The following is a 57671-nucleotide window of genomic DNA, read 5'->3' as shown; positions in this document are numbered from 1 at the left end:
TGGCGTGGCCAGATCCAGGGGCGCGGGTTCCATGCTTTGAGCAGCACGCCCGCGAGCAAGGCCGCCAGCGGCGCGGAACCGCCGAAGTGCGCGGCGAGAGCCGTGCCGGCGGCGATCAGCGCCAGTTGCAGCACGGCGGTGTTTTCGCTGCTGGGGCTCATCCATGCCAGGGCTTTGCGCAGGGCCAGCGCCAGCAGCGCGCCGACCAGCACCGAGGTGAAGACCAACAGCAGCACGGCCGGTATCGCACTCACCAGGCTGCCCATGCCCGGGCCTTCCAGGCGACCTTCGATCGGTCCGACCAGACGCGCCATCACGCCGCCCAGCGCCAACACGTAGAAGGTGTTGAGCGTGGCCAGGGTGATGGCGCGCTCTGTCACTGGGCCGCTGGCGCGCATGTCATGCACGACCCGCATCAGCACGCCTGGTGAAGTGGTCGTGAGCAGCAGGGCCAGGGGATGCTGAAGAGCCGCGTCGACCGCGAAGAGGCGCAGCACCCAGAGCGCGGCCAAGTAAGTGACCAGCGTTTCGGCGACGCTTTGGAATACCAGCATGGGGTTGAGTCGCAGCCAACGCAGTGAGAGACGACCACCGGCCTCGAACAACACGATGGACAAGCCCAGCTCGATCAGGAATTGGGGTATGCCGTCCAAGGGCCAGGCGGTCGTGGTGTAGCCGGAAAAACCCGCCAAGGCCCCGACCATGGAGTAACCGAGCACCTTGGGCAGTCCCCAGCGATGTTGAAGGCCGTGGCCCGTCGCGGCGGCCAAGGCCAGCAGCAAGGCCCACTGCACGGTGGGCAGGCCGGCGGAAGGTTTGATCCATTCCGACCACTGGAACATGAGATCGAACAAGTGCGACTCCTTAGCGATGCCTGGGGCGCCTGCAGCCGGTTGACGGGCAGGACTGAACCCAGGGGTGTTGTAACGATCTGATACGTCTGCGTATCAGGCGCAGACCTTGGGTCAGGGCAACCTGCGCCTTGTGGGGCGGCCGCCACGACGCGTACTGCATGGAGGTGTCGCGATGGCCAAGCGCAGGTAATTGTTCACATGCGAGACTTGTCAGTGTGGATGATCTGAAGAAGAATTCTTGGTTTTGAATTCGACTAACCCGTCCTAGTTTCTCAAAAAATCACGCCCGCGTACGCCATGGAGCAAAAAACATCATTCCAGTCCAGGCTGAGGGTCTGCATCCAGCGCTTGAAGGACGGCGGCACGCGCATGTTGCAATCATGCGGTCGGCGCGTCAATGGGGCCGTGGTCGGGGCCGTGCGCCGTTTTTCGCGCGGTGCCGACAGGTCCGAGATCGATGACGCGCGCCCAGGGCAGATGCCTCGTGCGCTGCGCCTGTTCCTTGCGCTGCCTTGGATGTTCGGGCGGGGTCTGATTCGTGCCGTGGTTGCCGTGATGCGTTGGATCTGGCGGGTGCTCAACGGCATCCAGTTCAGGCTGGCCGTGTTCACCGGGAGCCTGATCGCGGGCACCATCGTCATCCTGTCCACCAGCTACGTCCACCAGCAGACCGAAATCCTGCGCGAGAGTTACGAGCGCGAGGCGGCCATCTCGCGCAACTACATCTCTTCGCTGGTGCTGGAGCTCGACAACATATCGCAGAGCCTGATCCGTGTGGAGGAGTTCCGGTTGCGCGTTGGCGAGCAGACCCAGGCGCTCAAGAAGTACCAGACCGTCACCACCACCGTGACCGTGACGGAGAAGAAGAAGGAAACTTCCTTCCTGGGCATCAAGAGCAACTGGTTCGGCCTGGCCGGTACCGAGAAGATCGAGGAAAAGCAGACCAAGACCAGCGACAACTATTTCTCCACCTACCTCTCGAACAACGACACGCAGGTACTCGAGAAGAACGTTCTGCTGCTGTTGCAGCAGAGCGGGGGCACGATATCGGATCGGGCCTTCTCCGCCTTGCAGGCACAGGCGAAGAAACTGGTGCTGGCGGAACGCGAGCTTGATGCTCTCAAGGATCGGCTGGCGCAGCGCCAACAACGCGAGGGGATGCTCGCCGAGCAGAAGCCCGAAGGCGACCCCGCTCGCGTGAAGGCGGCTGCGGAAACCCAGGCGGCCGAAGAGCGCATGCGCGAGCAATCGATTCAGACGCGCAAGCTGCGCAGCGAACTGGATGCGAGCGTGATCTCGCACCTGCTGGAAGCGCGCAAGCGCAAGATCCAGGAACTCGGACTGGACACTGGCCGCTTCCGTATCCAGACCTTTTCCGCCTTGGGGCTGCAGCCCGGGCTCACACCCGAGGCAGCCGTCGACACCCGCATCTTTGATCCCGCATCGGCGCTCAATCAGCTGGATGTCAGTCAGTCCATGGAAGAGAGCCTGCAGCATGCCTTTGCCGCCATCCGGCAGAACGGCGTGCTGGGTGAACTCAAACCCGTCGCCTTGCGCATGGACGGGCTGGAACTGCAAGCCTTGTATTCGCCGTATTTCGAGCACCCGGCCTCGACCGAAAGGGCGCGCCTGCTCGAGCAGCAGCGTCCCAAGCTCAAGCCGCGGTTCACCGAGCAGGGCGAGGAAATTCCCCCTTGGGCCTGGGCGGCCTACGCTGAGGAGGAAAAACCCATCCTGGCGCAACTCGCCAAGATCACGCCGGTGCTGCGTGCCCGATTGAGGGCCTTGCGTGAAACCAATCCACCCACGCCACCGTTTGAGGACGCCGCCTTCCGTGCCCAATACGACCGTTACGCCAAGCTGGTCCAGCAGCGCAACGCGCTCTATGAAAGTTATCTGAAGAACCACCCGCCGTCGGAGGAGGACCGCCAGTCGGTGGAAGCGCTGGGCTATCTCCGTGACGCGGCGCTGGAGGACCAGTTGCTGGTCCGTTTTCGCACCGACGGGGCTGACCATGCGCGTTCCGTGCAATCTCCGGAGGACCGCGCCAAGACCTTGCGTCGTTGGCAGGCGCTGCGGCAATGGATCTATTCTGGACAAAGCGAGACGCCCACACCGCAGTTGAAGACGCTGTTCTCCGATGGCTTGATTGGCAACAGCCGCACCGAGGCCGAAGAGGTGCTGTGGAAACTCGACACCACGCCTTTGTACTCGGACACCGGCAAAGACCTGCCGCAGGTGGTTTTGGGGCAGAACTTCGCCGGCATGACACGCACCATCGTCGACCGCACCGACGGTTTGCGTGCCATCCAGAGCAACCGCGACCAGGCGGTGGAGATGGCCTTGTTGATCTTCGGTGCCGCCGTGTTGCTGGCCGTGGCCATCTCCTACATCGCGGTGCGCAAGATCAAGCGTCTGATCCGCAACGCCGAAAAGGTGGGGCAGGGGGATTTGGAGGTGGCGTTTCCCACCAAGGGCGCGGACGAATTCGGCAGCCTGTCCCGGGCCCTGAACCGAATGGTGGGCGGCCTGCGCGAGCGCGAGAAGATCAAGGGCATCCTGGGCAATATGATCGACCCGGTGGTGGTCGGCGAGGCCATGAAGGACATGGCGGCGCTCAAGCGTGGCTCGGAGCTGCGGGTCACGGCCTTCTTCTCGGATGTGGCCGGTTTCTCGGGCATCAGCGAGAAGCTCAGTTCCGTCGAGCTGGCCAACCTGCTCAATGAGTACCTGTCGGCCATGACGCTCATCCTCAAGGAGCACGAGGGGGTCCTGGACAAGTACATCGGTGATGCCATCGTGGGCATCTTCAACGCGCCGGTGCCCGTGGAGGACCACAGCCTCAAGGCGGTGCGTGCCTCGCTCAAGATGTTGCGCAAGCTGGAGGATCTGCGCCTGTTGTGGAAGCGCGAGAACCGCTACATGCCCGAGGTGCACGACATGCGCATCCGCATTGGCCTCAATGTCGGCCTGGCCAAGGTCGGCTTCATGGGCACGGATGCGCTGGCGTCCTACACCATGATGGGCGATACCGTGAACCTGGCTGCACGGCTGGAAGCCGCCGGCAAGGACTATGGCGTGTCGCTGCTGATTTCCGACGCGGTGTATGCGGAGGTCAAGGACCACGTCTTCTCGCGCAAGCTCGACCTGGTGCGCGTCAAGGGCAAGAGCGAGCCCGTGGTGTTGTACGAGGCCATCGCCGAGTGGTCCGAACTGGAGCAGGCGGAACTGGGCAGCGAGGTCCGCAAGCGTCAGACGGCTGCGCGTCTGTATGGCGAAGGCCTGGATCTGTACTTGGCGCGCAAGTGGGACGCGGCCATCGCCAAATTCAAGGATTCTGAGCAGGCTCGCGGGGAAGCCGACCTGGCGGTGCGGCAACTGGTCGAGCGTTGCCTCGAGTACAAGCAGAACCCGCCACCCCCCGATTGGGACGGGGTTTACACCCGCGAGCACAAATAGGCGCGGCCTTTCGCTGTGGGTGTCTTCCTATTCCACTCAACTCGGGCGGATCGGTGCGTGCTGGTGTGTTGAGGTCAGCGGTGTCGAGCGCCTGCTCAGGCGCCACGCTTGCGGTACATCACCTCGATGGCCGATTCGAAGCGTGCGATCAGGTTGTTGCGCTTGAGCTTGAGCGTGGGTGTCATCAGGCCGTTCTCGATGGTCCAGGGTTCACGCGTGAGCGTGACGGCGCGCGGCACGGCGTAGTGCGGGAAGCTGCCCGTGGCGCGCTCGATGCGTTTGAGCACGGCCGCGAGGACCTCCGGGGCAGTGAGGCTTTGCTCGGCCAGGGGAACCAGTCCGAGACTCTGGGCGAACTTCGCCCATTCCTCGGTCTGTACCACGGCCACGGCGGCGATGTAGGGGCGCTGCTCGCCAACCACGAACACTTGCTCGAACAGGGGGTCGGCCAGGATGGCCTGCTCCAGGTCACCCGGCGGGACTTTCTCACCGGTCGAGGTGACGATGATTTCCTTGATGCGGCCCAGGATGCGGATGCGTCCTTGCGCATTGATCTCGGCCTGGTCACCGGTGGACAACCAGCCTTCGGCATCCAGGACCCGCGCCGTGTCTTCGGGACGGTTCCAATAGCCACGCATCACCGAGGGTCCGCGCACCTGAAGCTCGCGGTTGTCGCCGATGCGCACCTGCACGCGAGGCAGGGCGCGCCCCACCGTCGCGGGGTCGTTGTCACCGGGCCGATTGGCCGCCACGACCGGGGAGGTCTCCGTCATGCCGTAGCCCTGCAACAGGGGCAGGCCCAGACCAAGGAAGCAGCGCGCTTGGGCTGGCGCCAGGGGCGCGCCACCGCTGACCGCGATGCGGATGCGCCCGCCAAACCGCGCCAGCAACGGTTGTGCGACCAGCCTGCGCAGCAGCGCCCAGGGTAGGACACGCAGCCATCCTGCCCTGGCCGCCTGGGCGGCGTCTTCTGCCGTCTCACCCGTCAGGCCCTGTGCGGCGCGAAACCTTTTCCATCCCTCGGCCTGCGCGGCCTCGAACAGGCGCTGCTTGAAGCCCGACTTGGACAGCATCTCCAGCAGCCGGGTGTGCACGCGTTCATAAATGCGCGGCACCGAGATCAGCACCGTCGGGCGCACCAGCTTCATGTCCTCGGCCAATTGCTGCACCGAGCGTGCATAGACCACCGTGGACCCCGACGCGATCGGCAGGTAATACCCGGTGGTGCGCTCAAAAGTGTGTGACAGCGGCAGGAAGGACAGGAAGATGTCTTCTGGCAGGGGCGTCACGCAGGGGTAGATGGATTTCACGTTGGCAAGCACATTCTGGTGCGTCAGCATCACGCCCTTGGGTTTGCCGGTCGTGCCGGAGGTATAGACGATGGTCGCCAGGTCTTCCGGCCCTGGTCCTGCGGCGTTGGCTTTGCCCGGGTCCAGCGGGGTCGAGCGGCCCGCGTCCAACCAATCGCTCAGAGTGAGCAGGCGCGGTTGGGGGGCTGCCAACCCCGTGGCGCCAAGTTCCTGGGTGCTGGCCTCGGTGCAAATCACGGTGTGCAGCGCGTCCAGCGAGATGCCCGCCTGCATCGCGGCGGCCTGGATCTGCTGCCATTGCGCGACTTGGCCCAACATCAGCAGGCTGGCGGCGCAGTCGCTGAGGATGTAGGCGATGCTGCCGGGGTTATCGATGGCGTGCAGCGGCACGGGCACGGCACCTTGCGCCAGCGTGGCCTGGTCGATGCGCATGGCGTTGAAACCATTGGGCAGCAGGATGGCCACCCGTTGGCCGGACTGGATGCCGCTGGTGGCCAGGGCGCCCTGCCAGCCTCGCACTTCCGCCAGGGTCTGGCCCCAGTTCAGGCTACGCCATTGCTGCGTGACGACGTCGAATTCGCGGTAGGCCTCGTGCTCCGGGCTTTGCGTGGCGCGCCAAGCCAGGAGCTCAGGCAGCGTCTGGATTGGGTCGATGGTGGTGGCCGCCGAAGCGGATACGGGGTGTTGCGTCATGGGCGAGAGCGAGCGAGAGCCGGGAATCTGGAATGTGGGCTTCCCTGTCGACGGGGGCTGGCCCGCGTGCTGCGGGCAGTCGTTGGAGGAAAGCCCGCGATGATAGCTCGGCACCACCAGGCCCGCTGGGCGTGTACCCGTGGGGACATAAGGCGTGGCGGCGCTTGCTGCCTGCAGCCTGTGCGGGCTCAGGCCAACTGGGGTTGGGCGCGGTCCTGAAAATGGGTGCGCAGGTAGCGCGCGAACTCGGGTGCGGGCATGGGGTGAGCGTGCAGGTAGCCCTGCGCCTCGTCACAGCCGATGTCGCGCAGACGGTCCAGCAGCTCTGGTGATTCCACCCCCTCGGCGATGGTGCGCAGGCCCAGCTTGTGCGCCATTTCGACGATGGCCTCGACGATCGCCGCCGCGTCCGCCGTCTGATCCAGGTCATGCACGAAGCTGCGGTCGATCTTGAGTTTGTCGATGTCCATGCGTTTGAGGTAGGCCAGGCTGGAATAGCCGGTGCCGAAGTCGTCGATGGAGAAGTGCATGCCGCGCTGGCGCAACCGCCGTACCAGGGTCAGGACCTGCTCCACGTCCTGCAGCAGGATGGACTCGGTCAGCTCGAGTTCCAGGCAGTGGGGGGGCAGGCCGCTGCGCGCCAGCGCCTGGTCCACGGTGGCTTCCATGTCGTCCCGGCGGAATTGCACGGCCGAGAGGTTGACGGCCACGGTCAGGGCCGGCAAGCCGTCGTCCTGCCAGGCCCGGGCCTGCCGGCAGGCCTGTTCCAGCACCCAGGCGCCGATGGGCACGATCAGCCCGCTGTCCTCGGCCACGGGGATGAAACGACCCGGCTCGACCAGTCCGAAGGTGGGTGACTGCCAACGCAGCAAGGCCTCCACGCCAACCAAGCGGCCGCTGCGGATGTCCATCTGCGGCTGGTAGTGCAGCACGAATTCGCCCCGTTCGATCGCGAGTCGCAAGCCGTTGCGCAGCAGCAGGTGCTCCTCCGCGTCGTTGTTCATCGCCTCGTCGTAGAAGTAGTAGGCGTTGCGGCCCGTGTCCTTGCTGCGGTACATGGCCAGGTCGGCCTTCTTGCGCAGCTCGTCGAAGGTCGCGCCATCCTGCGGGTAAAAAGCCACCCCGATGGAGGCCGAAGCGCTGATCTCCTTGCCCTCGAAAAGCATGGGCTCCTGCAGCCTGCGCATGATCTTGTCCAGCGTGGGAATGCAGCGTTGCACGCCATCCACACCGCTCAGCACGAGGATGAATTCGTCGCCGCTCTGGCGGCTCACCGTGTCACTCTCGCGCACGCAGCCCTTCAGGCGCAAGGCGATCTCGCGCAGCAGCGCGTCGCCCGCAGCGTGGCCTAAGGAATCGTTGATGCGCTTGAAGTTGTCGAGGTCGATGAAGGCCAGCGCCAAGCCGTCCTCGGCACGTTCGGCCTGGGCGATGGCTTGCTGCATTCGGTCTTGCAGCAGGGCCCGGTTGGGTAGACCTGTCAAGGCGTCGTGATAAGCAAGGAACTCGACCCGCATCTCGACCTGCTTGCGCTCGGTGATGTCAATCCCAATGCCATGGTAGCCCTTGAACACGCCGTCGACAAAGACCGGCTTGCCGCTGATGGAGCACCAGTGCAATTGGCCCGTCAGCGGGGAGAGGATTTGGTAGACGAAGTCCTTGAAGGGTTGGCGCGTCTCCAGCATGTGCCGATGCTCTCTCCAATGCTCGGGGGTCACGTTGGCGATCGGCAGTTCCCAGCGGCGCTTGCCCAGTGGATTGTGGGCGTCCGTCGCGGCCGAAGAAACCAGCAGTCCGCCACCGTAGACCCGCGTGAAGCGCAGTTCCTCGTCCATTTCCCAGAACCACTCCGAGCTCATCTCGGCCAACTCGCGCAGTCGTGCCTGCTCAGCGCGCAGCTGAGCCATTTGCGCTTCGTAACGCGCCTGGATGGCTTCGCGCTCGGCAATCTCGCGCTGCAGCTGCGCGCGGGCTTGTGCCAGAGCCTGGGTGTCGGGGTGGGGGTTCAATGCAATGCGTCCACTGACTTCCTGGCTCGTTGAGCCATGAATTAACCCGCCAGAATAATGCAAAAAGACTGTAACTTGTGCGGCAAAAGTGCCTCGGTTCGGGAAAATCCGAGCATTCTCAGTGGTGGGAAGGCAACAAGGCGCGCCGGGGGCTGCGGTGAGGCAAGGGGTAAACTCGCCGGCACTTTCCAGGAGACACAAGCGACCGCGCTCGGGCAGGTTGGGGCGCGTACGTACAGCAAGACCATGAGCCGCAGTCCCGAATCCCGTCCCGACGTACAGGCTGCCCCAGCGGCGGCGCTTTCCGCCTGGGAGCAGGCGGCGGCCCAATCCCTCAAGGGCGCTGCGCTGGAGCGCCTGAACTGGGTCACACCCGATGGCATCGAGGTCAAGCCTCTCTACACAGCGCGGGACTTGCAGGGGTTGCCGCACACGGACACCCTGCCGGGTTTCGAGCCATTTCTGCGCGGGCCGCAGGCCACCATGTACACGGTGCGGCCCTGGACGATCCGCCAGTACGCGGGTTTCTCGACTGCCGAGGAAAGCAACGCCTTCTACCGCAAGGCCTTGGCTGCGGGTGGGCAGGGTGTGAGCGTGGCCTTCGACCTGGCGACCCACCGTGGCTACGACAGTGATCACCCCCGTGTCTTCGGCGACGTGGGCAAGGCCGGCGTCGCCATCGACTCGGTGGAGGACATGAAGATCCTGTTCGACGGCATTCCACTCGATCAGGTCAGTGTGTCCATGACCATGAACGGCGCGGTGCTGCCCGTGCTCGCGGGGTATGTCGTGGCGGCGGAGGAGCAGGGTGTGCGCCAGGACCAACTGGCTGGGACCATCCAGAACGACATCCTCAAGGAGTTCATGGTCCGCAACACCTACATCTACCCGCCCGCGCCGAGTATGCGCATCATCGGCGACATCATCGAGTACACGGCCAAGCACATGCCGAAGTTCAACTCGATCTCGATTTCGGGCTACCACATGCAGGAGGCGGGCGCCAACCAGGCGCTGGAGCTGGCTTTCACCTTGGCCGACGGCAAGGAGTACGTCAAGACCGCGCTGGCCAAGGGCTTGGACGTGGACGACTTCGCGGGGCGTCTGAGCTTCTTCTGGGCGGTCGGCATGAACTTCTACCTGGAGATCGCCAAGATGCGCGCGGCGCGCGCCTTGTGGTGCCGCATCATGAAGGACTTCGGCGCCAAGAATCCCAAGAGCCTGATGCTGCGCACGCACTGCCAGACCAGTGGCTGGAGCCTGACCGAACAGGATCCCTACAACAACATCGTGCGCACCACCATCGAGGCCATGGCGGCGGTGTTCGGTGGCACGCAAAGCCTGCACACCAACAGCTTCGACGAAGCCATTGCCCTGCCCACGGAATTTTCCGCCCGCATCGCGCGCAACACCCAGCTGATCTTGCAGGAAGAGACCCACATCACCAGCGTGGTCGACCCCTGGGCCGGCAGCTACATGATGGAGAAGCTGACGCAGGACATGGCCGACGCGGCGTGGAAGATCATCGAGGAGGTCGACGCCATGGGCGGCATGACCCAGGCGGTGGACTCTGGCTGGGCCAAGCTGAAAATCGAGGCCGCCGCCGCCGAGAAGCAGGCCCGCATCGACTCGGGGCAAGATGTGATTGTTGGCGTCAACAAGTACAAGGTGCCCAAGGGTTCGGAAGAGGCCATCGACATCCTGGAGGTGGACAACCACAAGGTGCGCGAGCAGCAGATCGCGCGCCTGCAGCAGATCCGCGCCACGCGCGATGCCGCCGCCGTGCAGGTGGCCCTGGACGCGCTGACCGCCGCCGCCGAGAGCGGCGAGGGCAATCTGCTCGACCTCAGCATCCGCGCCATCCGCCTGCGCGCCACGGTGGGCGAAGTCAGCGACGCGCTGGAGAAGGTTTTTGGGCGCCACCGCGCCGACACGCAAAAGGTGACTGGTGTGTACGCTGCCGCTTACGACGACGCCGAGGGCTGGGACAGCCTGAAACAGGACATCACGCGATTTGCCGAGCAGCAAGGGCGTCGCCCGCGCGTGCTGATCGCCAAGCTGGGCCAGGACGGCCACGACCGTGGCGCGAAAGTGGTGGCCACGGCCTTCGCCGACCTGGGTTTCGACGTGGACCTGGGCCCACTGTTCCAGACCCCCGAGGAATGCGCGCGCCAGGCCATCGAAAACGACGTGCACGCCGTGGGCGTGTCCACGCTGGCGGCCGGTCACAAGACCTTGGTGCCCGCCATCATCGAGGCGCTGAAACAGCAGGGATCCGATGACATCATCGTTTTCGTCGGCGGTGTCATCCCTCAGCAGGATTACGAGTTCCTGTACGAGGCCGGCGTCAAGGGCATCTATGGCCCCGGCACGCCGATCCCGGCCAGCGCGCGGGATGTGTTGGGGCAGATCCGCAAGGTGGCCAAGGCTTGAGACTCCATCCGTTCGGGCTGAAGCTGGGGCGTGAGTCGTGAGTCATCCAACTTTCTTGGACGAAATCTTGCAGGGAACTCAGGCCCAACAGCGCCGCGCCATCGCCAAGGCCATCACCCTGCTCGAATCCACGCGCGCTGACCACCGCGCGCAGGGCGATGCTCTCTTGACTGCCCTGCTGCCGCACACGGGCAATGCCTTCCGCCTCGGCATCAGTGGCGTGCCCGGGGTGGGCAAGTCCACCTTCATCGAGGCCCTGGGTTTGTACCTCATCGCACGTGGTCACCGGGTCGCAGTGCTGGCGGTCGACCCTTCATCTTCCTTGTCCGGTGGTTCCATCCTGGGCGACAAGACCCGCATGGAAAAACTGTCCGTGCACGACCAAGCCTACATCCGGCCCAGCCCCAGCAGCGGCACCCTGGGAGGCGTCGCGGAAAAGACCCGCGAGGCCATGCTGGTCTGTGAAGCGGCGGGTTATGACATCGTGATCGTGGAGACCGTGGGCGTGGGGCAGAGCGAAACGGCGGTGCATGGCATGACGGACATGTTCTGCCTGCTGCAACTGCCCAACGCGGGTGATGACCTGCAGGCCATCAAGCGGGGCGTCATGGAACTCGCCGATCTGGTGGTCATCAACAAGGCTGATCTGGACGCCGCCGCAGCCACGCGAGCCCAGGCGCAGATCACATCGGCCCTGCGGTTGTTGACGCAGCATGGCAACCCCGAGCGTTCATCCGGCTTCACGGGACACCCTGGCATTGCCCAGCCCGAGGGTGATCAACGAGGCTCGGCGGACAAGGGGGGCAAGGCGGGTCATCCGCCAGTGGGCACGGGCGGGAAAATCTGGCAACCTCAGGTCCTGCAACTGAGCGCGTTGACTGGCGCTGGCGTGGACCTGTTCTGGGCCGCCGTCACCCAGTTCCGTGCCTTGCAAACTGGCAACGGTGCCTTGAGTGCGCGACGCGAACAGCAGGCCACCGCCTGGCTGCGGGAGCGACTCGACAGCGGTCTGCGTCAGGTCTTCCGTGCAGACCCGCGCATCAGGGAACTGTTGCCGGGCCTGTCCGAGGAGGTTCGGGCCGGGCGTGTGGCCGCCTCGACGGCGGCGCGGCAGCTGCTGCAGGTCTGGGCCGATAGGGACCCAACATCCGGCACCTGATACCGAGATTGAGAAACCAAAACCTAGTGTTAAGAGCCAAGCAAGCAGACTGAGGACACCATGCACGACATCCTGGAACAACTGGAAAAGAAGCGGGCCGCCGCGCGTCTGGGCGGAGGGCAGAAGCGCATTGACGCTCAGCATGCCAAGGGCAAGTTGACCGCGCGCGAGCGCATCGAGGTGCTGCTGGACGAGGGCACGTTCGAGGAGTGGGACATGTTCGTCGAGCACCGTTCGGTCGACTTCGACATGGAGGAGCAGAAGGTGCCGGGTGACGGCGTGGTCACAGGCTACGGCATGATCAACGGCCGCCTCGTTTTCGTCTACAGCCAGGATTTCACGGTCTTCGGCGGTTCGCTCTCGGAAACGCATGCCGAGAAGATTTGCAAGATCCTGGACCAGGCCATGAAGGTCGGCGCACCCGTGATCGGGCTCAACGATTCGGGTGGCGCGCGCATCCAGGAAGGCGTCGCCTCTCTGGGCGGGTATGCCGAGGTCTTCCAGCGCAATGTGCTGGCCTCCGGCGTGATCCCGCAGATCAGCCTGATCATGGGACCCTCGGCCGGCGGCGCGGTGTATTCGCCCGCCATCACCGACTTCATCTTCATGGTCAAGGACAGCAGCTACATGTTCGTCACCGGCCCTGACGTGGTCAAGACCGTGACGCACGAGGAAGTCACGGCCGAGGAACTGGGCGGGGCGCTGACGCACACCACCAAGAGCGGCGTGGCCGACCTGGCGTTCGAGAACGATGTGGAAGCGCTGCTGATGCTGCGCCGACTTTTCAATTACCTGCCGCTGAACAACCGCGAGAAGACGCCGGTGCGCAAGAGTGGCGACCCGATCGACCGCATGGAGCTGGGCCTGGACACGCTGGTGCCGGACAACCCGAACAAGCCGTACGACATGAAGGAGCTGATCGTCAAGACCGTCGATGACGGTGACTTCTTCGAAATCCAACCCGAGTACGCCAAGAACATCCTGATCGGTTTCGCCCGCATGGACGGCCAGACCGTGGGCATCGTGGCCAATCAGCCCCTGGTGCTGGCGGGCTGCCTGGACATCAAGAGCAGCATCAAGGCCGCGCGCTTCGTCCGTTTCTGCGACGCCTTCAACATCCCGGTCATCACCTTCGTGGACGTGCCCGGTTTCATGCCAGGCACCAGCCAGGAGTACGGCGGCATCATCAAGCACGGCGCCAAGCTGCTGTACGCCTACGCCGAATGCACGGTGCCCAAGATCACCGTCATCACGCGCAAGGCCTATGGCGGCGCCTACGACGTGATGGCGTCCAAACACCTGCGTGGCGATGTGAACTTCGCATGGCCCAACGCCGAGATCGCGGTGATGGGCGCCAAGGGCGCGGTGGAGATCATCTTCCGCGAGGAAAAGAGCGACCCGGCCAAGCTCGCGGCGCGCGAAGCCGAGTACAAGGAAAAGTTCGCCAACCCCTTCGTCGCTGGCGCGCGCGGTTACATCGATGACGTGATCCAGCCGCATGAAACCCGCAAGCGCATCTGCCGCTCGCTGGTCATGCTCAAGGACAAGAAACTGGACAACCCGTGGCGCAAGCACGGGAACATTCCGCTCTGACGGTTCTGGCGCGAGTTTGGTCATGCCCAAGGCGATGAACGCCCAACAGGCCCGCGTGCTGACAGATATCCCGAACATCGGCAAGTCGATGGCGGAAGATTTGCGTGGCCTGGGTATTGCGACCCCTGAGCTGGTGCGAACGATGGATCCGATGGCCGCGTATGAGCAACTGCGCGACCCCATGGGCAAACGCCACGATCCATGCGTGCTGGACACTTTCCTCGCGGCGCATGACTTCATGAATGGCGGCGCTGCCCGCCCATGGTGGGATTTCACGGCTCGGCGCAAGGCGCTGCTGGCTGGTCAACACTGAGACAGGACAAGAACATGTTCAAGAAAATCTTGATTGCAAACCGTGGAGAGATCGCCTGCCGCGTCATCGCGACGGCGAAGAAGATGGGCATCGCCACCGTGGCGGTCTATTCCGAGGCCGACCGCGACGCGCGGCATGTGATGCTGGCCGATGAAGCCGTGCTGCTGGGCCCGGCGCCCAGCCGCGAGAGCTACCTGGTCGCCGACAAGATCATCGCCGCCGCCAAGCAGACCAGCGCGCAGGCCATCCACCCCGGTTACGGTTTCCTGTCCGAGAACGAGGACTTCGCCAAGCGCGTGGAGGACGAAGGACTGGTCTTCATCGGCCCCAAACACCACAGCATCGCGGCCATGGGCGACAAGATCGCGTCCAAGAAGCTGGCCGGCGAGGCCAAGGTCAACACCATCCCTGGCCACAACGCGCCCATCGAGTCGCCCGACGAGGCGGTGAAGATCGCGCAGAAGATCGGCTACCCCGTGATGATCAAGGCCAGCGCGGGCGGCGGCGGCAAGGGCTTGCGTGTGGCCCACAACGACAAGGAGTGCTTCGAGGGTTTCACGAGCTGCCGCAACGAGGCGCGCAACAGCTTCGGCGACGACCGCGTGTTCATGGAGAAGTTCGTCGAGGAGCCGCGCCACATCGAGATCCAGGTGCTGGGCGATGGACACGGCAACGTCATCTACCTGAATGAGCGGGAATGCTCCATCCAGCGCCGACACCAGAAGGTGATCGAGGAGGCTCCGTCGCCCTTCATCAGCGACGCGACGCGCAAGGCCATGGGCGAGCAGGCCGTGGCCCTGGCCAAGGCTGTGAAGTACCAGAGCGCGGGCACGGTGGAATTCGTGGTCGGCAAGGACCAGAGCTTCTACTTCCTGGAGATGAACACGCGCCTGCAGGTCGAGCACCCGGTGACGGAATGCATCACGGGCCTGGACCTGGTGGAACTGATGATCCGCGTGGCGGCTGGCGAGAAGCTGCCGCTGACGCAGGCGGACGTCAAGCGAGATGGCTGGGCGATCGAGTGCCGCATCAATGCCGAGGACCCGTACCGCAACTTCTTGCCGAGCACGGGGCGCCTGGTGCGTTTCACGCCACCGCCGCAGACCATGTGGCAGGCCAACACCCAGCAGCTCCAGGGCGTGCGCGTGGACACCGGCGTGCAGGAAGGCGGCGAGATCCCCATGCACTACGACTCGATGATCGCCAAGCTCATCGTGCACGGCAAGGACCGCAAGGACGCCATCGCCAAGATGCGCGCCGCGCTCAACGGTTTCGTGGTGCGTGGCATCAGCAGCAACATCCCCTTCCAGGCCGCGCTGCTGGCCCATCCTGATTTCGTCGCGGGGGCCTTCAACACGGGCTTCATCGCCCAGCACTACGGCAAGGGCTTCAACGCGGACAGCGTGGCGCATGAGGACCCTGATTTCTTGGTCGCGCTGGCGGCCTTCGTGCGCCGCAAGTCGCGTGAACGCACCACCACGCTGACGGGCCAGTTGCCGGGATACGCGGTCAACGCGGGCAGTGATTACGTGGTGATCACCCTGGCTGCGGATGGTCGGCATGTGCACACGCCCGTGCACGTCGACGAATTCGTGGGTGAGACCGGCGTGGCCCGCGTGCGGGTGGGTGCGCGCAACTACGAGATCCGCAGCAACTCGCGCCTGAACGACATCATCATCGCCGGCACGGTGGACGGTCGCCCCTTTACTACCCAGGTGGAGCGGGGCACGGCCAAGAACCCGCTGGCGCTATGCCTGCGGCACAACGGCGCTCAGATCGAGGCATTGGTGATCTCGCCACGCATGGCTGAGTTGCACAAGCTGATGCCGCACAAGGCACCACCGGACATGAGCAAATACGTGCTGTCGCCCATGCCGGGTCTGCTGGTCGATGTGGCCGTGCAGCCGGGTCAGAAGGTGCAGGCTGGCGAACGCGTCGCGGTCATCGAGGCCATGAAGATGGAGAACGTGCTGTTTGCCGCCGCTGACGGCGTGGTGGGCAAGGTGCTGGCGACCAAGGGCGAATCCTTGGTCGTCGACCAGCCCATCATCGAATTCGCCTGAACGCGCGGACCAGATGAACTGAGCGGTTTCGATCAGCACCGATGGAGTCAGCACCATGAATAAGCGTCCCTTCAAGATCCTCGGCCTCCAGCAGATCGCCATCGGTGGCCTGGACAAGGCGCGCCTGCGCACGCTCTGGGTCGACATGCTGGGGGTGCCGGTGACGGGCAGCTTCCGCAGTGCGAGCGAGAACGTGGACGAAGACATTTGCACCATCGGTCGCGGTCCGCACGCCATCGAGGTCGATCTGATGCAACCGCTGGACCCCGACAAAAAACCCGCCGTCCACGCCACGCCACTCAACCACGTCGGTCTGTGGGTGGACGATTTGCCCAAGGCTTGCGCCTGGCTGACGGAGCAGGGCGTGCGTTTCGCGCCCGGCGGCATCCGCAAGGGGGCGGCGGGCCACGACATCTGCTTCCTGCACCCCAAGGGCAATGAGTCGTTTCCGATCGCGGGCGAAGGCGTGCTGATCGAACTCGTGCAAGCCCCAGCGGATGTCATCGCCGCGCTGGCTTGACCAAGATCAAGCGCAGCGGCCTGCCACCGGAGGTGGCACACGCAGCTTAGGGGCAAACCCGTGGCGCTGCGGCTGAGGGGCATCCTATACTGCCTCGGGTGGTATTTCTGATATCACCGATGGATCTAACTGCTGGCGCGCCGTTGCCGTCTAGATGACGGCACGGCACTGCGCGCGGAAGTCTTTTCATTCCTGCCTGGATGGGATTTGTGCGAGTCTTCTTTTCTCCCGGCGCGCGCCTGATGCGACGTTTGCCCTTGCTGGGCAAATTCCTCTTGCTGCTGCTTTTCATGCTGCTGGCGGTGCTGGCGCCCTGGTTGGGGGCGGGTACGGCCTGGGCCTGGGAAGGCAGCGTGCTGGCTGGCGCGATCTTGCTCTACCTGATGGCGTCCTTCCATCTGACTCTGAGCGCCGACATGCGGCGTGTCATGCGCATGCTGGAGCAAGCGGCGCATGGGGATTTGCGTGGCGTGACCCGCGGGGCGGGCACGACCCGTGCGGATGCCCGTGACGAAGTGGCTGCCCTGGACCAGACCGTGCGTGGCATGGTGAACAGCCTATCGGCCATGGTGGCGCGCATCCGCAGCAATTCGGCGCTGGTGGCCCAGGCGGGCCAGAGCCTAGCCTACAGCAGCCGCGAGCTGTCCGAGCGCACCGAGCAGCAGGCCGCGAACCTGGAGGAAACCGCCTCCAGCGTGCAGGAGGTGGCGGCCTCGGTGCAAGGCAATTCCGTCGCCACGCAGCAGGCCACGGCCCAGGCCTCCGACGTGCGCGGTGTCGCCGAAGGTGGTGCCCAGGCCATGACTGGTGTGGTGCAGACGGTGGAAGCCAGCCAGGGCAGCGCGCAGCGCATGAACGAGATCATTGGCGTGATCGACGGCATCGCCTTCCAGACCAACATCCTGGCCCTGAACGCGGCGGTGGAAGCAGCCCGCGCGGGCGAGGCTGGGCGGGGTTTCGCGGTGGTTGCGACCGAGGTGCGCACGCTCGCCCAGCGTTCGTCCGAGGCGGCGCGCGAGATCCGAGCGCTCATCCTGTCCTCGGCAGGACAGGTGGGCGAGAGCGTGGCGCAGATTCGGGCCATGGGCGGCGACATTGCACGCATCGTGGACGGCATCCGTGGCGTTTCGGACCGCATGAACGATATCTCGGCCGCCAGCGTGGCGCAGAGCAGTTCGCTGTCCCAGATCACGGCGGCCATTCAGCAGCTCGATGAGATCACTCAGAGCAATGTGGCCATGGTGGAGCATGCGGTCGAGCAGGCCGTGAAGCTGGGCGAACGGGCTTCCACCCTGGCCGAGGCGGTGGCCACCTTCCGCCTGCAGCAAGGCACGGCGGACGAAGCCCTGGCGCTGGTGCGGCGGGCCGTGGCCTTTCGCCAGCAGGTTTCGCGTGAGGCCTACCCCCGTGGCCTCACGGCCTCCGATCCCAACCCAAGCCGCGGGTTTCACGACCGCGACATGTATGTCTTCGCGCTGGATCGCGCGGGGCACTATGTCGCCTTCGGCGGCAACCCGGCCAAGGTCGGCACGCGGGTGCAGGACATCCCGGGCGTGGACGGCCAGGGTTTGCTGGAGGCCATCGTGCGCCAGGCCGAGCGGGAGCCAGGCTGGGTGGAATACGACATCACCAACCCCACAACCGGCAAGGTGCAGACCAAGATGTCCTACGTGCAGCAGGTGGACGATCTCTACGTGGGCTGCGGCGTCTACAAGGAACTGGTTGCGGGTTGAGGCGGGGTGGTACACGCGCGGCTGCCTGAGACCTGCCCGGTGCGGGCGTAGAAACGGCCACAGGGATCAGTGGCGCCGGTACAGCGCCAGCGTCGCTGCCAACAGCCACAGGCCGACCGCGCAGCTCCTGTTCAGCCATTTCAAGCCACGCTGGGTCAGAAATCGGACGAACTGCAGCCCCGCGCCGGCATAGGCCAGCATCACCAGCGTGTCCAACCCGAGAAAGAGCAGACCCAACAGCAGGTATTGCGGCCCTTGCGGCGTCGAGGGGTCGACGAACTGGGGCAGGAAGGCGCCGAAGAACAGCAGGGTCTTGGGGTTGGAAATCGCGACATTGAAGCTGCGCAGGAAGGCCGAACGGGCCGTCAGGGTAGGGGCGGTGCGTGATGGCATGGTTCGCGACGATGGCAGCGTCAATGCCAGGTTCTCCGGGTCGGATGACGGAATGGCCTGCGTGCGCAGAGGCTGCGGCGCGGTGCGCCACAACTGCCAAGCCATCCAGCACAAGTAGACCACGCCCAGCCAGCGCAAGGCGTTGAACCAGGTTTCAGAAGCGGCCAGCAGGCCACCCAGGCCCAGGGCCGTCGCCGTGATGAGCAGGCCCGCGCCGAGGTTGGCGCCCAGCATGCCGTAGGCGGCAATGCGCATCCCGCCCATGGCGCTGTTGCTCAGGGTCAGCAGCATGGTGGGGCCGGGCGTGAGTGCCAGCAGCAAGGATGCGCCGAGGAAGAGCAGCAGGGTGGTGGAGGGCATGGTGTCAATCCGCGGGAGTGGAGGGCGGGTGTGCCGGCGCCAGCCGGGTGGCGATGAAGCGTGACATGGCCGGCCCGATCGCGATGACGGCGAACAGGCGCGCGGTCTGAAAAGCCATGACCAGGGGTGCGTTCACCGGGGAGGACGCCGCGATCACGGCCACCGAGTCCGCGCCGCCGGGGCTGGTCGCAAGATAGGCCGTCAGCGGCTCGGCCCCAAGCAGGTAGACCATCAGCCAGCCCAGCAGGCCGCAGGCGGCAACCAGCACCCCGATGCACAGCACGGTCGCCGGCAAGACTCGGCGGGCGCTGTGCAGCACCTCGCGAGTGAAGCGCAGGCCGATGCTCCAGCCCAGCGCGGTGAAGCTGACCGCCAGCAGCCAGGGCGGCAATACGATTTGCATCATGCCCGTGTCATGCAGCGCGGCGCCTGCGACCATGGCCACCAGCATCGTGCCATTGGCGATGCGGGCGAGCCGTCCGATGGTGATGGCTGCGGCGATCAAGGCCAGGGTTTGCGCGAAACCCCTTGTCGCCAGCGGGGGAAACCAGTCACTGGCCATGACCGGCGCGGGCGTCGTGCTCGCGGACCAGCCCGCGATCAAGGACGCGAGCACGGTCACGACCAAGACGCGCAGGTACTGCATGAAAGCTACGATGCGCGCGTCCGCGCCGTAGGCGCCGGACATCAGCACCACCGCGCCTGCCCCACCCGGCAGCAGCCCCCAGATGGCCGTGGTGCCAGGCACCAGACGCAGCCGCGTGAACCACCAGCCCAGCAGCGCCGAGAACATCAGCGTGGACAGGGTGAAGCCCAGGAACAAGGGCCAGCGGTCCAGCACAGTGTGGATGATCTCGGGCGTGATGGTGCGCGCGATCAGCAGGCCGACGACGGCTTGCGCCAGATTCACCCCGATCAGGGGGACGCGCAGCAGTGCCGTGTCCTCAGGCGAAGGTGTCGAACGCATGCTCAGGTTCCTGACAACGATGCCGGCGAGCATGGGGCCCAGCAGGAATTCGGCAGGCAGTTCGATGGCCTCAAGCACAACCACGAAGAGGGCAGACAGGGCCAGCAGCCTGACCCAGGGGCCGAGGCGGCCCAGGTGGACCCGCAACGTCATGCGCCGGCCTGCGGGTCTGGGTGACGCTGCGCATCCTCGCTGGGCGGCTGCGCGCTTTGTGCGCGCTGGGCTGCAGCCGCCAGGGTGGCTTCGATCAGCGCCCGCTTGCGTTCCAGCACGGCGGGGTCGGTCAGCAGGCTGTGTGCGGGCAGGTCGGCCAGCTTGGCACGGGCCTGGGCGGCCAGCCGTTCCTGGTTTTCCTGCGCCTCGCGGCGCAGGCGCATCTGGTGAAAGGCATAACGCTGGCGCGCCGTGTCGGCCTGTTGCGGTGTCCAGGCGGCCCAGCCCGTGGGCGGCGGCACGCCATCCGCCATACCTACGGGGTCCATGCGGATGCAATCCACCGGACAGACGGGGATGCACAGTTCACAACCCGTGCAATAGCGCGCGATGATGGTGTGCATCTGCTTGTTGCCGCCCAGGATGGCGTCGGTCGGACAGGCCTTGAGGCAAAGCGTGCAGCCGATGCACCAGTCCTCGTCGATCACGGCCACAGTCATCGGCCCTTCCTGGCCGCAGCTCGGGTCCAGCGGCAGCACGGGCTGTCGCGTCAGCGCGGCGAGCCGGGCGACGCCTTCTGCCCCACCCGGAGGGCAGCGGTTGATGGTCGCGCCTTCGCTGGCGATGGCCTGCGCATAGGCCGCGCAGTCCGGGTAGCCGCAGCGCTGGCACTGGGTCTGCGGCAGGGTGTCAAGGATTTTCTGGGCCAGGGCTTCGGCGTCGGGAGCAACCATGGCCCCGATTATCGGCGGCATGGTCCGGGCCTGTTGCGGCTCGGGGGTAGACCTGATTTAGGTTTCGGCTTGGGCCGTTCGTGTCGCGCCCAAACCCTTGGGTGGCTTGCCCAGGGTGTTGTGGGCGAGGATGAACTCACGCACGGTCGGGTACACCTTGTCGCGCCAGCGCCGGCCCGAGAAGATGCCGTAGTGCCCCGCACCCTGGGCTTCGTAGTGGTGCTTGCGGGCTTCGGGCACGCCGGTGCACAGGGCATGCACGGCCTGAGTCTGGCCGGCGCCGGAGATGTCGTCCAGCTCGCCTTCCACCGACAGCAGGGCCGTGTCGCGGATGTCTTGCGGGCGCACGCGACGGGTCTGGCCGTCGCCGTCCTTCACGTCCCAGGTTCCGTTCACCAGCTTGAAATCCTGGAACACGGTCTGGATGGTTTCGAGGTAATAGTCCGCGTCCATGTCCAGCACGGCGTTGTATTCGTCGTAGAAGGCCCTGTGGGCCTCGGCGCTGGCGTCATCGCCTTTGAGCAGATGCTCGAAGTAGTCGTAGTGGCTCTGGGCGTGGTGTTCCGGGTTCATGGCCACGAAACCCGCGTGCTGCAGAAAGCCGGGGTAGACCCGCCGCCCCGCGCCCGGGAAACTGCTGGGCACGCGATAGATCACGTTGTTCTCGAACCAGTCGTAACTCTTGGTCATCGCCAGGTTGTTCACGGCGGTGGGCGACTTGCGCGCGTCGATCGGCCCTCCCATCATGGTCATGGACAGGGGCAACTGCTCGTCCTTGCTGGCCATCAGCGACACCGCCGCCAGCACCGGCACCGTGGGCTGGCAGACGCTCATCACATGGCAGTTACCGTAAGCGCCCTGCAGGTAGCGGATGAAGGTCTGCACGTAGTTGACGTAGTCGTCCAGATGGAATTCGCCCTCGGACAGCGGCACGGTGCGCGCGTTCTTCCAGTCGGTGATGTAGACCTTGTGGTCCCGCAGCATGGTGCGCACGGTGTCGCGCAGCAGCGTTGCGTAATGGCCCGACAGCGGAGCGACGATGAGCACGACGGGCTGGCCCTTCAGCTTGGACAGGGTGGCTGTGTCGTCCGAGAAGCGCTTGAACCGGCGCAATTGGCAGAAGGGCCGTTCCATTTCCACGCGCTCGTGGATGGCGATGTCCACGCCGTCCACCGGCACGGTCCGGATGCCGAACTCGGGCTTTTCGTAGTCCTTGCCCAGGCGGTGCAGCAGGGCGTAGCCGGCGGCAAGCCGCTGGGCTTGGGGCAAATGGGCCAGAGGCAACAGAGGGTTGTTGAAGCTCCGTGCCATCACGTTGGCCAAGTCGGCGAAAGGCTCCATCAGGGAGCGCTGGGCTTCGTACAGTTGGTAGAGCATGAAAACCACTCCTGCACCAGGCTGGCGCTTTTGGGTATGCTGCGGCGCAATATAACAGTTGGGAACCTTGAACACCATGTCCACTTCCATTCCCAGCCTGGCGGCGCAGGCCACCGATACTCCGATGCCCGTGCTCTTCATCGGACACGGCAGTCCGATGAATGCCATCGAGGACAACAGCTACCGCCGCAGCTGGCAGTCCCTGGGGGCAGCCTTTGGTGAGGGGGGACGCTGGCCCCGGCCTCGGCTGATCCTCTGCATCTCGGCGCACTGGCTGTCCAATGGCTGGTGGCTGACCGGACAGGCCCAACCCCGCACCATCCATGACTTCGGCGGTTTCCCTGCGGAGCTCTTCGCGCAGCAGTATCCGGCAGCGGGCGCACCCGAGGCCGCGCGCGCCATCGCCGACTGGCTGGGCGAGGACTGGGACGTGGGCGTGGACGAAGGTGTGGGAGAGCAGGGCTGGGGGTATGACCATGGCAGCTGGGGCGTGCTCAAGCCTATGTTTCCCGAGGCTGACATCCCCATGCTGCAACTCAGCATGGACTACCACCGCTCACCCGCGGACCATTTCGCCCTGGGCGGCAGACTCGCCGCCTTGCGCGATCAGGGTGTACTCATCGTGGGCAGCGGCAACATCGTGCACAACCTGCGCGCCGCCCGTTGGGGCGCCCAGGACGAAACCTCTGCCTATGACTGGGCCCGGACTTTCGATGAAGAAGTCACCCGCCGCATCGAGGCGGGTCAACTTGCCGCCTTGGCGGATTTCCAACAACTGGGCGACGTGGCGCGCCTGTCCCATCCCACGCATGAGCATTTCTTGCCCCTGCTGTACACGGCCGGGGCGGTCGACCCGCAGCGGGACCGCGTCGAGTTCTTCAACGCGGGCATCCAGATGGCCTCGATCTCGATGCGTTCAGTGATCTGGAGCCGCGGCGCCTGAGCCGCGTTGACCGGGCACCTGCCCGGTTGTAAGGGGTTGCGACAGCGTCGCGTGTCGCATCCTTGCCGTATAAGATCAGAGGAACCGGATGGTGACCATGGTCCACTTTTTCAAACACCTGAGTCTCAAGGCCCGGCTCCTGCTGACAATCTTGCCGCTGGTGGTCTCCGGGCTCTGGTTGCTGGCGGTGCGGGTGACCGGGGTCATGCAAAGCGAGCTCGAGCAGATGCTCGCGGCTCAGTTGTCGACGACGGTGGAGTATGTGACCATCGATCTGGACAGCAAGATCCAATTGCGTCATGACAGCATGGCGGTCGTCGCGGCCGGCATCACCCCGACCATGCTGGCCGAGCCGGCGGCGCTGGCTTCCTATCTGCAGTACAAGAAGATGCCGCTGAGCATCTTTCCGACAGGGGTCTTCGTCGCCAACGCCGACGGCGTGATCGTGGGTGAACAGATTCCCTTGCCTGGCCGGCTTGGTGGTGTGATCACGAACAGTTCCTACTTCCTCGAAACCATGCGCACCGGCAAGCCCGCCATCAGCGAACCCAGGCTGGGGCAGGTGGCCCAGAAGCCCATCGTGTTCATCACGGAGCCCTTGAAGACCCCCGAGGGGCGCACGGTTGGGGTGCTGGCCGCGGCCATGTACCCGAGTGACGCCCATTTGTTCGGCAAACTGGAGTCCATCAAACTCGGCCAATCGGGCTATTTCGTGGTGTTGGCACCTCAGCACAACCTCATCGTCTCGGCCACGGACCAGTCGCGGGTCATGCAGGCCATGCCAGCCAAGGGGCTCAACCCCTTGCTGGATAGGCGGCTTGAACAGGGGTATGACGGCCCGGGGGTGTCGGCCACGTCGCAAGGTATCGAAACCTTTTCGGTCAGCCGCCGCATGAAGACCACGGGTTGGATGGTGCTGGCCGGGGTGCCGACTCAAGAAGCTTTTGCCTCCATCACGGCCTTGCGTTGGCAGGTCTATCTGGCGGCCTTCTTGCTGTCGGTGCTCGTGGCCTTGGCGCTCTACCAGATCGTGCGCCGCCAGTGGGCGCCGATCGACGCGGCTGGAGCGCGCATCCGACGCATGACCCAAGGCCGGGAGCCCTTCGCACCCTTGCCGATTGAGCGCAAGGACGAGATCGGTGCACTGCTGGATGACTTCAATGAGCTGATCCTCTGGCGCAAGAAAGCGGAGCGGCAGATGGAGTACCTCGCGCACCACGACACCCTGACCGGCCTGCCCAATCGGGTGCTGGTGCAGGACCGATTCGCGCACGCCAAGTCCCGGGCGGACCGTGAAGGCACGAAACTGGCTTTGCTTTTCCTCGATCTTGATGGCTTCAAGACCATCAACGATTCCCTGGGGCATGGTGTGGGCGACGCCTTGCTGCGGCAGATCGCCGAGCGCCTGGGTGGTTGCGTGCGCGACAGCGACACCATCAGTCGTCTGGGGGGCGACGAGTTCCTCGTGCTGCTGTCGGACATCACCAGCGCGGATGACACCGGGCCGGTTCTGCTCAAGCTGCTGGAGCGCCTGCATGAGCCAGTCCGCGTGGAGGCGCGGGAGCTGTCGACCTCGGTGTCGGTGGGGGTGTCCATCTATCCCGACGATGGACATGACTTCGACACGCTGCTCAAGAAGTCGGACATGGCCATGTACCGCGCCAAGGACGCCGGACGCAACACCTACCGTTACTTTGACGAGCAGATGAATGTCGAGGCCGTCGAACAGCTGGCCCTGCGCAGTGATTTGCGACATGCACTGGAACGCTCCGAGTTCGTGCTGCATTACCAGCCTCAGATTGAGCTGGCGACCGGCCGTGTGATCGGCGCCGAAGCCCTGGTTCGCTGGAATCACCCTGAACGCGGGATGGTGATGCCGATGCGTTTCATACCTGCCGCGGAGGAGAGCGGCCTGATCATTCCACTCGGTGCCTGGGTCATGCACGAAGCCTGCCGCCAGGCTGCCGCCTGGCGTCGGGCGGGACTGCCTCCGTTGGTGATGGCGGTCAACCTGTCGGCCGTGCAGTTCAGACGGGGCGATGTGGAGCAGACCGTGATCGCCGTGTTGGAGGCTGCTGGCCTGCCTCCGGAATGGCTGGAGCTGGAGCTCACCGAATCCATCCTGATCCACGAGTCCGAGGGGGTGCTGGCCACGGTGCGGCGACTCAAGCAGCAGGGCGTGCGTTTCTCCATCGACGATTTCGGCACCGGTTATTCCAGCCTGTCCTACCTGAAACGCTTTGAGATCGACAAGCTCAAGATCGACCGTTCCTTCGTGCGCGACCTGGCCGTGGACGCGGACGATGCGGCCATCGTCCGCGCCATCATCCAGATGGCCCGCAGCCTGGGCCTGGCCACCATTGCCGAAGGCGTCGAAACCGACGAAATGCTGTCGCGCCTGCGTGCCTTCGGCTGCGACGAGGCTCAGGGTTATTACTTCGCGCGACCCATGCCGGTCCAGGACTTCGAGCGTTACCTGCACGAGCAGAATGCACGCGCCGATTGATTCAGGGGGCCAAGTGGAAAAAACAAAAGCCGCCCGTGGGCGGCTTTTGTTCGCATCGAAGTCTGCGGTGATCCGAGGTCAGATCACCTGCGCGATGGCCTTGCAGACGTAGTCCACGTTCTTGCTGTTGAGCGCAGCCACGCACATGCGGCCCGTGTCGGTGCCGTAGACGCCGAACTCGTTGCGCAGGCGCACCATCTGGTCTTTGGACAGACCCGAGTAGCTGAACATGCCCACCTGCTGGGTGATGAAGCTCATGTCTTGCTTCACGCCGGCGGCCTTGAGGCCATCCACCAGTTTCTGGCGCATCTGCTTGATGCGCTGGCGCATCTCGCCCAGTTCCTTTTCCCATAAGGCACGCAGTTCGGGGTTGTTCAGCACCGCGGCCACCACCGCGCCACCATGCGTGGGCGGGTTGCTGTAGTTGGTGCGGATCATGATCTTGAGCTGGGAGAGCACGCGGTCGGCCTCTTCCTTGCTGGCGGCCAGCACCGAGAGCGCGCCCACGCGCTCGCCGTAGAGGCTGAAGCTCTTGGAGAAACTGGTGGAGACGAAGAACAGAAGGCCGGCGGCGACGAACTTGCCGATGACCGCACCGTCCTCGGCCAGGCCAGCGCCAAAGCCCTGGTAAGCCATGTCCAGGAAGGGCGTGAGCTGGCCAGCCTTGACGACGGCGATCACCTGGTCCCACTGCGCGGGCGTGATGTCGTAGCCCGTGGGGTTGTGGCAGCAGGCGTGCAGCACGACCACGGTGCCCGGCGCTGCGGCTTTCAGGTCCGCCAGCATGCCTTCGAAGTCGATGCCGCGCTTGGCCGCATCGTAGTAGCGGTAGCTTCCAACTTCGAAGCCGGCTTGCGTGAACAGGGCACGGTGGTTTTCCCAGCTCGGATCGGAGATGAGCACTTTGGCCTTGGGGTTGAGTTTTTTGAGGAAATCCGCGCCGATCTTCAGGCCGCCGGTGCCGCCCAGACCTTGCACGGTCGCGACACGGCCACTCTTGACGACTTCACTGTCCGCGCCGAACACCAGGCCCTTGACCGCCGCGTCATAGGCCGCAATGCCGTCGATGGGCAGGTAGCCGCGCGCGGCGGGTTTTTCCATCAGAGTCTTCTCCGCCGCTTGCACGCACTGCAACAGGGGCAGCTTGCCGTTGTCGTCGTAATACACGCCCACGCCGAGGTTGACCTTGTTGGGGTTTGCGTCGGCCGCGTACTGTTCATTCAGACCAAGGATGGGATCGCGCGGCGCCATCTCGACGGCGGAGAAGAGAGACATAAAACTCCTTGAGGGAAGGTGTAAGCAAAGAGGGTGAGCGGGTTTGTGGAATTCGGGAATGGCGTATTCTCGCCAATTACCCAAAGCAGCCCTGGATTTTACCGGGCGTCCATCCCCTGCCTGCACCGTCATGTCCGTCACGCCCTCTGCCTCCGCCGTCCTGCCTGATACCGCTGAAGCGGGTGCATTGGCTACGTCAGCCGAAGGCGCGACCGGTCAGTTCGTTTCCTTTCCAGGCTCGCCGTTCGAGCTGTTTCAGCCGTATCCGCCCTCTGGGGATCAGCCCGAGGCCATCCGCCAACTGGTGGAAGGCGTCGAGGACGGCGAGGTGTTCCAGACCCTGCTGGGCGTGACGGGCTCGGGCAAGACCTACACCATGGCCAATGTGATCGCCCGCCTGGGGCGGCCGGCCATCATCTTCGCGCCGAACAAGACCCTGGCGGCGCAGCTGTACAGCGAGTTTCGAGAGTTCTTCCCGCGCAATGCGGTCGAGTACTTCGTCAGTTATTACGACTACTACCAGCCCGAGGCCTACGTGCCGCAGCGTGACCTCTTCATCGAGAAGGACAGCGCGATCAACGAGCACATCGAGCAACTGCGACTGTCCTGCACCAAGAGCCTGCTGGAGCGGCGTGACGTGGTCATCGTCGCCACCGTCAGCGCGATCTACGGCATCGGCAAACCCGAGGACTACCACCAGATGATTCTGACGCTGCGCGCTGGCGACAAGCTGGGTCAGCGTGACGTGATCGCCCAACTGGTGCGCATGCAGTACCAGCGCAATGACATGGAGTTCTCGCGCGGTACTTTCCGCGTCCGAGGCGACACCATCGACGTGTTTCCCGCCGAACACTCCGAGTTGGCGCTGCGCGTTGAGCTGTTCGACGATGAAATCGAGAATCTGCAGCTTTTCGACCCGCTGACGGGGCGCATCAAGCAGAAGATCTCGCGCTTCACCGTCTACCCGAGCAGTCACTACGTGACCCCGCGTGAGCAGGTGCTCAAGGCCGTGGAAACCATCAAGGTGGAGCTGGTCGATCGCGTGAAGGAGTTCGTGGACGCTGGTAAGCTGGTCGAGGCCCAGCGTCTTGAGCAGCGCACCCGCTTCGATCTTGAAATGCTCAGTGAGGTGGGGCATTGCAAGGGAATCGAGAACTACACCCGACATCTGTCCGGTGCTCAACCGGGTGATCCTCCACCTACCTTGACCGACTACCTGCCCCGGGACGCCCTGATGTTCCTGGACGAAAGCCACGTCATGATCGGCCAGCTCGGCGGGATGTACAACGGAGACCGGGCGCGCAAGACCACGCTGGTCGAATATGGCTTCCGTCTGCCCAGCGCGCTGGACAACAGGCCGCTCAAGTTCGAGGAATTCGAGACCAAGATGCGCCAGGCCGTTTTTGTCTCGGCCACGCCGGGCGACTGGGAAAAGGCTCACACCGGCGCGGTCGTGGAACAACTGGTGCGGCCCACGGGGCTGATCGACCCGGAAGTCGAGGTGCGCCCGGCTTTGCACCAAGTGGACGATGTGCTGCAAGAGATTCGCCTGCGCGTGGAGCTTCATGAGCGCGTGCTGATCACCGTCCTGACCAAGCGCATGGCCGAGCAGCTGACCGACTACCTGACGGAAAACGGCGTCAAGGTGCGGTATCTGCACAGCGACGTGGATACCGTGGAGCGGGTCGAGATCCTGCGCGATCTGCGTCTGGGCACCTTTGACGTCCTGGTGGGGATCAACCTGCTGCGTGAGGGCCTGGACATTCCCGAGGTTTCGCTGGTGGCCATCCTGGACGCGGACAAGGAGGGTTTCCTGCGCTCGGAGCGCAGCCTGATCCAGACCATCGGTCGGGCCGCGCGCAATTTGCGCGGCAAAGCCATTCTCTACGCCGATCGCGTCACCGACTCCATGAAGCGCGCACTGGGGGAAACCGAGCGCCGGCGCGCCAAGCAGATCGCCCACAACACCGAGCACGGCATCACGCCGCGCGCCATCGTCAAACAGGTGCGTGACTTGATTGACGGTGTCTACAGTGAAAAGGCGGGCCGGGAATCGGAGCGTCTTGAAAGAGAGGCCATGGCCCGGGCCCAGGTGGAAGACATGAGCGAGAAGGACGTGGCGCGCGAGATCAAGCGGCTGGAAAAGCAGATGCTGGAGCACGCAAAGAATCTGGAGTTCGAGCAGGCGGCGAAGACGCGCGATCAGTTGACGATGCTCAAGGCGCGAGCCTTCGGCGCCGCCGTGCCGGATCACCCTGCCTAGTGTCCGACCCGCTGGCCCACAGATGCGAGGAGTTCAGCCCATGATGTTCACGATGCTCCTGCGACGAGGTTTGGCGCTCTTTGCCCTCGTGGCGGTCACGTTGCCTGTGCCAGCCCTGGAAGTCAACGACGATGCACTGTGGTCACTGCTCAAGAAAGGGGGGCAGGTCGTGCTGGTTCGTCATGCGCAGACCACGCCTGGCGTCGGTGATCCCGTTGGCATGACGTTGAACCAATGCGCCACCCAGCGCAATCTGAACGATGAAGGTCGCCGCGAGGCCACGTTGCTGGGCGAGGCTTTGCGTCGCCAGGGCGTGTCAACCAGGCTTGTGCTTTCTAGCCCATGGTGTCGTTGCATTGAGACAGCACGTCTGGTGTTTGGGCATGCGCCTCAAAACCAGGTTGAGTTGGGTAATTTGTTTGATCGTCCGGAACAGGCGTCGGCCCAAACGCAAGCGCTGAGGCGCTTGTTGGCCGAAGTCACGCACGCGCCGTCCAAAGATCCGGGCAATGTGTTCATGTTCACCCATGGTTCCACCGTGCATGCGCTGCTGGGACTGTCGCCTGCCACGGCGGAGATGGTGATCTTGACGCCGGAGCCGGGCGGTTTTCGACTGGCGGGCCGTTTGCTCGTGCGGCAGCCGCCCTACGGCGGCAACTGAGCAACTGCTTGAACTTAAAGACCCTGATCCCGAGCGGGGTAGCGGGTCTTTGGGTATACTTGAGTTCCTTACTCGGGCATTGTGCGCTCTAAAGAAGCGGTATAGCCCGGGACTTATTGGACCACAGGACGCACCCCGGACTGGAAAGGAGCTTGCCATGCGCCTCACGACCAAAGGCCGTTTTGCGGTCACTGCCATGATTGACCTGGCCCTGCGCCAGAGCAATGGGCCCGTGACCCTGGCGGCGATCAGCCAGCGCCAGCAGATCTCTCTCTCTTATCTGGAACAGCTGTTCGGCAAGCTGCGCCGTCACGAGTTGGTGGAGTCCACCCGCGGTCCCGGCGGTGGTTACACCCTGGCACGAAAAGCTGCGGACATCACCGTGGCCGACATCATTCTGTCGGTGGACGAACCTCTGGATGCCACCCAATGCGGGGGCAAGGAAAACTGCCAGGGCAACGATGGCGGCCGTTGCATGACGCACGAGCTGTGGTCGGCCCTCAACACCCGCATGGTCGAGTTCCTGGACTCCGTCACGCTGCAGAAGCTGGTGGACGAACAGCTGGCCAAGGGCCTGGTGGTGGAAGACCGGCCGGCCATCAAGCGCGCGATTTCGGTCGCGCCCGTGGTCAAGCCGGTGCGCGTGAACGCACCGAATTCGGTGTTCGCGCTGGGCAATGTCTTCAAGTCCTGAACCGTCAGGCCCTGCAGGCAGTGAGATTTTCCCGATAACAAGATATTGAGCACAGAGCCATGGACATGACGCCTCATTTCCCCATCTACATGGACTACGGCGCGACCACGCCGGTGGATCCGCGCGTCGTGGATGCGATGATCCCCTGGTTGCGCGAGCACTTCGGCAATCCGGCTTCGCGCAGCCATGCATGGGGCTGGGAGGCGGAAGAAGCCGTTGAAAAAGCCCGCAGCCATGTGGCTGAGCTGATTGGCGCCGACCCGCGCGAGATCGTCTGGACCTCCGGCGCCACCGAGAGCAACAACCTGGCGCTCAAGGGCGCGGCCCATTTCTACAAAGAAAAGGGCAAGCACCTCATCACCGTCAAGACCGAGCACAAGGCTGTGCTCGACACCATGCGTGAGCTGGAGCGTCAGGGGTTCGAGGTGACTTACCTTGATGTGCGTGAAGACGGCTTGCTGGACTTCGACGTGCTCCAGGCCGCCATTCGTCCGGACACCATCCTGATCAGCGTGATGTTCGTGAACAACGAGATCGGCGTGATCCAGGACATTCCTGCCATCGGCAAGTTGTGCCGCGAGAAGGGGCTCATCTTCCACGTCGATGCCGCACAGGCCACCGGCAAGGTTGCGATCGACCTGGCCCAACTGCCGGTGGATTTGATGAGCCTGGCCTCGCACAAGACCTATGGTCCCAAGGGCATCGGCGCGCTCTACGTGCGCCGCAAGCCGCGCGTGCGCCTGGAAGCACAGATGCACGGGGGTGGACACGAGCGCGGCATGCGTTCGGGCACCCTGCCCACGCACCAAATCGTCGGCATGGGCGAGGCTTTCCGTATCGCCAAGCTCGAGATGGCGCAGGACCTGGCAAAGGCCCGTCATCTGCAGAAAAAGCTGCTCGATGGCTTGAAGGACGTGGAGCAGGTCTTCCTGAATGGTCACCTCGAAAAGCGCGTGCCGCACAACCTGAACATGAGCTTCAACTTCGTCGAGGGCGAGTCGCTCATCATGGGTATCAAGGGGCTGGCGGTGTCCTCTGGCTCGGCCTGCACTTCCGCGAGCCTGGAGCCCAGCTATGTGCTGAGGGCGCTGGGCCGCAGTGACGAATTGGCGCACAGCAGTCTGCGCATGACCATCGGTCGCTTCACGACCGACGAGGAAATCGACTACGCGATCACGACGATCAAGCACAACGTCGCGAAGTTGCGTGAGCTCAGCCCACTGTGGGAAATGTTCAAGGACGGGGTTGACTTGAATACCATCCAATGGGCTGCACATTGAAGAGCACGAAGGAGTAACACCATGGCATACAGCGACAAAGTCATTGACCACTACGAGAACCCGCGCAACGTCGGCTCCTTCGACAAGGGCGACGACACGGTCGGCACCGGCATGGTGGGCGCGCCTGCCTGCGGCGACGTGATGAAGCTGCAGATCAAGGTGAACCCGTCCACAGGCGTGATCGAGGACGCCCGCTTCAAGACCTACGGCTGCGGTTCGGCCATCGCTTCCAGCTCGCTCGTGACCGAATGGGTCAAGGGCAAGACGCTGGACGAGGCGGCCGCGCTCAAGAACAGCCAGATCGCCGAGGAACTGGCCCTGCCGCCGGTGAAGGTGCATTGCTCCATCCTCGCCGAGGACGCGATCAAGGCCGCAGTGGACGACTACCGCAAGAAGCACGCACAGGTCGCGGCCTGAACTTGCCCCGATTTGGCACAAAGTCTGAGAGAAGAAGGAAATGGCCGTCACCCTCACTGAATCCGCCGCCCGCCACGTGAGCCGCTACCTGAGCAGGCGCGGCAAGGGTGTGGGCGTGCGCCTGGGCGTGAAGACCACAGGCTGCTCCGGCTTGGCCTACAAGCTTGAGTACGTGGACGATGTCGCCCCCGAGGACATCGTGTTCGAGGGGCATGGCGTCAAGGTGTTGGTCGATCCCAAGAGCTTGTCCTACATCGATGGCACCCAGCTTGATTATGTGCGCGAGGGTCTTAACGAAGGGTTCAAGTTCAACAACCCGAACGAGCGTGACCGTTGCGGTTGCGGTGAGTCGTTCCGCGTCTGAGCGCTCGCATCCGGTTCCTGCGTGGCTACTCTGCAGTCAGACGACTTTGAGCTGTTCGGCCTGCCGCGGCAGTTTGCGCAGGATCGGGCCGTGATCGACGCGCGGTGGAAGGACCTGCAGCGCGAAGCCCATCCCGATAAGTTCGCGGCCCAGGGGCCGGCGGCGCAGCGCCTCGCCATGCAATGGTCGGTGCGCATCAACGAGGCTTACCAGCGCCTCAAGGATCCGCTCAAGCGCGCGGCTTATCTCTGCGAGTTGAATGGCGTAGCCGTGAAAGCCGAGGACAACACCGCCATGCCGGCGGAGTTCCTGATGCAGCAGATGACCTGGCGCGAGGCACTGGACGAAGCCGAGGACCTGGGCGCGCTGGATGCCTTGAGCGATGAAGTGGGCGCCGCACGCGCACGCGTGCTGTCCTCCTTCGATTGGTTGTTGGACGAGAAGGGTGACCACGCCGGCGCCGTTCAACAAGTGCGGTCCCTGATGTTCATCGAGCGTTTCGCTCAGGACGTTGAAGCCCGCTACGAAAGCATGGAAAGCTGAGCAAGCATAAAAAGAAATGGCCCTGCTGCAAATTTCAGAACCCGGTCAAGCGCCCGATCCGCACCAGCGTCGCATCGCGGTAGGCATAGACCTGGGCACCACCCATTCCCTCGTGGCGGCCGTACGCAATGGCGTCGCGGAATGCCTGCCCGATGCGCAAGGCCGTGTCATCCTGCCCTCAGTCGTGCGCTATCTGCAGGAAGGTCGCGAAATCGGCCACGCCGCGCGTGAGCAGCAAATCCACGACCCGGGCAACACCATAGCTTCCGTCAAGCGCCTGATGGGGCGCGCCTTGGCGGACATTCCTCAGCCCGACAAACTGCCGTATGCCTTGACGGACGGCGGACAGGCGGGCGCATCGAATGCGCAGGGCATGGTGCGCATCCGCACTATCGCGGGCGATAAGAGTCCGGTGGAAGTCAGCGCCGAAATCCTCGCGACGCTGCGCCAGCGCGCCGAAGACACCTTCGACAGCGATCTTCACGGCGCGGTCATCACCGTTCCGGCGTATTTCGACGATGCGCAGCGGCAGGCCACCAAGGATGCCGCGCAACTGGCCGGGCTGAACGTGCTGAGGCTGATCAACGAGCCGACGGCAGCCGCCATTGCCTACGGTCTCGACAATGCCAGTGAGGGCATCTATGCCGTCTATGACCTGGGGGGCGGCACCTTCGATATTTCCATCCTGCGCCTGAGCCAAGGGGTGTTCGAAGTCATTGCCACCGGGGGCGACTCGGCCCTGGGCGGGGACGACTATGACCAGGCTCTGGCCGAACTCATGTTGGCGCAGACGGGTCTGCGCGCCGACACGCCCGAGGACCGGGCGTATCTGCTGGCCGAGGCCCGGGCTGCGAAGGAGGCACTGTCCGATGACGACATAGTGACGGCTGAAATCGAACTGTCGAGTGGCAGCGCCGACCTGTCGCTGAACCGTGAACAGTTCGAGGCGTGCACCGCCGCGCTGACTACACGCACCCTGGCCGCCGTGCGCAAGGCGCTGCGCGATGCCAAGCTGCGCGTGGAAGATGTGAAGGGTGTGGTGATGGTGGGCGGCTCCACGCGCATGCCCGTCATCCAGCGTGTGGTCGGTGAATTGTTTGGCACGGCGCCGCTCACCAACCTCAATCCCGACGAGGTCGTGGCCTTGGGCGCGGCCATCCAGGCCAACCAGTTGGCGGGCAATAATCCCGCGGGCGATCTGCTCCTGCTGGATGTCATTCCCTTGTCTCTGGGCATTGAAACCATGGGCGGATTGGTTGAGCGCATCGTGCCGCGCAACACCACCATCCCCACCGCGATGGCCCAGGACTTCACGACTTACCAGGATGGGCAGACGGCGCTCTCCCTGCATGTCGTGCAGGGAGAGCGCGACTTGGTCGCCGATTGCCGCAGCCTGGCCCGCTTTACCTTGCGTGGCATTCCGCCCATGGCGGCGGGCGCGGCGCGCATCCGCGTGACCTTCACGGTCGATGCCGATGGCCTGCTCAGCGTGAGCGCGAAGGAGCAGACCAGTGGCGTGGAGGCCAGCATCCAAGTCAAGCCCAGTTACGGCCTGGGCGACGATCAGATCGCGCGCATGCTGCAAGAAAGTTTTGCCACCGCGCAGCAGGACATGCAGGCGAGGGCGCTGGCTGAGGCCCGCGTCGAGGCCGACCGCATGCTGCTGGCCACACGCAGTGCGCTCGCGGCCGATGCCGATTTGCTTTCACCGCAAGAGCGGGCCGCGATGGACGCCTTGATGCAAACGCTGGCGAGCCTGCGCACGAGCAGCGAGGACGCCAAGGCCATCGACGCGGCCACCGAGGCCCTGGCCAAGGGCACGGAAGCCTTTGCCGCACTGCGCATGAACCGCGGCATCCAGAAGGCGCTGTCGGGCAAGAACATCGAAGCGGTCTGAGCCCCAGTCCGAGCGTCCCAGCTCTCTGAAAGAATTCATTCCATGCCTGTCATCAAAGTCCTGCCTCACCCCGAGTACGCCCCTGAAGGGGCGGAAATCCAGGCCCAGCCAGGCGACTCGATCTGCGAGGTGCTGCTTGACAACCACATCGCCATCGAGCACGCCTGCGACATGAGTTGCGCCTGCACGACCTGCCACGTCATCGTGCGCGAGGGCTACAACTCGCTCAACGAACTGGATGAGAACGAGGAAGACCTGCTGGACCGGGCCTGGGGTCTGACCCCGCAGTCGCGTCTGAGCTGCCAGGCCATCGTGGCCCGGGAGAACCTGGTGGTCGAGATTCCCAAGTACTCGATCAACCACGCCAAGGAAAACCACTGAGCTGGCGCCCCGCGCATCGACACCCCGGCTCCGTATCATTGCGCCTATGCGTCAAATCGTTCTGGATACCGAAACCACGGGCCTGTCCGCCGAAGGCGGCGACCGCATCATCGAACTGGGTTGCGTGGAGCTGCTGAACCGCAAGCTCAGCGGCAACAACCTGCATTTCTACTTCAATCCCGGGCGCGACAGCCATGAAGACGCCTTGCGGGTGCACGGCATCAGCAACGAGTTTCTCCGCGACAAGCCCAAGTTCGCGGAGGTGGTGCAGGAGATCCTGGCCTACCTGCAGGGCGCGGAAATCATCATCCACAACGCGGCCTTTGATGTGAGCTTCCTGAACAAGGAGTTGGAGCTGATTGGCCTGCCGGCGTTTCACACCTTCGTCGGCGGTGTCACGGACACCCTGGCCATGGCCAAGGAGCTGTATCCGGGCAAGCGCAACTCACTCGATGCCTTGTGCGATCGCCTGGGCGTGGACAACTCCGGACGTACCTTGCACGGCGCCTTGCTGGACGCCGAGCTGTTGGCCGATGTCTACATCAACATGACGCGTGGACAGGACGCTTTGTTGATTGATGCGGGGGATGCCGAGCAATTGACGGGGCTTGGTTTCGAGCGCGTCGATCTGTCGCGTTTTGACCTCCCTGTGCTGCCTGCTTCCGAGCAGGAACTGGCCGCGCACGACGAAGTGCTTGCACAAATCGACAAGGCCTGCGGCAGCAAGACCGTGTGGCGTCGGTTCGTCTTGCCCGCGCAGGTGCCGGAAAGTCATTGAACTTGTGGCATAATCTTGGTCTCTTGAGAACGCAGGGGTCTGCAGAGGCCCAGCAAGTCGTCGCAAGCCAGCAGCCGCACTTCGGTTGCATGTGCAGACGCAAAAATCAAGGGCGATTAGCTCAGCGGTAGAGCACTGCATTCACACTGCAGGGGTCACATGTTCGATCCATGTATCGCCCACCAACCACGGTAAAGGGCCACAACTTCGGTTGTGGCCCTTTTGCTTTTTGCGGCGGATGGGCCCGATGCAGCACATCCTTTCCGTTTTGCGGGTCTATGTCCCTTATTCTGAAATGGACTTGTCAGTCCAGTCCGGATTGGACTGGACAGTCCAGTATGATTTTGGGATGACCGAAGAAACCCGTACCGATACGCGCGCGCGCATTCTGCAGGCCGCCCTCGACACCTTCAGGGAAAAAGGCTACGCCGCCGGCGTGGACGACATCGCGCGTCGGGCCGGGGTCGTCAAACAGACCCTTTACCACCACTTTGGCAGCAAGGAAGTGCTGTTTCGCGAAGCCTTCACCGGTTTTTGCAGCATGCTGGTGGTCGACGCTGCCGGCAGTTCCGGTTCGGTGCGCGAGGAGATCCTGCGCTTTGTCGAGGCCTTTGAAAGCCGGGTGCTGAGCGAGGAGGGGTTGGCCATGCACCGGGTCATGATGGCCGAGTTGCAGCGTTTCCCCGAATTGGCGCACACGATGCATGAGTCGTGGCAAGTGGCCCAGAACCGGTTGGTCCGCCTGCTTCGATCCGGCATGGAGCGCGGGGAACTGCGACAGGAGCCCGCCGAATTCGCGGCGGAGGTACTGATCAGCCTCCTGACGGGCGTGCACCGGGGGCGTTTGATGGGCAAACCCCTGCACGAGTCGCAACTGTCTCCCGCGCAAATCGTGGAAGTTTTCATGCGTGCTTTCGCGCCCGACGCGAAAGCTGCAACCCCTCATTTCCCCATTCATCTCTAAAGAAGGACTGCCCATGTACGCCCCTGCTTTCCGACTTTTCGCGCCCGCTTCGATGCCGCGCGTGTACGCCCTGGCGCTCGCCATCTCCGTGCCTGTGCTGCTGGCTGCCTGCGGCAAATCCGAAGCCACTGCAGCGGCCGGTGGTCCACCGGCCATGCCGCCGATGGAGGTCTCGGTGGTGATCGCCAGTCCCGGCGAGGCTCTGCTGACCAAGGAGCTGCCCGGGCGTTTGCAAGCCTGGCGCACGGCGGAGGTCCGCGCCCGCGTCGAGGGCATCGTGGAAGAGCGCCTGTTCAATGAAGGTTCCGAGGTCAAGGCCGGCATGCCGCTGTACCGCATCGATGCGCGTACCTACAAGACCACCTACGCCGCAGCCAAGGCGGACCTCATCGCTGCGCAGGCCGTGGTCAATCGCTATCGGCCCCTGGTCGAAATCAAAGCCGTGAGCCAGCAGGAGCTGGACACCGCGGAGGCACGCCTGCGTCAGGCCGAAGCCGCGCTGGCGCGCGCGGAATTGGACCTGGAAAACACCACGGTGCCCGCTCCGATCTCGGGCCGCATCGGGCGTTCCCTGGTCACAGAAGGAGCCCTGGTCGGGCGCGGCGAAGCCACCCAGCTGGCCACCATCGAGCAGATCGATCCGATTTATGTGAACTTCACGCAGAGCAGTGTCGAGCTGCTGACCCTGCGCGAAGCCATCAACAGCGGCCGCTGGAAAGAGGCCGAAACCCGTCGCATGGAGCTGGTGCTGGAAAACGGCAGTACCTATGCGCTGCCGGGCAAACTGCTGTTCTCGGACTTGGCGGTCGATCCCAACACGGGCTCGGTCTCCATGCGCGCCGAGTTCCCCAACCCCAAGAAGGAATTGCTGCCCGGCATGTTCGTGCGCGTGCGCTATCCGCAGGCACGGGCTGACCAGCTCATCACCCTGCCGCAACGTGCGGTGATGTTGACGCAAGGCGGCGCCATCGTGATGGTGGTGGGCTCGGACGGCAAGGTCGCACCGCGTCCGGTGCAACTGGGCGGCATGAGCGGCAGCAACTGGACGGTGACCGGTGGCCTGTCCGGCGGCGAGCAGGTCATGGTCGAAGGGCATATGAAGGCTCCGCCCGGCAGCACCGTCAAGCCGGTGCCCTGGAATCCGTCCCCGGCAACCGGTGCCACCGCGCAAGGGCAGAGCGGCACCGCGCCTGGCGCGGGCCAGGGCCGCTGAGCGCGCATAAACAGGCACGCGAGCGAAAGAAGAACAAAACAAGGAAACCGACATGGCCCGTTTTTTCGTCAACCGACCGGTTTTTGCCTGGGTGCTGGCGCTGGTGATCATGCTGGCTGGCGCCCTGGCGCTGCGCCAATTGCCCATTGCCCAATACCCCGAGGTCGCGCCGCCCGCGCTAGCCATCAGCGTGACCTATCCTGGCGCCTCGGCCCAGGTGGTCGAGAACACCGTGGTGTCGCTGATCGAGCAGGAGATGAACGGCATTGAAGGTCTGCTCTACATGGATTCCTCCTCGGAGCAGAGCACCGGCACCATCAACCTGACCTTCCAGACCGGCACCGACATCGAGGTCGCTTCGGTCGAGGCCCAGAACCGCGTCAAGCGTGTCGAGGCCCGTCTGCCCGACGAGGTGAAACGTCTGGGTGTGAACGTCACCAAGACCCGGCGCAACTACCTGATGTTCGTCATGCTGTACTCGCCCGACGGCAGTCGCAGCAGCGTGGACCTCGCCAGCTACGCGGCCAGCAATGTGCTGGACGAAATCCGCCGCGTGCCGGGCGTGGGCGAGGCGCAGATGTTCGGGTCGGAATACTCCATGCGTCTGTGGGTGGACCCCGACAAGCTGGCGTCCTACAAGCTCAGCCCCAGTGACGTGATCGCCGCCGTGCGCGCGCAGAACGTGTTGCTGGCCGTGGGCGAGGTGAATCAGCCGCCCGCGCCCGCAGGCATGGAATACGCCGCGTCGGTCATCACGCGCGGCCGGCTGAGCACACCGCAGGAGTTTGGCAACGTGGTGGTGCGCGCGCAGTCGGACGGCTCGCTGGTGCGCGTGCGCGACGTGGCCCGCGTCGAGCTGGGCGCGCAGGACTACTCCGTCTTCGCGCGCATCGACGGCAAGGCGGCAGCGGGGGTGGGCATCAAGGTCGCGCCGGGTGCGAACGCCCTGGACACGGCCAAGGCGGTGCGCGCTCGCATGGAGGAGTTGGGTCGTTTTCTGCCCCAGGGCATGACCTGGGAAGTGCCCTATGACACCACCCCCTTCATTGACGTCTCCATCCAGGAGGTGATCAAGACCCTGATCGAGGCCGTCATCCTGGTGTTCATCGTGATGTACCTGTTTCTGGAAAACTGGCGCGCCACGCTGATTCCGACCATCGTGGTGCCGATCTCCCTGATCGGCGCTGCGTTGGGCTTGTATGTGCTGGGCTATTCCATCAACGTGCTCACCTTGTTCGCGATGGTGCTGGCCATCGGCATCGTTGTGGACGATGCCATCGTGGTGGTGGAGAACGTCGAGCGCATCATGGAGGAGGAGCACTTGCCGCCACGCGAGGCCACGGCCAAGGCCATGGACCAGATCGTCGGCGCCATCATCGGCATCACCGTGGTGCTGTCGGCGGTGTTCATTCCCATGGCCTTCTTCTCGGGTTCCGTGGGCGCGATCTACCGGCAGTTTGCCGTGACCTTGGTGCTGACCATGCTCTTCTCGGCGCTGATGGCGCTGACGCTCACGCCGGCGTTGTGCGCGACCCTGCTCAAGCACGATCCCAGCGGACATGCCTTGCCCAGCACGGGCTTTTTCGGATGGTTCAACCGCACCTTCCTCGCGGCCACGCAGCGTTATGTGGGCACGGTGCGCAAGCTGCTGGGCAAGCCCGGGCGCTGGCTGGTGGTCTACGGTGCCATCGTGGCCGCTGCGGTCTTGATGTTCGCCAAGCTGCCGGGCAGCTTCCTGCCCGAGGAAGACCAGGGCTACTTCATCACCATGGTCCAGTTGCCGCCCGGCGCCACGCAGGAACGCACGGTGGCCGTGATGGAGCAGGCCGAGAAATTCTTCCTGAGCCAGCCCGAGGTGGAGCACGCCGTCGGCATCGTGGGTTTCTCCTTCTTCGGTCGTGGCCAGAACGCGGGCCTGCTGTTCGTGCGACTGAAGGACTGGGAACTGCGTCAGGAAGAGAAAAACAGCGTCAAGGCCGTGGTGCAGCGCGCCAACGGCGCCCTGTTCATGCTCAAGCAAGCCTTCATCTTCAGCATCAACCCGCCGCCCATCCCCGAACTGGCGGCCGTGGGTGGTTTTGACTTCCGCTTGCAGGACCGGGGTGGCCTGGGGCGCGAGCAACTCGCGCAGGCCCAGGCGCTGGCCTTGCAAGCAGCCTCGCGGAACCCCGCACTCGCGGGCGTGCGGATGGACGGCATGCCCCCGGGTCCGCAGCTTTTGCTGGAGATTGACCGCGAGAAGGCCCAGACCCTGGGCGTGGACATCGCCGTCCTGAACGACACGCTGCAGACCTTGTTCGGCACGGCCTACATCAACGACTTCGAGCGCAACGGCCGCGTGCTGCGCGTGCAGATGCAGGCTGATCCTGCCGTGCGCACCAGCCCCGAGGCCATGCTGCGCGTGCAGGTGCGCAACCGCACGGGCGGCATGGTGTCCCTGTCCGAAGTGGTCAAACCGCTGTGGATGGTCGGTGCGCCCAAGCTCGACCGCTACAACGGCGTGCCCTCGGTCAAGCTCACCGGCAACCCCGCGCCAGGCTACAGCACGGGCCAGGCCATGGCCGCGATGGGCGGGATAGCCGCGCAGCTTCCGTCAGGCGTGGGGTACTCCTGGTCGGGTACCTCGTTCGAGGAAAGCCTGTCGGGCTCCCAGGCGCCCATGCTGTTCGCGATCTCGCTGATCGTCGTCTTCCTCTGCCTGGCAGCGCTTTACGAGAGTTGGTCCATTCCCTTCTCCGTGCTGCTGGTGGTGCCACTGGGTGTGTTTGGCGCCTTGCTGGCGGTGCTGCTGCGCGGACTGCCCAACGACGTCTACTTCAAGGTAGGCCTGATCGCGACCATCGGTTTGTCGTCCAAGAACGCCATCCTGATCATTGAGTTCGCGCGCAGCTTGCAGGACCAGGGCATGGCCTTGAAGGAGGCCATCATCGAGGCCTGCCGTCTGCGGCTGCGCCCGATCCTGATGACTTCGATCGCCTTCATCGTCGGCGTGCTGCCCCTGGCCATCTCCACCGGCGCGGGTGCCCAGAGCCGCCATGCCATCGGCACCGGCGTCATGGGCGGCATGATCGCTGCCACCGTGCTGGCCATCTTCCTGGTGCCGGTGTTCTACCTGACGGTGGGGCGCTTGTTCCCGGTCCGTGGCCGGGAAGGTGGTAAATCCACCGACGGCCTGCCTGCGCTGGAAGTGGGCCCGCGCCATGACTAAATTGCTGGAAGGAGCGGGCACCGAACCAATGTCCGCCTCCACGAACCCACATCCTCTGAACATGCGATTCATGCTTCGTTCCCTGTCCCTGGTGGCCGGGGCCGCCTTGCTGTCCGCTTGCTCGGTCATGGCACCGCGTTATGAACGCCCAGCCCTGGCCGTGCCGGATCTCTGGCCCGCCGAGATCCAGGTGGATGCCCGCACCGTGGCGGCCAAGCCTGTGGCCTGGGAGAGCTTCTTTCCCGACGAGCGCCTGCGCGCCCTGATCCAGTTGGCCTTGGCGAACAACCGCGACATGCGCATCGCCACGGCCCGCGTGCTGGAGGCTCAGGCGCTCTACGGCATTCAGCGCGCCGACCGCCTGCCCAGCGTCAACGTGGGCGGCAGCGTGGCGCGCAGCCGCACGCCGGGTGATCTGTCCGGCACGGGGAGTGCGGTCATCGGCCAGCGCGCGGATGTCAACGTGGCCATTCCTTCCTTTGAGCTGGACTTCTGGGGCCGCGTGGCCAGCCTCAGCGATGCCGCCAAGGCCAGCTACCTGGCGACCGAGCAGGCTGAGCGCAGCTTTCGCTTGTCGTTGATCGCCAATGTGGCCGACGGCTACCTCGCGTTGGCCGAGGCCAGCGAGCGTCTGCAACTGGCCCAGGCCACGCTCAAGACCCGCGCGCAGACCCGTGAATTGGTGGACCAGCGCCGCAAGGGCGGCCTGGCCGGCGACCTGGATTACCTGCAGGCCGATGCCGCCTACGAAGGCGCGCGCGCCGAGGTGGCCGCGCTCACGCGCCAGCAATCCGCCGCGCGCAACTACCTGTCCACGCTGGTCGGTACTCAGGCTGAGGATCTGCCTCCAGGCCGTGCCCTGGCCGAACAGGGCATCGCCCTGAACCAGCAGGCGGAACTGCCCTCGCAAGTGCTGCTGCGCCGACCCGACGTGCGCGCGGCCGAGCATCGCCTGCTGGCGGCCAACGCCAACATCGGCGCGGCGCGCGCGGCCTTCTTCCCGCGCATCGGCTTCACCGGTTCCACCGGTTTCGCGAGCTCCGAGATCGACGGTCTGTTCAATAGCGGTTCAGGCGCCTGGAGTTTCACGCCCAGCATCAGTCTGCCGATCTTCCAGGGTGGACGCAACCAGGCCAACCTGGACCTGGCCACGGTGCGCAAGGACATCGCCGTCGCCGAGTACGAGAAGACCCTTCAGCAAGCCTTCCGCGAAGTGGCCGACCAGCTCGTGGCCCGTGACCAGCTCGCCGCGCAACTGCAAGCGGTGGAGGCGCAGGAGCGTTCCCAGCAACGCGCGACCGTGATCGCCGAAGCGCGTTACGCGCAGGGCGTGGGCAGCTTCCTGGAGGTGCTGGACGCGCAACGCCAGCTCTTCGCCGTGCAGCAAAGCCTGATCCAGGTGCGCCGCAACATGTGGTCGGCGGCTGCCCAGCTCTACAAGGCACTCGGCGGCGGGGACGAGGTGGACGCAGGCAAGCAGGGCTGAGCCGCACCGCCCTCGTCACGCTCTTCAGCCCTGTTTCCGTTCCCGTCTGCACTATGCTTGACGCATGGAGCAGACCCTCGATCAAGTTGACGTTGTCGTCGCAGGCGCAGGCGTGGTGGGCCTGGCCGTTGCCCGCGCCCTGGCCCAAAGCGGGCGCGAAGTTCTGGTGCTGGAAGCCGCCGGGGCCATCGGCACCGGCACCAGTTCCCGCAACAGCGAAGTCATCCACGCCGGCCTCTACTACCCGACGGGCTCGCTCAAGGCGCGCCTTTGCGTGCAGGGACGCGACATGTTGTATGGCTACTGCGCCGAGCGGGGCGTGAACCACCGCCGCTGCGGCAAGCTGCTGGTTGCGACCAGCGAAGCGCAGATGCCTAAGCTGCACGCCATCGCGGCGCAGGCCGCCGCCAACGGCGTCCATGACCTGCAGTGGCTCAGCCGTGACCAAGCCCGCGCGCTGGAACCTGCTCTGGAATGCGTGGCCGCCTTGTTGTCGCCCAGCACCGGCATCATCGACAGCCACGGCCTCATGCTGGCCTTGCAGGGTGATCTGGAGAATGCGGGCGGCCAGGTGGTGTTCAACACGGCGGTGGCCCATCCGGTCGTTGTGCCGCAGGGCATTGAGGTGGAAGCGGTGGACCGCGCATCGCAAAGCAGCACCCGGCTGCTGGTCCGAACCTTCGTCAACGCGGCCGGGTTGAGCGCGCCCGCGCTGGCGCGCCAGATCGAAGGGTTGGACTCGCGTCACGTGCCGACGGCCCATTACGCCAAGGGCAGCTACTTCTCTCTTGCCGGGCGCGCGCCGTTTTCCCGCCTCATCTATCCCATGCCCGAAGGTGGCGGCCTGGGCGTGCACCTCACGCTGGACCTGGGAGGGCAGGCGCGTTTTGGTCCCGATGCCGAGTGGCTGACCGGCGTATCCACCGACACACTCGACTACACCGTCAACCCTGCGCGCGGCGATGCCTTCTACGCCGAAGTTCGCCGCTATTGGCCTGGGTTGCGGGATGGCGCGTTGTTGCCAGCGTATTCCGGGGTGCGCCCCAAGATCAGCGGGCGAGACGAGCCCGCCGCCGATTTTGTGATCCAGGGACCGGCCGACCATGGCGTGTCCGGGCTGGTCAACCTTTTCGGGATCGAATCGCCGGGGTTGACGAGTTGTCTGGCGATTGGGGAGCAGGTGCGGCACGTACTTGCTCTGGAGGTCGGGAAATGAAACGATTGATTCGTACGATTACCCTTGCTGCTTCATCTTTGGTGTTATCGGGATGCGCTGCTTTGGAGCCGTATTTGCTGGTGGGCGGCATCGCTTCGGCTGGGATCATGACTTATTCTCTTATAACTGGCCGGTGCATGAATGGGCTGTGTCCGGGGACCGAAGAATATAGAGAGAAGTACCATCCCAACTCCTATGCAGATTGGGGAAAAGCAGAAACCACGGATGAGCAGCGCCGAAAGGATGCACTGGATTGCGGAGGTACGTACGACCTATTTGCTCCTGACCGCTTTGTCGTCAACACATCCCAACTAGAAGCAGAGAGATATCCTGAAGAGCGGTACTTATTCTCTGCGAAGGACAGGCTGACAAAAAAATGGGCTGCATGTATGGAATCAAAAGGCTATACACCGCAGTCAGGGCCGTTCTACGGAAAACCGTGAGCCTATTTTGAAGTCCCCTTGATGTTCTGGTTTAGTAACGACGTCCCCCCGGAATTGAATAGCGGTTGAGCTTGGAGTCCCATCCCAAATGACAGGAGATTTGACATGAAGAAGAGGTTTGCGAAATGGCCGATCATTGGTTTGATCGGCGCTTGATTGCATCTCCCGTCTCCCTCACCAACCCCGGTCCCTGGTAAATGAACCCGGTGTAGATCTGCACCACATCTGCCCCGGCCTCGATCTTGCTGACCGCGTCCTGCGCGCTCAGGATGCCGCCCACGCCGATGATGGGGAAGTCCTTGCCCAGCGTAGCGCGCAGTTGGCGGATGACGCGGTTGCTGGCTTCTAGCACCGGTGCGCCAGAGAGGCCGCCAGTTTCTTCCGCATGCGGCAGGCCTTGCACTGCGTCGCGGGCCAGGGTGGTGTTGGTGGCAATCACGCCGTCCATGCCCTGGCGCTTGAGCGTGGCGGCGATCAGTTGCACCTGGGCTTCGTCCAGATCGGGCGCGATTTTCACGAAGATGGGCACGCGGCGTGGCGTCACGCCGCCCAGTCCATCGGGCGTGCCATGTTGCTGCGCCAATTGTTCGCGCCGCGCGGCGATGGCTGAGAGCAGGGCGTCGAGCGCTTCGTCGCTTTGCAGGCTGCGCAGGTTTTGGGTGTTCGGGCTGGATATGTTGACGGTCACGTAGTCAGCATGCGGGTACACGCCTTCCAGACCCTTGAGGTAGTCGTCCGTGGCGCGCTCGATAGGTGTGGCGGCGTTCTTGCCGATGTTCAGGCCCAGCAGGGCCGGGCGCGCATGGCCCTGGCGGAACTTGGCCTTCTGCACGTTGGCGATAAAGGCGTCCAGGCCCTCGTTGTTAAAACCCAGGCGGTTGATCAGCGCTTTCGCCTGGGGCAGGCGGAAGATGCGCGGCTTGGGGTTGCCGGGTTGGGGCAGGGGGGTGACGGTGCCGACTTCGACGAAGCCGAAGCCCATGGACGCGAAGGCGTCGATACAGCGGGCGTTCTTGTCCAGCCCGGCGGCCAGGCCCACGCGGTTGGGGAAGGTCAGGCCCGCGAGCGTGATCGGGTCCTCCACGCGAGTCTGGCGGTAGGCGCAGGCCAGCGGCGTGTTCTGCGTGCGGGCCAGGGCGTCGAGGGTGAAGTCGTGCGCGGCCTCGGCGTCCATCTTGAACAGCAGGGCGCGGGGCAGGGCGTAGGGGAGCAGGGAGGGGAGGAAGGACATTGGATAATTGTCCCAGAACCTTTTTCACCTTTTCCTTTTCGCCTTTCCCGCGATTCCCCTTCCATGACCCAAGACGAACTCAAAACCCTGGTCGGTCAGGCCGCGCTTCAGTATGTGGTCCCCGGCGAGATCGTCGGGGTCGGCACCGGTTCCACGGTGAACAAGTTCATTGACGCGCTGGCCGCGATGAAGGGCCAGATTCCCGGCGCGGTGTCCAGCTCCGTGGCCAGCACCGAGCGGCTGAAGGCCATCGGCATCCCGGTGTTCGATGCGAATGAGGTGGGGGAGCTGTCCGTCTACATCGACGGCGCGGACGAGATCGACGGCGCGGGCAACATGATCAAGGGCGGCGGCGCAGCGCTCACGCGCGAGAAGATCGTCGCGGCCCAGGCGCGGCGTTTCGTCTGCATTGCGGACGAGTCGAAGCTGGTCACGGTGCTGGGCCAGTTCCCGCTGCCGGTGGAAGTCATCCCCATGGCCACGCGGCGCATCACCCGCCAGTTCGAGGCGATGGGGGGCACCGTGACGCTGCGCCTGAAGGATGGCGCGCCCTTGCTGACCGACAACGGCCAGCACATCCTGGACGTGAAGGGCCTGCAGATCCGCGACCCGCTGGCCTTCGAGTCCGAGGTGAACCAGTGGCCGGGCGTGGTGACAGTGGGGGTGTTTGCGCACCAACGGGCGCAGATCTGTCTGCTGGGCACTCCCAACGGGGTACGCACGCTGAACTTCAAGCCCTGATGGTGGGGGGCCACGTTCAATGCGCCTACAGCTGGAGTCCGAGGACGTGGGGTGACTGCGCAGCGACATAAAGGGGGAATTCAAGGGCCGGTAGGCCCTTGAAGGAGGACAGTCGCGGAGCAGTCACCCCGCGTCCTCGGATGATGAAGTAACGGTTGAACGAAATCTCAAGCCGTTCCCGCCATCCCCTGATGCCGCAACAATGCCTCCAGGCTCGGCTCCCGCCCCCGGAAAGCCTTGAAGGATTCGATGGCCGGGCGTGAACCGCCCGCTTCCAGAATCGCTTGCCGGTACCTGCGCCCGGTCTCCACGCTGGGCATGCCGTCCGGTCCCACCGTTTCCTCGAAGGCCGCGTAGGCGTCTGCGCTCAGCACCTCGGCCCACTTGTAGCTGTAATAACCCGCTGCGTACCCACCCGCGAAGATGTGGCTGAAGGTGTGCGGCGTGCGGCTGAAGGAGGGCGCGGGCAGCAGGGCCACTTCCGCGCGCACCTGGCGCAACACCTCCATGAAGTCCGGCTGCGCGCCCGCCGTGTGCAGCAGCATGTCGTAGAGCGAGTACTCGATCTGCCGCAGGGTCTGCATGCCGCTCTGGAAATTCTTGGCCGCGATCATCTTGTCGTAGAGCGCGCGCGGCAGCGGTTCGCCCGTGTCGACGTGAGCGGTCATGTGGCGCAGCACCTCCCATTCCCAGCAGAAGTTCTCCATGAACTGGCTGGGCAGTTCCACCGCGTCCCATTCCACGCCGCTGATGCCGGACACATCCCGCTCGTTGACCTGGGTCAGCATGTGGTGCAGGCCGTGGCCGAATTCGTGGAACAGGGTGATGACGTCGTCGTGCGTCAGCAAAGCGGGCTTGCCATTCACACCGTCGGCGAAATTGCAGACCAGATGGGCCACCGGTGTTTGCAGCTGGCCGTTGTCCGGGCGCAGCCAGCGCGTGCGCACATCGTCCATCCAGGCGCCGCCGCGCTTGCCAGCGCGGGCGGGCTGGTCCAGGTAGAACTGGGCCAGCAACTGACCGCCGCGTTCGATGCGATAGAACTCCACCGCCGGGTGCCAGACGGGCGCACTGTCCTTGCGGATCTCCACCTCGAACAAGGTTTCCACGATCTTGAACAGACCGGCCAGCACGCGCGGCGCGGTGAAGTACTGCTTGACCTCCTGCTCGCTGTAGGCGTACCGGGCTTCCTTGAGTTTCTCGCTGATATAGCTCCAGTCCCAGGGCTGCGGGTCGGTGATGCCCAGTTCTTGCGCGGCAAATGCCCGCAGGTCGGCCACATCACGTTCGCCATAGGGCCTGGCTTTGGCGGCGAGGTCGCGCAGGAAGGTGATTACCTGTTCGGGCGTATCCGCCATCTTGGGCGCGACAGAGACTTCCGCATAGTTCCGATAGCCCAGCAACTTTGCTTCTTCGTCCCGCAGGGCGAGGATCTGGCCGATCAGCGCGGTGTTGTCGTACTGCTTGCCGTCGATTGCCGTGCCGTCCTTGCCGGGCGCGTAGGTTTCGGCCTGATCGGAGGCGCGTGTGACGAAGGCGCGGTAGAGGCGCCGGCGCAGTTCGCTGCTCTTGGCGAACTGCATCACGGGCAGGTAGCTCGGCATCTTGAGGCTGAGCTTGTAGCCGTCCCGGCCTTCGGCCTGGGCCGCGGCTCGCGCCGCCTGCAGCACATCGTCGGGCACACCGTCCAGTTCGTCGTCCGTGGCGTAGTAGGCCCAGTTGTCGGTGGCGTCCAGCACATGCTCGCTGAATTTCTGATTGGCTTCGGCCTGTTCTTCCTGGATGCGTGCAAAGCGTTCCTTGGCCGCGCCTTGCAGTTCCGCACCGCCCAGCACGAAGCCTCGCAAGGCGTTCTTATGGGCCTGCCGCTGCTCGGCGTTCAGGTTTTCGGGGGCGATGGCCTTGTACTTGGCGTACAGCCGTTCGTCCGAACCCAGTCGGGTCCAGAACTCGGTCACGCGCGGCAGGGCGGCGTTGTAGGCGGCGCGCAACTCGGGCGTGTCGGCGACGGCGTTGAGGTGGCTGACCGTGCCCCAGGCCCGGCCCAGCCGCTCTGTGGCCACGTCCAGCACCTGGGCGATGGCTTTCCAGTCGGCGGGGTAGTCCGGTTTCGTCACGGTGTCGAGCGCAGTTTCGGCTTCGGCCAGCAAGCTGTCCAGCGCCGGGGCCACGTGCGCCGGGGTGATGCGGTCGAACAGGGGGAGGCCGGACGCGTCCAGCAAGGGGTTGGTGGAGTCGGTAGCGGCGGAGGTGGGTGCGGTCATGCCCGACATTTTGCGTTATCCGGCCGCAGTTCAAGGCCCGGTGCGCCTATGGCCTTCATAGTGCAGGCCGTCCCTGGCAACCCGCCAGCAGGGCGGGTTCGGATCAGTGCCTGCCAGCCCGACCCCGCAAGGCCTGCGCGACCTGGGCCACGACGCTGTCCCAGTCGCCCATTGCCGGCTGGCGAAACAGGCGCAGCACGCCCGGGTACCAGGGCGAGTCTTCCCGCTCCTTGAACCAACGCCAGTCCGGCAGGTACCAGGGCAGCAGCAACCAGCAGGGCTGTCCCAGAGCACCGGCCAAGTGGGCCACGGCGGTGTCCACGGTGATCACCAGGTCCAGTTGGGCGATGACGGCGGCGGTGTCGGCAAAGTCGACCAGATCGCCCCCCAGCGGCGTCAGAGGCAGTTCTTGCGGCGGTGTGGTGGCTTCGTTTTCACCCGCGCCTTTTTGCAGGCTGTAGAACACCACGCCGGTAGTCTGGCCGAGCGGCGCGAGCGTGGCCAGGCTGGGCAGGGAGCGTTCGGTGTCGTTCTCGAAATTGACGTTGCCTTTCCAGACCAGGCCGACTTTGAGCACGCCCGGTGGCGCGGCCAATCGCGGCGCCCAGTGCGCCACGCGTGCCGGATCGGCATGCAGATAGGGCAGGGTGGCCGGTATGGTGTCCGGCCGGGTTGCGAAGAGGTAGGGCAGGCTCAGGGGTGGAACCCAGTAGTCGAAGTGTGGCGCCTCGCCGTCGGTGCCCTCGGGCAGGTCCTGGTCGAACGGGATGGCCTGGTCACACCCGACCAACGTGGCGAACAGCGTGACCAGGGCCGGGTGGCAGAGCACGGTGACGCGCCGGGCGCCCGCGGCCTTGGCCAGGGCGGCGTAGCGGCAGAAGTGGATCATGTCCCCATGGCCGGCTTCCAGCGCGATCAGCAGGGAGCGGCCCTGCAACGGTTCGCCACGCCAGCGCGGGCAGGGCAGTTGCTTCGCCAGGCGCTCGGCCAGGGCGCCATGCCGGTCGCGTTGCTCCAGTCGCAGCCAGCCTTCTTCCAGGCGGCACTGGCGCAGCAGCAGATAAGCCAGGTTGTAGGCGGCGTTGCGGTGCTGGGGTTGCAGACGCAGGGCCGTGCGCAGGGTCGTCTCGGCTTCTTCATCACGGTACTGCTGGGCCAGCAGCACCCCCAGATTGCTGAGCGCGGACGTGTCGTTCGGGGCCAGCGCCAAGGCCTGGCGCAGCGCGGCTTCGGCTTCACGGAGACGTTTGCCTTGCAGCAGCAGCACTCCGTGGTTGATCCAGAGCTGAGCCTGGTCGGGCTCCAGCGCCAAGGCCTGGCGGTAATGGTGATCAGCCGCTTGAACGTCACCGGCTTCGTCCAGCGCCAGGGCCAGGTTGCCGTGCAAGGCGGCCTGCGTGGGGTCTATGGCCAGAGCAGTCCGGTAGGCCAAGGCGGCAGTGGTCAGGTCACGGGCAGCCAGAGCCTGATTGCCTCGGGTGAAGAGTTGCTCGACCGTTTCGGCCGGCGTCGCGCGTGGAGAAACCATGCCCGGATTCTGCGTGCGTGGCCGCGCCGCAAGCGAAGGAAAAACGGGGCGATATGCGCTATGGTGCCGATGGCCCAGGTGTTTGTAGCAAATAACCGGAGTGAAGCTTGACGCATCCAGACCAAGCCTATGAGGAACTGGCTTCGGCGCATGCCTTTCCCATCAACGAGGCCATCAAAATCGGTGGCCAGTACGTGCCGGTGCTGCGTGACGGTCCGCTGCTTTACGTCAGCGGGCAGATTCCGCGCATCGGCGACCAGGTGCATTTCGTGGGCATGGTCGGCAGCGGGCCCGATGCCGTCATCGACCTGGCCAGCGCGCGTCGCGCTGCTGCCATTTCCACCTTGCGTGCCCTGACCCTGGTCAAGGCGGCGCTGGGCAGCCTGGCGGCCATCCGTTCGGTGCCCCGCATCTCGGTGTTCGTGCGCAGCGCGCCGGATTTCACGCAACAGAGCGAAGTGGCCGACGGCGCCTCCGAAGCCCTGTACACGGTGCTCGGGCCGCGTGGCGTGCACACGCGGACCTCGGTGGGCGTCCTGCAATTGCCCAAGGGTGCGGCGGTGGAGATCGACTTCGTGTTCGGGGTGGAGTGATGCGGTCCGTTCCGCCTCCATCTGCCCGGCCTGTACGTCGTCAGGCCGCGAGTTCCATGGCGGTCCTGGTGTGCTGCGCATGCCAGTGCCGCACTTGCTGCCGCACGAGTTGCGCGAGCAGACGCAGGTCATCGGCGGCGGGAGTGTCCAGCGGCGTCATGCGCAGCAGGTAACGGCTGTGGCCCAGGGGCGGCAGACCATGGCGGGTCTCGTCCAGGGGCGCCAGCTCGGCGCCCAGGGCAGAACCAGCCCCATGCGATCCACCGTGCAGATGCGCCGCCGCCGTGTTCAGCGGACTGAGGCCCATGCCGGCACGCAGGGCGGCCTGCAGGCCGTGCAGGCTCTGGGTACTGAGCACGGCATGCCAGGGGCGCCCGCCCAGTTCCAGCGACTGGATGGCGGCCTGGCGGTACACGCAGCCCGGCATGAAGAGCACGAGGGGCAGGGAGGCCGAATGGGCTGCGGGCGGCTGGTAGCCCCGGGCGGCGAACCAGCGCAGGGGCTCGCTCCAGACCAACTCACAGTCCCCGGGCAAGTCGATGGGGCTGTGCACACCCGGCGGCAGCACGTCCTTGGCCACGATCAGGTCAAGCTGGCCCCGCGCGTACTGGCGTTGCAGGTGGACGGACAGATCGCAAACAGTCTCCAGCCGCACCGCCGGGCGCTGGCGCACGAAGTCCGCCAGGGTGTGCATCCAGGCCGTACCGGCGAAGTCCTCCACCACGCCCACGCGCAGCACGCGGACCGGGGCTTGGCCGCCCAGGGCGCTGGTGGCCTCGTCATGCAGGGCCAGCATGCGGCGCGCGTAAGCCAGCAGCAGTTCGCCGTCGTCTGTGAGCATGACGCCGTTGCGGTCGCGCAGCAGCAGTTGCTTGCCCGTCAGTTCCTCCAGCTTGCGCACCTGCTGGCTGACGGTGGATTGGCTGCGGTGCACGCGCATGCCCGCGCGGCCGAAGCCGCCGGTGTCCACCACGCTGGCGAAGGTGCGCAATAAATCCAGGTCCAATTGCATGATGAATCGGTTTTTCGAATGGATGGAATCCGATCATTTCATTTTACGATTCATCAAGGACTGCCTAGGATGCCGGCCATGTCTGATGTCTCTCCTGCCTCGTCCCGGTCCTCGACTTCCTCGTCTTACCTGGCCCAGGTGCTGGTTTTCTGCCTGTGCTGGAGCGCCGCCTTCCCGCTGGCCAAGCTGGGCCTGCGCGATGCGCCGCCGCTGAAGTTCCTCTGCCTGCGCTTTCTGCTCGCCTCGGTGCTGATGCTGGCTTGGGGGGCGCTGCGGGCCTGGCGTCGCGGTACGCCTTTTTTCCCGCGCGATCCGGACGCAGCCGGCCAGGCCAGCCGCTGGCGGCCCTGGGTGCTGCTGGCCGTGATCGGCCTGTGCAACAACGCCCTCTACCTGGGACTCTGTTGGTCCGGCATGCTGCATCTGTCATCGGGCCTGAGCAGCGTCATCATCAGCACCAACCCCGTCTGGGTGGCGCTGGCCGCCAGCCTCTTGCTGGGCGAGCGTTTGGACTGGCGGCGCGGCGCCGGGCTGCTGCTGTGCATGGCGGGGGTGTGCTGGATCGTCTGGCAGCGCCTCGGCCTGCGGGACGACACCACCCTGGGCGTGGTCCTGGTCAGCGCGGGAGCCTTGTCGCTGGTGGCCGGCACGATGCTTTTCAAGCGCTGGCAGCAAAGGCTGGCGCATGTGGATCTGCTGCTCAACAACGCGGTACAGGTGGGCGTGTCCGGCCTGCTGCTGATTCCCCTGGCCTTGTGGCTGGAGGCGGGCCAGGCCATCCACTGGACGCCCAGTTTTGTCTGGAGCTTCACGCTGATGGTGGGCCTGGTCTCGATCGCCGCCTACCTGCTCTGGCTGCACCTGTTGCGCACGCGCAGCGCCACCGAGGCCAGCGCCTTGCATTTCCTGATGCCGCCCTTGGGCCTGCTGATGAGCTGGCTGTCCCTGGGCGAGCCGCTGCAGGGCAGCGACTTGCTGGGCATCCTGCCGGTGGCAGGAGGGCTCTGGCTGGTGACCCGCCGCGAGCCGCGTGCCGCTCGTGCTGCAGCCATTGCCTGAGCGGGTCCCCTGAGTCGGCTGTGTGGTGTGATCGTGGGGCCTGGCTGTGTGGCGCGGTGGCTCAGCTCGCCGCGTGCCGCGCCGCTTTCAGCGCGCGGCCTTTTCGGCCGCTTCCAAGGTATTCACCAGCAGCATGGTGATGGTCATGGGGCCGACACCACCAGGCACGGGGGTGATCCAGGACGCGACTTCCTTCACACGCTCGAAATCCACGTCGCCACAGAGCTTGCCGTTTTCGTCGCGGTTCATGCCCACGTCGATGACCACGGCGCCGGGCTTGACCATGTCAGCCGTCAGCATCTTGGCCTTGCCGACGGCGGCGACGATCACGTCGGCCTGCAGGGTCTGGGCCTTAAGGTCTTTCGTGGCGCTGTGGCAGATGGTGACGGTGGCGTTCTTGCCCAGCAGCATCAGCGCCATGGGTTTGCCGACGATGTTGCTGCGGCCGATGACCACGGCGTGTTTGCCCTTGAGCTCGTAGCCGATGTGCTCGAGCATCTTGATGCAGCCATGCGGCGTGCAAGGCCAGAAACCGGGCAGGCCCGTCATCAGCGCACCCGCGCTCGCAACATGGAAGCCGTCCACATCCTTGTCGGGCGAAATGGCTTCGATGACCTTTTGCGCGTCGATGTGGGCGGGCAACGGCAGTTGCACCAGGATGCCGTGGATGCTCGGGTCGGTGTTCAGCGCGGCGATGCGGGCCAGCAGGTCAGCCTCGCTCAGCGTGGCTTCGTATTTTTCCAGCACGGAGTGGAAGCCGCTGTCCTCACAGGCCTTGACCTTGTTGCGCACATAGACCTGGCTGGCGGGATTGTCACCGACGAGGACCACGGCCAGGCCGGGCTGTCGCCCGCGCGCGCTCAGCGCGGCGGCGCGCTGGGCCACCTCGCTGCGGAGCTGTTTGGAAAGGGCAAGGCCGTCGATCAGTTGTGCGGTCATGGTGGTGGCGTGTGGTGTCAAAGTGAAAACGCCCGCTGTGCGATGGCAGCGGGCGTTGAGTGCAAAGGTGGAAATCAGGCTTTGATGGCGTTTTGTCCCAGCGCGATCTTGAGCAGGTCAGCCACGGTGTTGGCGTTGAGCTTTTCCATGATGTTGGCGCGGTGCGCCTCCACCGTCTTGATGCTGATGCCCAGGTCGTCGGCGATCTGCTTGTTCAGCCGGCCGGCGACGATGCGTTCGAGCACCTGGCTTTCGCGCGTGGTGAGTTTGGCCAGCAGGGCGTCGCGATCGGCGGCCAGCTGGTATTCGCTGAAGGCGGCACGGGCGCGGTCCAGCATGCGCTCCACCAGGTCCAGCAACTGGGCTTCGTTGAAGGGCTTCTGGATGAAGTCCATCGCGCCTTTTTTCATGGTGTCCACCGCCATGGGCACGTCGCCATGGCCGGTGATGAAGACGATGGGCAGGGGAGAATGTTTTTCGAGCAGCCTGTTCTGCAGTTCCAGGCCGGTCATGCCGTCCATGCGGATGTCGGCGATCAGGCAGGCGACCTCGCGCGGGTCGTAGCGGGAAAGAAAGGACTCGGCTGAATCGAAGCAGCGCACCCGGTAGTCCTTGCCCTCGAGCAGCCATTGCAGGGAATCGCGCACCGCCTCGTCGTCATCCACGACATACACGGTGCCTTTCTTGGGGATCAAGCTCATGTTCTTATCCTGTCATCTTCCTGGGTCGTCGGCGATGGCGGTCTGTCTCCGCGTGTTGTTGTTGCTTCTCGGGCAGGCTCCGGCTCCAAGGGCAGCCAGAAGGAGAAGCGGCAACCCACGACCTCCGGCGTCTCCGTTCCTGCCTGCGGGCCATTGTAGAGGTTCTCCGCCCGCATCCGTCCCTGGTGGGACTCGACGATGGAGCGGCACAGCGACAGGCCGATGCCCATGCCGCCGGCCTTGGTGGTGTGGAAGGCTTCGTAGAGGTGGTCCATCATTTCCGGCGCGATGCCGTGGCCGCGGTCCGTGACAATGAATTCAACCACCGGCCTGCCCTCAAGTTCGGCTGCCTGGACCTGCAGATCAATGCGCCGTTGGGGCAGGGCGCGCCGCGCCTGGACAATGGCCTCGGCCGCGTTCTTGAGCAGATTGATCAGCACCTGCTCGATGAGGATGGGGTCCACCATCAGCGGAGGCAGGTTCTCGTCGATCTGGCGGGTCAGGCGCACGTTGTTGCGACGCAGCTCGATCTCCGCCAGTTCGATGGCTTCGTCCACCAAGTCACCGGCTTCGAAAGCCACGCGCTTGGGTTCGCTGCGCTTCACGAAGGCGCGGATGCGCTGGATGATCTGTCCGGCGCGTTGGGCCTGGCGCGATGTCTTGTCGAGCGCGCCCAGCAGGTCCTCCTCGGTGATCTGGCGGGACTGAATGCGCGAAACCATGCCGTTGCAGTAGTTGGTGATGGCGGCCAGCGGCTGGTTCAGCTCGTGCGCGATGCTGGAGGCCATTTCACCCATGGTGATCAAGCGGTTGGCGGTCTGCGCCCGCTCGGCCTGGGCGGCCGCTTGTTCCTCGGCCCGGCGGCGCGGCGTGATGTCGGTGGCGATGACCATCTGCGCCAGGCGACCGTCCACCCAGGTCAGGTAACGGGTACGCACCTCCAGCCACTTGTCCAGGGTCTCGACGTGGATTTCGGCGTTCTCCGCCTCGACCGGGTCATCGACCGCGTCCAGCAGGCTGCTGGCGGGCAGGCCCGCCATGTCGTCCACTGCATCTTGGTTGTCCCGGTCGCGGGCGGCGGCGCCGGCGGGCGTGTCCATGCCGCCGTGGCCGGCCTGGCTGGAGAGCTGGACATGGCCCTGGTTCTGGTCGCCGAACCAGAGCCGGTACATCTTGTTGGCGAACAGCAGTTCGCCGCCGCCCAGGGGGGCGACCGAGACCGAGGCGTCCAGGGCCTCGAGCACGGTGGTGAAGCGCTCGTAGGACGCGTAGAGCTGTTCGCGCACGCGATTCGGCTCGGTGATGTCCGTCATCGAGGTCATCCAGCCGGTCTGCTGGCCGTTGGCGTCGATCAAGGGCGAGACGTGGATGCGCGCGTCGAACAGCGAGCCGTCCTTGCGCTGGATGCGCACCTGCAGGCCACTGGAGGTGATGCGGCCCTGCAACTCGTCTTCCAGCCTGGCTGCCAGCAGCTCATGGGAATCTTCCGGCCAGAAAGGGAAGGGCGGCATGGCGCCCACCAGTTCCTGCTCGCTCCAGCCCGTCATCTGGCAGAAGGCAGCGTTGACATAGGTGATGCGACCCTGTGGGTCGAGCGCGCGCATGCCCGTGGGCATGGAGTTTTCCATCGCACGGCGAAAGCTGGTTTCAAGCAGCAGCGCACGCTGGGCCTGCACGCGTCGGCGGGTGTGTCGCCAGTTGGCGATCAGCATCCAGGCCGTCATCACGCTCAGCACCGTCACCAGCCAGAACAGGCTGCTGCCGATCAGGCCTTGCGAGGCCCGGTAGGCCTGGGCGTGCAGCATCAGGCCCGTGCCAGCCGGGGACACCAGCACCTGCTGCTCCGCCTGTCCTGCCCAGCCCAGCCAAGCCGTGAGCCCGTTGCCGCCGGTGGGTGCCTTTGGGCGGGGCACGCGGCTGCCGGCCAGCACCTGGCCGGTGGCATTGCGCAGCGAGGTGGCGTAGCGCGCGGAGACATCGGCCGAGATGCTGTAGTCGTAGAGCGCGTCGATGGAGTACTCGGCCAGCAGCACACCGCCAAAGCGGCCCTGGATCTGCAGCGGCAGGAAGAGGCTGAGCCAGGAGGGGCCATCGTTCGAGTGCAGCCAGGGCGCGGCGTAGGCAGGTTGGTGCAGCTCGCGCGCCCGGGTGTAGGCGTCGAGGCTGCCCTCGAGCGAGGGCGAGGCCTGGGGCACCGGCTGGGCGGTGAGTGCCTGGGCGGCGGGTCCGTAGCCCTGGCTGGCGCGCAATCGAAAGCGTTCGCCGGACTGCGCGTCCGCTGACGACCCGGCGCGGGTTCGGGCAGGTGTGATCCAGCTGAGACCCTGAATTTCGGGGTAGAGGTGCAAGATTACCTCGGCCTTTTGGCGAAATTGTGTCGGGCTCAGCTCTTGGTTCGAGAGTTGCTGCGCCAGGCGCGTCAGATCTTCTTGTCGCTCCAGCAGGCGCAGACGCAGACGCTGCTGGGCATATTCCACGTCACGTCGCAGGGCTTCCTGCTCGCGTTCCATTTCCTCGATGCGCAGGTAACCCACGGCCACCACGATGGCGGTGAAGAACAACAGCACCGCCACCAGCGGCGCCAGCATGGCGTAGCGGTCCTGCCGGTGGGGGGCTTGCCGATTCCACCAATCGCGCAGGCGCTGGGGAATGGGCAGGACGCGCAACAGACCGGCGTAAAGCTTGGCGAAAGGCGAGGGCATGGGATGAAACTGGACGCAACGGGGGGACAATGGCGCTCATCGCCGGGACGATGCGATGCGCAGTGTATGCGCGCACCACGTCGGCGGGAGGGCAACTGGGCTTGGATTCCCAGGGGGAATCTGGTCCTGGTGTCACTCCAGTCGACTTAACAATTCATGTTATGGAATTGATGGTCGCAATTTGAAATCGTCATGAATTGTGCGAAACTCGCAGGCTGTTTGAAGCAGCACGCGCGGGCGGACACATTC

General features: G+C 64.7%; 44 protein-coding genes and 1 tRNA gene (1 of these 45 only partly in view). 30 read left to right on the top strand and 15 right to left on the bottom strand.

Features of this window, described 5'->3' with window-relative positions; all coding sequences use genetic code 11:
• On the bottom strand, positions 1–854 hold the 5' portion of the coding sequence (locus AZ34_RS11210; protein WP_035608082.1) for a cation:proton antiporter. The gene continues 505 nt to the left of window position 1, outside the view; the window shows 854 of its 1359 coding nt (coding positions 1–854); the start codon lies at positions 852–854; its stop codon lies off the left edge, out of view.
• A gap of 369 nt (positions 855–1223) precedes the next feature.
• Between AZ34_RS11210 and AZ34_RS11205 the strand changes: the two genes are divergently transcribed.
• The gene (locus AZ34_RS11205; protein ID WP_231495515.1) at positions 1224–4313 is read left to right on the top strand and encodes an adenylate/guanylate cyclase domain-containing protein; all 3090 of its coding nucleotides are present in this window, start codon (positions 1224–1226) and stop codon (positions 4311–4313) included.
• 95 nt (positions 4314–4408) lie between these two features.
• Here AZ34_RS11205 and AZ34_RS11200 read toward each other — a convergent pair whose 3' ends face one another.
• Both AZ34_RS11200 and AZ34_RS11195 read right to left on the bottom strand, forming a co-directional pair.
• Positions 4409–6316: an AMP-dependent synthetase/ligase gene (locus AZ34_RS11200; protein WP_051509712.1), complete on the bottom strand. Its 1908-nt coding sequence runs from the start codon at positions 6314–6316 to the stop codon at positions 4409–4411.
• A gap of 188 nt (positions 6317–6504) precedes the next feature.
• Positions 6505–8325, bottom strand: a complete 1821-nt coding sequence (locus AZ34_RS11195; protein WP_035608080.1) for a putative bifunctional diguanylate cyclase/phosphodiesterase — start codon at positions 8323–8325, stop codon at positions 6505–6507.
• A gap of 246 nt (positions 8326–8571) precedes the next feature.
• Here AZ34_RS11195 and scpA point away from each other — a divergent pair, with 246 nt between their 5' ends.
• The 7 genes from scpA (at position 8572) to AZ34_RS11160 (ending at position 18136) form a co-directional block, all read left to right on the top strand.
• On the top strand, positions 8572–10755 hold the full coding sequence (gene scpA, locus AZ34_RS11190) for a methylmalonyl-CoA mutase (RefSeq protein ID WP_035608078.1): 2184 nt from the start codon (positions 8572–8574) through the stop codon (positions 10753–10755).
• Between the two features lie 55 nt (positions 10756–10810).
• Complete coding sequence (gene meaB / locus AZ34_RS11185) at positions 10811–11914, top strand: methylmalonyl Co-A mutase-associated GTPase MeaB (protein ID WP_035608076.1); 1104 nt, start codon at positions 10811–10813, stop codon at positions 11912–11914.
• A 60-nt stretch (positions 11915–11974) separates the two neighbouring features.
• A complete protein-coding gene (locus AZ34_RS11180; RefSeq protein WP_035608074.1) occupies positions 11975–13507 on the top strand; it encodes an acyl-CoA carboxylase subunit beta in 1533 nt (510 codons plus the stop codon).
• 22 nt (positions 13508–13529) lie between these two features.
• The gene (locus AZ34_RS11175) at positions 13530–13820 is read left to right on the top strand and encodes a helix-hairpin-helix domain-containing protein (RefSeq protein ID WP_051509711.1); all 291 of its coding nucleotides are present in this window, start codon (positions 13530–13532) and stop codon (positions 13818–13820) included.
• A gap of 14 nt (positions 13821–13834) precedes the next feature.
• Positions 13835–15883 (top strand): acetyl-CoA carboxylase biotin carboxylase subunit, encoded by a 2049-nt coding sequence (locus AZ34_RS11170; RefSeq protein ID WP_035608073.1) that lies wholly within the window; start codon positions 13835–13837, stop codon positions 15881–15883.
• Between the two features lie 55 nt (positions 15884–15938).
• Positions 15939–16403, top strand: a complete 465-nt coding sequence (locus AZ34_RS11165) for a VOC family protein (protein ID WP_035608071.1) — start codon at positions 15939–15941, stop codon at positions 16401–16403.
• Positions 16404–16603: 200 nt separating this feature from the next.
• Positions 16604–18136 (top strand): methyl-accepting chemotaxis protein, encoded by a 1533-nt coding sequence (locus tag AZ34_RS11160; protein WP_035608069.1) that lies wholly within the window; start codon positions 16604–16606, stop codon positions 18134–18136.
• A 66-nt stretch (positions 18137–18202) separates the two neighbouring features.
• On the opposite strand, the gene AZ34_RS11155 is transcribed toward AZ34_RS11160, so the two are convergent.
• Genes AZ34_RS11155 through AZ34_RS11140 form a run of 4 tightly spaced genes read right to left on the bottom strand, consistent with a single transcriptional unit; the run spans position 18203 to position 22120 of the window.
• Positions 18203–18889 carry a LysE family translocator gene (locus AZ34_RS11155; protein WP_035608067.1) on the bottom strand — a complete coding sequence of 229 codons (687 nt, stop codon included), beginning with the start codon at positions 18887–18889 and terminating at the stop codon, positions 18203–18205.
• A gap of 4 nt (positions 18890–18893) precedes the next feature.
• Positions 18894–20009 (bottom strand): AbrB family transcriptional regulator, encoded by a 1116-nt coding sequence (locus AZ34_RS11150; RefSeq protein ID WP_051509710.1) that lies wholly within the window; start codon positions 20007–20009, stop codon positions 18894–18896.
• Entirely contained in the window at positions 20006–20743 is a 738-nt protein-coding gene (gene rsxB, locus AZ34_RS11145; protein ID WP_035608065.1) for an electron transport complex subunit RsxB, read from the bottom strand. The genes AZ34_RS11150 and rsxB overlap by 4 nt, the downstream gene beginning before the upstream one ends.
• A gap of 57 nt (positions 20744–20800) precedes the next feature.
• Entirely contained in the window at positions 20801–22120 is a 1320-nt protein-coding gene (locus tag AZ34_RS11140) for a polyhydroxyalkanoate depolymerase (protein WP_051510151.1), read from the bottom strand.
• A 76-nt stretch (positions 22121–22196) separates the two neighbouring features.
• Here AZ34_RS11140 and ygiD point away from each other — a divergent pair, with 76 nt between their 5' ends.
• Positions 22197–23063, top strand: a complete 867-nt coding sequence (gene ygiD, locus AZ34_RS11135) for a 4,5-DOPA dioxygenase extradiol (protein ID WP_035608063.1) — start codon at positions 22197–22199, stop codon at positions 23061–23063.
• A 97-nt stretch (positions 23064–23160) separates the two neighbouring features.
• Complete coding sequence (locus AZ34_RS17620) at positions 23161–25569, top strand: EAL domain-containing protein (protein WP_197026538.1); 2409 nt, start codon at positions 23161–23163, stop codon at positions 25567–25569.
• A 78-nt stretch (positions 25570–25647) separates the two neighbouring features.
• Here the strand turns inward: AZ34_RS17620 and AZ34_RS11125 are convergent, their stop codons facing one another.
• On the bottom strand, positions 25648–26844 hold the full coding sequence (locus AZ34_RS11125; protein ID WP_035608061.1) for an amino acid aminotransferase: 1197 nt from the start codon (positions 26842–26844) through the stop codon (positions 25648–25650).
• A 130-nt stretch (positions 26845–26974) separates the two neighbouring features.
• Between AZ34_RS11125 and uvrB the strand changes: the two genes are divergently transcribed.
• The 17 genes from uvrB (at position 26975) to AZ34_RS18345 (ending at position 44652) form a co-directional block, all read left to right on the top strand.
• On the top strand, positions 26975–29107 hold the full coding sequence (gene uvrB / locus AZ34_RS11120) for an excinuclease ABC subunit UvrB (RefSeq protein WP_231495514.1): 2133 nt from the start codon (positions 26975–26977) through the stop codon (positions 29105–29107).
• Positions 29108–29147: 40 nt separating this feature from the next.
• A complete protein-coding gene (locus AZ34_RS11115) occupies positions 29148–29768 on the top strand; it encodes a histidine phosphatase family protein (RefSeq protein WP_051509706.1) in 621 nt (206 codons plus the stop codon).
• A gap of 157 nt (positions 29769–29925) precedes the next feature.
• Positions 29926–30462, top strand: coding sequence for a Fe-S cluster assembly transcriptional regulator IscR (gene iscR / locus AZ34_RS11110; protein ID WP_035608060.1), 537 nt, complete (start codon positions 29926–29928; stop codon positions 30460–30462).
• Positions 30463–30521: 59 nt separating this feature from the next.
• The gene (locus AZ34_RS11105) at positions 30522–31742 is read left to right on the top strand and encodes an IscS subfamily cysteine desulfurase (RefSeq protein WP_035608057.1); all 1221 of its coding nucleotides are present in this window, start codon (positions 30522–30524) and stop codon (positions 31740–31742) included.
• Between the two features lie 21 nt (positions 31743–31763).
• The gene (gene iscU / locus AZ34_RS11100) at positions 31764–32159 is read left to right on the top strand and encodes a Fe-S cluster assembly scaffold IscU (RefSeq protein WP_035608055.1); all 396 of its coding nucleotides are present in this window, start codon (positions 31764–31766) and stop codon (positions 32157–32159) included.
• Positions 32160–32199: 40 nt separating this feature from the next.
• Positions 32200–32523: an iron-sulfur cluster assembly protein IscA gene (gene iscA, locus AZ34_RS11095; RefSeq protein WP_035608053.1), complete on the top strand. Its 324-nt coding sequence runs from the start codon at positions 32200–32202 to the stop codon at positions 32521–32523.
• A 21-nt stretch (positions 32524–32544) separates the two neighbouring features.
• Positions 32545–33066 carry a Fe-S protein assembly co-chaperone HscB gene (gene hscB / locus AZ34_RS11090; protein WP_197026537.1) on the top strand — a complete coding sequence of 174 codons (522 nt, stop codon included), beginning with the start codon at positions 32545–32547 and terminating at the stop codon, positions 33064–33066.
• Between the two features lie 16 nt (positions 33067–33082).
• Entirely contained in the window at positions 33083–34963 is a 1881-nt protein-coding gene (gene hscA, locus AZ34_RS11085) for a Fe-S protein assembly chaperone HscA (RefSeq protein ID WP_035608051.1), read from the top strand.
• 42 nt (positions 34964–35005) lie between these two features.
• Positions 35006–35344, top strand: a complete 339-nt coding sequence (gene fdx / locus AZ34_RS11080; protein ID WP_035608049.1) for an ISC system 2Fe-2S type ferredoxin — start codon at positions 35006–35008, stop codon at positions 35342–35344.
• Positions 35345–35390: 46 nt separating this feature from the next.
• The gene (gene dnaQ / locus AZ34_RS11075; RefSeq protein WP_035608047.1) at positions 35391–36122 is read left to right on the top strand and encodes a DNA polymerase III subunit epsilon; all 732 of its coding nucleotides are present in this window, start codon (positions 35391–35393) and stop codon (positions 36120–36122) included.
• Positions 36123–36232: 110 nt separating this feature from the next.
• Positions 36233–36307 (top strand) — tRNA-Val (locus AZ34_RS11070).
• Between the two features lie 62 nt (positions 36308–36369).
• Complete coding sequence (locus AZ34_RS11065) at positions 36370–37086, top strand: TetR/AcrR family transcriptional regulator (RefSeq protein WP_197026536.1); 717 nt, start codon at positions 36370–36372, stop codon at positions 37084–37086.
• Between the two features lie 13 nt (positions 37087–37099).
• Complete coding sequence (locus AZ34_RS11060; RefSeq protein ID WP_035608043.1) at positions 37100–38299, top strand: efflux RND transporter periplasmic adaptor subunit; 1200 nt, start codon at positions 37100–37102, stop codon at positions 38297–38299.
• A 52-nt stretch (positions 38300–38351) separates the two neighbouring features.
• Positions 38352–41507 carry an efflux RND transporter permease subunit gene (locus tag AZ34_RS11055; protein WP_035608041.1) on the top strand — a complete coding sequence of 1052 codons (3156 nt, stop codon included), beginning with the start codon at positions 38352–38354 and terminating at the stop codon, positions 41505–41507.
• Between the two features lie 61 nt (positions 41508–41568).
• Positions 41569–42993, top strand: a complete 1425-nt coding sequence (locus tag AZ34_RS11050) for an efflux transporter outer membrane subunit (RefSeq protein ID WP_231495513.1) — start codon at positions 41569–41571, stop codon at positions 42991–42993.
• Between the two features lie 64 nt (positions 42994–43057).
• The gene (locus AZ34_RS11045; RefSeq protein ID WP_035608039.1) at positions 43058–44209 is read left to right on the top strand and encodes an NAD(P)/FAD-dependent oxidoreductase; all 1152 of its coding nucleotides are present in this window, start codon (positions 43058–43060) and stop codon (positions 44207–44209) included.
• Positions 44206–44652: a hypothetical protein gene (locus tag AZ34_RS18345; RefSeq protein ID WP_155831790.1), complete on the top strand. Its 447-nt coding sequence runs from the start codon at positions 44206–44208 to the stop codon at positions 44650–44652. Before AZ34_RS11045 ends, AZ34_RS18345 begins: the two co-directional genes overlap by 4 nt.
• Positions 44653–44785: 133 nt before the next feature.
• On the opposite strand, the gene AZ34_RS11040 is transcribed toward AZ34_RS18345, so the two are convergent.
• A complete protein-coding gene (locus tag AZ34_RS11040) occupies positions 44786–45883 on the bottom strand; it encodes a quinone-dependent dihydroorotate dehydrogenase (RefSeq protein WP_035608037.1) in 1098 nt (365 codons plus the stop codon).
• Positions 45884–45946: 63 nt separating this feature from the next.
• Between AZ34_RS11040 and rpiA the strand changes: the two genes are divergently transcribed.
• Positions 45947–46624: a ribose-5-phosphate isomerase RpiA gene (gene rpiA, locus AZ34_RS11035; RefSeq protein WP_035608035.1), complete on the top strand. Its 678-nt coding sequence runs from the start codon at positions 45947–45949 to the stop codon at positions 46622–46624.
• Positions 46625–46791: 167 nt separating this feature from the next.
• Here the strand turns inward: rpiA and AZ34_RS11030 are convergent, their stop codons facing one another.
• Positions 46792–48897, bottom strand: coding sequence for a M3 family metallopeptidase (locus AZ34_RS11030; protein ID WP_197026535.1), 2106 nt, complete (start codon positions 48895–48897; stop codon positions 46792–46794).
• Positions 48898–48991: 94 nt separating this feature from the next.
• Positions 48992–50416, bottom strand: a complete 1425-nt coding sequence (locus AZ34_RS11025; RefSeq protein WP_035608033.1) for a tetratricopeptide repeat protein — start codon at positions 50414–50416, stop codon at positions 48992–48994.
• 107 nt (positions 50417–50523) lie between these two features.
• On the opposite strand from AZ34_RS11025, the gene AZ34_RS11020 reads away from it, so the two are divergent.
• Positions 50524–51009: a RidA family protein gene (locus tag AZ34_RS11020; protein ID WP_051509704.1), complete on the top strand. Its 486-nt coding sequence runs from the start codon at positions 50524–50526 to the stop codon at positions 51007–51009.
• A gap of 40 nt (positions 51010–51049) precedes the next feature.
• Here the strand turns inward: AZ34_RS11020 and AZ34_RS11015 are convergent, their stop codons facing one another.
• Positions 51050–52021 carry a LysR substrate-binding domain-containing protein gene (locus tag AZ34_RS11015; protein ID WP_051509703.1) on the bottom strand — a complete coding sequence of 324 codons (972 nt, stop codon included), beginning with the start codon at positions 52019–52021 and terminating at the stop codon, positions 51050–51052.
• A gap of 78 nt (positions 52022–52099) precedes the next feature.
• On the opposite strand from AZ34_RS11015, the gene AZ34_RS11010 reads away from it, so the two are divergent.
• Complete coding sequence (locus AZ34_RS11010) at positions 52100–53080, top strand: DMT family transporter (protein ID WP_197026534.1); 981 nt, start codon at positions 52100–52102, stop codon at positions 53078–53080.
• Between the two features lie 87 nt (positions 53081–53167).
• On the opposite strand, the gene folD is transcribed toward AZ34_RS11010, so the two are convergent.
• The 3 genes from folD to AZ34_RS10995 all read right to left on the bottom strand — a co-directional run bounded on the left by folD (position 53168) and on the right by AZ34_RS10995 (position 57422).
• Complete coding sequence (gene folD / locus AZ34_RS11005) at positions 53168–54019, bottom strand: bifunctional methylenetetrahydrofolate dehydrogenase/methenyltetrahydrofolate cyclohydrolase FolD (RefSeq protein WP_035608031.1); 852 nt, start codon at positions 54017–54019, stop codon at positions 53168–53170.
• A gap of 74 nt (positions 54020–54093) precedes the next feature.
• Entirely contained in the window at positions 54094–54720 is a 627-nt protein-coding gene (locus tag AZ34_RS11000) for a response regulator transcription factor (protein WP_035608029.1), read from the bottom strand.
• Positions 54717–57422: a PAS domain S-box protein gene (locus AZ34_RS10995; RefSeq protein WP_035608027.1), complete on the bottom strand. Its 2706-nt coding sequence runs from the start codon at positions 57420–57422 to the stop codon at positions 54717–54719. Before AZ34_RS10995 ends, AZ34_RS11000 begins: the two co-directional genes overlap by 4 nt.
• Positions 57423–57671 lie beyond the last annotated feature (249 nt).

The sequence above is a fragment of the Hylemonella gracilis str. Niagara R genome, from assembly GCF_000600295.1.
Classification (GTDB): domain Bacteria; phylum Pseudomonadota; class Gammaproteobacteria; order Burkholderiales; family Burkholderiaceae_C; genus Hylemonella; species Hylemonella gracilis_A.
The sequence above is the reverse complement of the archived record's forward strand: the minus strand, read 5'-3'. Positions and strand labels throughout refer to the sequence as shown.

What these genes read in the sequence shown, in the direction of transcription:
- AZ34_RS11205 (WP_231495515.1), top strand. Translation starts at nt 1,224, where the DNA reads ATGTTGCAATCATGCGGTCGGCGCGTCAATGGGGCCGTGGTCGGGGCC.
- AZ34_RS11200 (WP_051509712.1), bottom strand. Translation starts at nt 6,316, where the DNA reads ATGACGCAACACCCCGTATCCGCTTCGGCGGCCACCACCATCGACCCA.
- scpA (WP_035608078.1), top strand. Translation starts at nt 8,572, where the DNA reads ATGAGCCGCAGTCCCGAATCCCGTCCCGACGTACAGGCTGCCCCAGCG.
- AZ34_RS11180 (WP_035608074.1), top strand. Translation starts at nt 11,975, where the DNA reads ATGCACGACATCCTGGAACAACTGGAAAAGAAGCGGGCCGCCGCGCGT.
- AZ34_RS11175 (WP_051509711.1), top strand. Translation starts at nt 13,530, where the DNA reads ATGCCCAAGGCGATGAACGCCCAACAGGCCCGCGTGCTGACAGATATC.
- AZ34_RS11170 (WP_035608073.1), top strand. Translation starts at nt 13,835, where the DNA reads ATGTTCAAGAAAATCTTGATTGCAAACCGTGGAGAGATCGCCTGCCGC.
- AZ34_RS11165 (WP_035608071.1), top strand. Translation starts at nt 15,939, where the DNA reads ATGAATAAGCGTCCCTTCAAGATCCTCGGCCTCCAGCAGATCGCCATC.
- AZ34_RS11160 (WP_035608069.1), top strand. Translation starts at nt 16,604, where the DNA reads ATGGGATTTGTGCGAGTCTTCTTTTCTCCCGGCGCGCGCCTGATGCGA.
- AZ34_RS11155 (WP_035608067.1), bottom strand. Translation starts at nt 18,889, where the DNA reads ATGCCCTCCACCACCCTGCTGCTCTTCCTCGGCGCATCCTTGCTGCTG.
- AZ34_RS11150 (WP_051509710.1), bottom strand. Translation starts at nt 20,009, where the DNA reads ATGACGTTGCGGGTCCACCTGGGCCGCCTCGGCCCCTGGGTCAGGCTG.
- rsxB (WP_035608065.1), bottom strand. Translation starts at nt 20,743, where the DNA reads ATGGTTGCTCCCGACGCCGAAGCCCTGGCCCAGAAAATCCTTGACACC.
- AZ34_RS11140 (WP_051510151.1), bottom strand. Translation starts at nt 22,120, where the DNA reads ATGCTCTACCAACTGTACGAAGCCCAGCGCTCCCTGATGGAGCCTTTC.
- ygiD (WP_035608063.1), top strand. Translation starts at nt 22,197, where the DNA reads ATGTCCACTTCCATTCCCAGCCTGGCGGCGCAGGCCACCGATACTCCG.
- AZ34_RS17620 (WP_197026538.1), top strand. Translation starts at nt 23,161, where the DNA reads ATGGTCCACTTTTTCAAACACCTGAGTCTCAAGGCCCGGCTCCTGCTG.
- AZ34_RS11125 (WP_035608061.1), bottom strand. Translation starts at nt 26,844, where the DNA reads ATGTCTCTCTTCTCCGCCGTCGAGATGGCGCCGCGCGATCCCATCCTT.
- uvrB (WP_231495514.1), top strand. Translation starts at nt 26,975, where the DNA reads ATGTCCGTCACGCCCTCTGCCTCCGCCGTCCTGCCTGATACCGCTGAA.
- AZ34_RS11115 (WP_051509706.1), top strand. Translation starts at nt 29,148, where the DNA reads ATGATGTTCACGATGCTCCTGCGACGAGGTTTGGCGCTCTTTGCCCTC.
- iscR (WP_035608060.1), top strand. Translation starts at nt 29,926, where the DNA reads ATGCGCCTCACGACCAAAGGCCGTTTTGCGGTCACTGCCATGATTGAC.
- AZ34_RS11105 (WP_035608057.1), top strand. Translation starts at nt 30,522, where the DNA reads ATGGACATGACGCCTCATTTCCCCATCTACATGGACTACGGCGCGACC.
- iscU (WP_035608055.1), top strand. Translation starts at nt 31,764, where the DNA reads ATGGCATACAGCGACAAAGTCATTGACCACTACGAGAACCCGCGCAAC.
- iscA (WP_035608053.1), top strand. Translation starts at nt 32,200, where the DNA reads ATGGCCGTCACCCTCACTGAATCCGCCGCCCGCCACGTGAGCCGCTAC.
- hscA (WP_035608051.1), top strand. Translation starts at nt 33,083, where the DNA reads ATGGCCCTGCTGCAAATTTCAGAACCCGGTCAAGCGCCCGATCCGCAC.
- fdx (WP_035608049.1), top strand. Translation starts at nt 35,006, where the DNA reads ATGCCTGTCATCAAAGTCCTGCCTCACCCCGAGTACGCCCCTGAAGGG.
- dnaQ (WP_035608047.1), top strand. Translation starts at nt 35,391, where the DNA reads ATGCGTCAAATCGTTCTGGATACCGAAACCACGGGCCTGTCCGCCGAA.
- AZ34_RS11065 (WP_197026536.1), top strand. Translation starts at nt 36,370, where the DNA reads ATGCAGCACATCCTTTCCGTTTTGCGGGTCTATGTCCCTTATTCTGAA.
- AZ34_RS11060 (WP_035608043.1), top strand. Translation starts at nt 37,100, where the DNA reads ATGTACGCCCCTGCTTTCCGACTTTTCGCGCCCGCTTCGATGCCGCGC.
- AZ34_RS11055 (WP_035608041.1), top strand. Translation starts at nt 38,352, where the DNA reads ATGGCCCGTTTTTTCGTCAACCGACCGGTTTTTGCCTGGGTGCTGGCG.
- AZ34_RS11050 (WP_231495513.1), top strand. Translation starts at nt 41,569, where the DNA reads ATGCGATTCATGCTTCGTTCCCTGTCCCTGGTGGCCGGGGCCGCCTTG.
- AZ34_RS11045 (WP_035608039.1), top strand. Translation starts at nt 43,058, where the DNA reads ATGGAGCAGACCCTCGATCAAGTTGACGTTGTCGTCGCAGGCGCAGGC.
- AZ34_RS18345 (WP_155831790.1), top strand. Translation starts at nt 44,206, where the DNA reads ATGAAACGATTGATTCGTACGATTACCCTTGCTGCTTCATCTTTGGTG.
- AZ34_RS11040 (WP_035608037.1), bottom strand. Translation starts at nt 45,883, where the DNA reads ATGTCCTTCCTCCCCTCCCTGCTCCCCTACGCCCTGCCCCGCGCCCTG.
- rpiA (WP_035608035.1), top strand. Translation starts at nt 45,947, where the DNA reads ATGACCCAAGACGAACTCAAAACCCTGGTCGGTCAGGCCGCGCTTCAG.
- AZ34_RS11030 (WP_197026535.1), bottom strand. Translation starts at nt 48,897, where the DNA reads ATGTCGGGCATGACCGCACCCACCTCCGCCGCTACCGACTCCACCAAC.
- AZ34_RS11025 (WP_035608033.1), bottom strand. Translation starts at nt 50,416, where the DNA reads ATGGTTTCTCCACGCGCGACGCCGGCCGAAACGGTCGAGCAACTCTTC.
- AZ34_RS11015 (WP_051509703.1), bottom strand. Translation starts at nt 52,021, where the DNA reads ATGCAATTGGACCTGGATTTATTGCGCACCTTCGCCAGCGTGGTGGAC.
- AZ34_RS11010 (WP_197026534.1), top strand. Translation starts at nt 52,100, where the DNA reads ATGTCTGATGTCTCTCCTGCCTCGTCCCGGTCCTCGACTTCCTCGTCT.
- folD (WP_035608031.1), bottom strand. Translation starts at nt 54,019, where the DNA reads ATGACCGCACAACTGATCGACGGCCTTGCCCTTTCCAAACAGCTCCGC.
- AZ34_RS11000 (WP_035608029.1), bottom strand. Translation starts at nt 54,720, where the DNA reads ATGAGCTTGATCCCCAAGAAAGGCACCGTGTATGTCGTGGATGACGAC.
- AZ34_RS10995 (WP_035608027.1), bottom strand. Translation starts at nt 57,422, where the DNA reads ATGCCCTCGCCTTTCGCCAAGCTTTACGCCGGTCTGTTGCGCGTCCTG.